32 protein-coding genes (1 of these 32 cut by a window edge) are annotated in these 43,380 nt (G+C 50.0%); 9 read left to right on the plus strand and 23 right to left on the minus strand.

Going from position 1 to position 43,380, the window contains the following annotated elements; genetic code table 11:
• The 8 genes from ilvB to scfA all read right to left on the minus strand — a co-directional run.
• A protein-coding gene (gene ilvB / locus DW720_RS13450) for a biosynthetic-type acetolactate synthase large subunit (RefSeq protein WP_107001471.1) crosses the window boundary here: on the minus strand, positions 1-846 show its 5' portion. The gene continues 837 nt to the left of window position 1, outside the view; 846 of the gene's 1,683 nt are visible here — the first part of the coding sequence; the start codon lies at positions 844-846; the stop codon falls past the left edge of the window.
• A gap of 239 nt (positions 847-1,085) precedes the next feature.
• Complete coding sequence (gene ilvD / locus DW720_RS13455; RefSeq protein WP_107001470.1) at positions 1,086-2,762, minus strand: dihydroxy-acid dehydratase; 1,677 nt, start codon at positions 2,760-2,762, stop codon at positions 1,086-1,088.
• 107 nt (positions 2,763-2,869) lie between these two features.
• The gene (leuB, locus tag DW720_RS13460) at positions 2,870-3,955 is read right to left on the minus strand and encodes a 3-isopropylmalate dehydrogenase (RefSeq protein WP_117796026.1); all 1,086 of its coding nucleotides are present in this window, start codon (positions 3,953-3,955) and stop codon (positions 2,870-2,872) included.
• A 341-nt stretch (positions 3,956-4,296) separates the two neighbouring features.
• The gene (gene yajC, locus DW720_RS13465) at positions 4,297-4,572 is read right to left on the minus strand and encodes a preprotein translocase subunit YajC (protein ID WP_022359870.1); all 276 of its coding nucleotides are present in this window, start codon (positions 4,570-4,572) and stop codon (positions 4,297-4,299) included.
• Between the two features lie 17 nt (positions 4,573-4,589).
• Positions 4,590-5,726 carry a tRNA guanosine(34) transglycosylase Tgt gene (gene tgt, locus DW720_RS13470; RefSeq protein WP_118524726.1) on the minus strand — a complete coding sequence of 379 codons (1,137 nt, stop codon included), beginning with the start codon at positions 5,724-5,726 and terminating at the stop codon, positions 4,590-4,592.
• A 17-nt stretch (positions 5,727-5,743) separates the two neighbouring features.
• Positions 5,744-7,906: a protein translocase subunit SecD gene (gene secD / locus DW720_RS13475; RefSeq protein ID WP_118749740.1), complete on the minus strand. Its 2,163-nt coding sequence runs from the start codon at positions 7,904-7,906 to the stop codon at positions 5,744-5,746.
• Positions 7,907-7,925: 19 nt separating this feature from the next.
• Positions 7,926-9,329, minus strand: coding sequence for a thioether cross-link-forming SCIFF peptide maturase (scfB, locus tag DW720_RS13480; protein WP_118749741.1), 1,404 nt, complete (start codon positions 9,327-9,329; stop codon positions 7,926-7,928).
• A gap of 185 nt (positions 9,330-9,514) precedes the next feature.
• Positions 9,515-9,661, minus strand: a complete 147-nt coding sequence (gene scfA, locus DW720_RS13485) for a six-cysteine ranthipeptide SCIFF (RefSeq protein ID WP_022359867.1) — start codon at positions 9,659-9,661, stop codon at positions 9,515-9,517.
• A gap of 335 nt (positions 9,662-9,996) precedes the next feature.
• Between scfA and DW720_RS13490 the strand changes: the two genes are divergently transcribed.
• Positions 9,997-10,356 carry a TIGR04086 family membrane protein gene (locus DW720_RS13490; protein ID WP_107001467.1) on the plus strand — a complete coding sequence of 120 codons (360 nt, stop codon included), beginning with the start codon at positions 9,997-9,999 and terminating at the stop codon, positions 10,354-10,356.
• On the opposite strand, the gene DW720_RS13495 is transcribed toward DW720_RS13490, so the two are convergent.
• Entirely contained in the window at positions 10,291-11,619 is a 1,329-nt protein-coding gene (locus tag DW720_RS13495) for a hemolysin family protein (protein ID WP_107001466.1), read from the minus strand. The genes DW720_RS13490 and DW720_RS13495 overlap by 66 nt on opposite strands.
• A gap of 605 nt (positions 11,620-12,224) precedes the next feature.
• On the opposite strand from DW720_RS13495, the gene DW720_RS13510 reads away from it, so the two are divergent.
• Entirely contained in the window at positions 12,225-13,067 is an 843-nt protein-coding gene (locus DW720_RS13510; RefSeq protein WP_118749742.1) for a BadF/BadG/BcrA/BcrD ATPase family protein, read from the plus strand.
• On the opposite strand, the gene DW720_RS13515 is transcribed toward DW720_RS13510, so the two are convergent.
• A complete protein-coding gene (locus DW720_RS13515; RefSeq protein WP_118742950.1) occupies positions 12,997-13,536 on the minus strand; it encodes a signal peptidase II in 540 nt (179 codons plus the stop codon). The two genes, DW720_RS13510 and DW720_RS13515, sit on opposite strands and share 71 nt — an antisense overlap.
• 137 nt (positions 13,537-13,673) lie before the next feature.
• On the opposite strand from DW720_RS13515, the gene DW720_RS13520 reads away from it, so the two are divergent.
• Entirely contained in the window at positions 13,674-15,365 is a 1,692-nt protein-coding gene (locus DW720_RS13520; RefSeq protein ID WP_118749743.1) for a S8 family peptidase, read from the plus strand.
• 110 nt (positions 15,366-15,475) lie between these two features.
• Here the strand turns inward: DW720_RS13520 and clpX are convergent, their stop codons facing one another.
• A complete protein-coding gene (gene clpX, locus DW720_RS13525) occupies positions 15,476-16,963 on the minus strand; it encodes an ATP-dependent Clp protease ATP-binding subunit ClpX (RefSeq protein WP_117796032.1) in 1,488 nt (495 codons plus the stop codon).
• Between the two features lie 290 nt (positions 16,964-17,253).
• A complete protein-coding gene (locus DW720_RS13530) occupies positions 17,254-18,783 on the minus strand; it encodes a trypsin-like peptidase domain-containing protein (RefSeq protein WP_118749744.1) in 1,530 nt (509 codons plus the stop codon).
• A 290-nt stretch (positions 18,784-19,073) separates the two neighbouring features.
• Here DW720_RS13530 and DW720_RS13535 point away from each other — a divergent pair, with 290 nt between their 5' ends.
• Positions 19,074-20,282: a class I SAM-dependent rRNA methyltransferase gene (locus DW720_RS13535; RefSeq protein WP_118749754.1), complete on the plus strand. Its 1,209-nt coding sequence runs from the start codon at positions 19,074-19,076 to the stop codon at positions 20,280-20,282.
• Between the two features lie 472 nt (positions 20,283-20,754).
• Here DW720_RS13535 and DW720_RS13540 read toward each other — a convergent pair whose 3' ends face one another.
• From DW720_RS13540 to DW720_RS13580, 9 genes are all read right to left on the minus strand, one after another.
• Positions 20,755-21,669, minus strand: a complete 915-nt coding sequence (locus DW720_RS13540; protein WP_182427969.1) for an AEC family transporter — start codon at positions 21,667-21,669, stop codon at positions 20,755-20,757.
• 28 nt (positions 21,670-21,697) lie between these two features.
• The gene (locus DW720_RS13545) at positions 21,698-23,395 is read right to left on the minus strand and encodes an LCP family protein (RefSeq protein ID WP_118742947.1); all 1,698 of its coding nucleotides are present in this window, start codon (positions 23,393-23,395) and stop codon (positions 21,698-21,700) included.
• 13 nt (positions 23,396-23,408) lie between these two features.
• A complete protein-coding gene (locus DW720_RS13550) occupies positions 23,409-24,830 on the minus strand; it encodes an undecaprenyl-phosphate glucose phosphotransferase (RefSeq protein WP_107001458.1) in 1,422 nt (473 codons plus the stop codon).
• Between the two features lie 21 nt (positions 24,831-24,851).
• Positions 24,852-26,717 (minus strand): LCP family protein, encoded by a 1,866-nt coding sequence (locus DW720_RS13555; RefSeq protein ID WP_118749745.1) that lies wholly within the window; start codon positions 26,715-26,717, stop codon positions 24,852-24,854.
• A 159-nt stretch (positions 26,718-26,876) separates the two neighbouring features.
• Positions 26,877-27,875 (minus strand): glycosyltransferase family 2 protein, encoded by a 999-nt coding sequence (locus DW720_RS13560; RefSeq protein ID WP_022359149.1) that lies wholly within the window; start codon positions 27,873-27,875, stop codon positions 26,877-26,879.
• 6 nt (positions 27,876-27,881) lie between these two features.
• The gene (locus DW720_RS13565) at positions 27,882-30,068 is read right to left on the minus strand and encodes a glycosyltransferase family 2 protein (protein WP_118472952.1); all 2,187 of its coding nucleotides are present in this window, start codon (positions 30,066-30,068) and stop codon (positions 27,882-27,884) included.
• Entirely contained in the window at positions 30,058-31,032 is a 975-nt protein-coding gene (locus DW720_RS13570) for a glycosyltransferase family 2 protein (protein ID WP_107001455.1), read from the minus strand. The genes DW720_RS13565 and DW720_RS13570 overlap by 11 nt, the downstream gene beginning before the upstream one ends.
• Before the next feature lie 251 nt (positions 31,033-31,283).
• Positions 31,284-32,219, minus strand: a complete 936-nt coding sequence (locus DW720_RS13575) for an NAD(P)-dependent oxidoreductase (RefSeq protein WP_118493659.1) — start codon at positions 32,217-32,219, stop codon at positions 31,284-31,286.
• A 16-nt stretch (positions 32,220-32,235) separates the two neighbouring features.
• Positions 32,236-34,167, minus strand: coding sequence for a thiamine pyrophosphate-binding protein (locus DW720_RS13580; RefSeq protein WP_107001453.1), 1,932 nt, complete (start codon positions 34,165-34,167; stop codon positions 32,236-32,238).
• 624 nt (positions 34,168-34,791) lie between these two features.
• Between DW720_RS13580 and DW720_RS13585 the strand changes: the two genes are divergently transcribed.
• The 5 genes from DW720_RS13585 to DW720_RS13605 all read left to right on the plus strand — a co-directional run bounded on the left by DW720_RS13585 (position 34,792) and on the right by DW720_RS13605 (position 40,217).
• Positions 34,792-35,598: a 3-deoxy-manno-octulosonate cytidylyltransferase gene (locus tag DW720_RS13585; RefSeq protein ID WP_118749746.1), complete on the plus strand. Its 807-nt coding sequence runs from the start codon at positions 34,792-34,794 to the stop codon at positions 35,596-35,598.
• Positions 35,595-36,260, plus strand: coding sequence for an HAD hydrolase-like protein (locus DW720_RS13590; RefSeq protein ID WP_022359155.1), 666 nt, complete (start codon positions 35,595-35,597; stop codon positions 36,258-36,260). Before DW720_RS13585 ends, DW720_RS13590 begins: the two co-directional genes overlap by 4 nt.
• A 30-nt stretch (positions 36,261-36,290) precedes the next feature.
• Entirely contained in the window at positions 36,291-37,901 is a 1,611-nt protein-coding gene (locus DW720_RS13595) for an aldolase catalytic domain-containing protein (RefSeq protein ID WP_118749747.1), read from the plus strand.
• A 171-nt stretch (positions 37,902-38,072) separates the two neighbouring features.
• On the plus strand, positions 38,073-39,452 hold the full coding sequence (locus DW720_RS13600; RefSeq protein WP_118749748.1) for a cell wall-binding protein: 1,380 nt from the start codon (positions 38,073-38,075) through the stop codon (positions 39,450-39,452).
• Between the two features lie 225 nt (positions 39,453-39,677).
• The gene (locus DW720_RS13605; RefSeq protein WP_118749749.1) at positions 39,678-40,217 is read left to right on the plus strand and encodes a hypothetical protein; all 540 of its coding nucleotides are present in this window, start codon (positions 39,678-39,680) and stop codon (positions 40,215-40,217) included.
• A gap of 154 nt (positions 40,218-40,371) precedes the next feature.
• Here the strand turns inward: DW720_RS13605 and DW720_RS15775 are convergent, their stop codons facing one another.
• Together DW720_RS15775 and DW720_RS13610 are read right to left on the minus strand one after the other, a co-directional pair.
• Complete coding sequence (locus tag DW720_RS15775) at positions 40,372-40,527, minus strand: hypothetical protein (protein ID WP_022359159.1); 156 nt, start codon at positions 40,525-40,527, stop codon at positions 40,372-40,374.
• A 308-nt stretch (positions 40,528-40,835) separates the two neighbouring features.
• A complete protein-coding gene (locus tag DW720_RS13610; RefSeq protein WP_118749750.1) occupies positions 40,836-42,491 on the minus strand; it encodes an O-antigen ligase family protein in 1,656 nt (551 codons plus the stop codon).
• Positions 42,492-43,380: the final 889 nt, after the last annotated feature.

Genomic DNA, 43,380 nt, shown 5'->3' on the forward strand with positions numbered 1-43,380 from the left:
GTCACTGAAACGCGCGCCTACAACGATCAGCAGATCGCACTCTGCCACACCGAGGTTGGATGTCTTGGTTCCGTGCATACCGATCATACCGGTATAAAGGACATCGGTTCCGTCAAATGCACCTTTACCCATCAGGCTGTCCCCCACCGGCGCCTGAATTTTATGTGCAAATGCGCTTAATTCATTGGCAGCATCTGACGCCACTGCACCGCCGCCGACGAAAATAAACGGTTTTCTCGCCGCCTTGATCATCTCGATCGCCTTTTCCATGTCTTCCTCACGGATCAGCTCTGTCTCGCGCTCGATCGGCTGCGGTTCCTTCGGCTCGTACTCGCAGGCCGCTGCCGTCACATCCTTGGTGATATCCACCAAAACCGGACCCGGACGACCACTCTTAGCGATCACGAACGCACGGCGGATCACATCTGCCAGCTTCGTGACATCCTTTACGATAAAATTATATTTCGTGATCGGCATGGTAACACCCAGAATGTCGATCTCCTGGAAGCTGTCTTTTCCAAGAAGCCCTGTCGTTACATTACAGGTGATGGCTACCATCGGAATGGAATCCAGGTTAGCCGTTGCAATACCCGTAACCAGGTTTGTAGCTCCCGGACCGGATGTCGCCATACACACACCGACCTTACCGGTTGCTCTCGCGTAGCCGTCTGCCGCGTGGGACGCTCCCTGTTCATGAGAGGTCAAAATATGGGTGATTTCATCCTTGTGTTTATAAAGTGCATCATAAATGTTGAGGATCGCGCCGCCCGGATAACCGAACACCGTGTCTACCCCCTGCTCTTTCAAGCATTCAATGACAATCTCTGCTCCTGTCAATGTCTTCATCTGTCTAACCTGCTTTCCTTCCTTAAACCATTTTAAATGCATATACTCCCGGGCTTTCATCAACCGCAAAAGCGGGGCTGAAAAACTCCGAGAGTACATATCCCCGCAAAGCTTCCGAAAGCGTCTGTCGCGCTGTCAAGCTCTCCGTAGGGGCAGCCTGATAAATCGTCCCATCCACTGCCTTTTGGCATCAAGCAGTACTTTCCGTCTCAAAAGCACCTGTCTGAAGCCCGCAATGATTACTTCTGTGTCTTCGGAACCTCCAGGATTGCGCCCCGGTTTCCGCTCGTTACAAGCGCTGCGTAACGTGCCAGGTATCCGGTCGTAACCTTCGGTTCTCTCGGCTGCCATTTCTTTCTTCTCTCTGCCAGCTCCTCGTCAGATACGAGTACGTTCAGGGAGTTATTATTGATATCAATGGAAATAATATCGCCTTCCTCAACCAGCGCGATCGGTCCGCCGACTGCCGCCTCCGGAGAAACGTGTCCGATGGATGCACCTCTGGATGCGCCGGAGAAACGTCCGTCTGTGATCAGAGCTACGCTGGAACCAAGTCCCATACCTGCGATGGCAGAAGTCGGGTTCAGCATCTCACGCATGCCCGGACCGCCCTTCGGTCCCTCGTAACGGATGACAACAACATCGCCAGCCACAATCTTGCCGCCCTTGATCGCTGCAATCGCGTCTTCCTCACAGTCAAACACACGCGCCGGTCCCTGATGTACCAGCATCTCCGGTGCAACGGCAGAACGTTTTACAACGCCTGTATCCGGTGCCAGGTTTCCTTTCAGGATCGCAATACCGCCAGTCTGACTGTACGGATTGTCGATCGGTCGGATAACCTCCGGATTCTTGTTGACACAGCCCTTGATATTCTCGCCAACGGTCTTGCCGGTTACGGTCATGCAGTCCAGATTCAGAAGGTTCTTCTTGGACAGCTCATTCATAACCGCATACACGCCGCCTGCCTCGTTCAGATCCTCCATATAGGTCGGACCTGCCGGTGCCAGATGGCACAGGTTCGGGGTGCGCTTGCTCATCTCATTGACCAGCTCCATGTTCAGGTCTACGCCTGCCTCATGTGCAATCGCCGGAAGATGCAGCATACTGTTGGTAGAACATCCGAGTGCCATATCCACGGTCAGTGCATTTAAAAATGCCTTTTCTGTCATAATATCTCTCGGACGGATGTTTTTCTCATACATCTCCATAACCTTCATACCAGCGTGTTTTGCCAGTTTGATTCGCTCGGAGTAAACTGCCGGGATCGTACCGTTGCCCTGAAGGCCCATGCCGAGTACCTCTGTTAAGCAGTTCATGCTGTTGGCGGTGTACATACCGGAACAGGAACCGCAGGTCGGGCAGACCTTACATTCGAATTCTTTCACATCTTCTTCCGTCATGGTGCCTGCTGCGTAGGAACCAACTGCCTCGAACATGCTGGAAAGACTTCTCTTCTGTCCCTTTACATGACCGGCTAACATCGGACCGCCGCTGACAAATACAGTCGGTACATTGACGCGGGCTGCTGCCATCAGAAGTCCCGGTACGTTTTTATCACAGTTTGGAACCATAACCAGCGCATCGAACTGATGTGCCAGCGCCATACATTCGGTGGAATCTGCGATCAGATCACGGGTAACCAGAGAGTATTTCATGCCGACATGTCCCATAGCGATACCATCACAGACTGCGATCGCCGGAAATACAACCGGTGTGCCGCCAGCCATCGCTACCCCCAGCTTCACGGCATTTACAATCTTGTCCAGGTTCATGTGTCCCGGAACAATCTCATTATAAGAACTTACGATACCGACAAGAGGTTTGTTCATCTCCTCTTCCGTCATACCGAGTGCATTAAACAAAGAACGGTGAGGTGCCTGCTGCATCCCTTTTCTTACTGCATCACTTTTCATCTTTTCGTCTCCTTCTATCTCTTTCGACGACCTCCGCCCCTGGTGACAGGGGCGGTTTTTACGTTTATCTTTGATTTTATCGCATTTATGAAATTTTTGCAATCTTTCTATTTAATTCTCTCACAGATCAGCCTGCCCATCTCAACGGTTCCAACCTGCTTGCAGCCATCCGCCATGATATCCACGGTACGGTAGCCCTCGGTCAGTACCTGCTGTACGGCATCCTCGATGGCTTTTGCTTCCTTATCCAGATCGAAGGAATAGCGGAGCATCATCGCTGCGGAAAGAATAGTTGCAATCGGGTTTGCGATGTCCTTGCCCGCGATGTCCGGTGCGGAACCGTGGCTCGGCTCGTAGAGACCAAATTTGCCCTCGTTTAAGCTGGCCGAAGACAGCATACCGATGGAGCCGGTAATCATGCTTGCCTCGTCAGAAAGGATATCGCCAAACATGTTCTCAGTCAGGATCACGTCGAACTGTCCCGGATTCATGACAAGCTGCATCGCGCAGTTATCAACCAGCATATGGGTCAGGGTAACTTCCGGATAATCTTTAGCAACTTCCTCGACTACCTTTCTCCACAGGCGGGAGGAATCCAGTACGTTTGCCTTATCGACGCTAATAACGCTCTTGCGGCGCTTCATCGCGATATCGAATGCCTTGATTGCGATCCGGCGGATCTCATTTTCATTGTAGGTCAGGGTATCTACCGCGGTCGTCACGCCGTCGATCTCCTTCGTGTAACGGTCACCGAAGTACAGACCGCCGGTCAGCTCACGCATGATAACCATATCGAAGCCGTCGCCGATGATCTCTTTCTTTAGCGGGCAGGCATCTGCCAGCTCTTTGTAGAGGTATGCCGGGCGGATATTCGCGAACAGTCCCAGACCTTTACGGATGGCAAGAAGACCGGCCTCCGGACGCAGGTTCGGAGCCACATCGTACCAGCGGGAATTTCCCACGTTGCCGCCGACTGCACCGAGCAGGACGGAATCACTCTTTTTCGCGGTCTCCAGTGCCTCATCGGTCAGCGGTACGCCGTACTCGTCGATGGAACAGCCGCCCATCAGGATTTTTGTATAATTAAATGTATGACCGTAGACGGCGCCTACCTTGTCCAGCACGCCGCATGCCTCTCTCACAATCTCCGGTCCGATTCCGTCGCCCGGAATCACAGTAATATTGCAATTCATAATAAAATACCTCCCTTGTTTCAAACGGTTACTTTTTATCATATCGGATTCCGTCCTATTTTGCAATCTTCTGACAAAGGAAAACGGGTATTCCCCATATAGTAATTTGGAATTTATTCTATAACCTGGGGTTATCTGTAAAATAAAAAAGAATGTGCCTTGGCACATTCTCGCGCCGAGCGCGGTCGCTTGCGACATGTTTCTGCTTCGCGCGAGTGCGCATCATTGGCACGTTAGTGCCTTTTTGTGTCATAGGGAATTCCAAGGAATTTCCTGTTACACAAAAAAAGGACCGCCGCCCCATCGGGAGCTGCGATCCTCTCACTTTCTTACCGTTCTTCTTAGACTTCCGGTTTCTCAACCTGAACGATTGCATCCTTACGCATCGGGATGCGGCAGTTCTTGTTGCTTCCGAACTCTACGATTACAGTATCATCGGTCATATCGATAATCACGCCGTAGAAGCCGCTGGATGTCAGAACGCTGTCGCCTACTGCTACGGTTGCCATCAGTTCTGCCTGTTTTTTCTTTTCCTTGGACTGTGGACGGATTGCCATAAAATAGAAGATGGCAATGATAAATACAAGGTAAACGATCATTCCGCTTGTGCTGCTCATGTGGTATATTTCCTCCTTTAGTTCGATTCACCCATCATGCCTGCAAGTTTCTTTGCTTTATACTCAGCATAACAGTGATGTTCGATCGCGTCGCGAATCTCTTCCATCATTTTATTATAAAAATACAAATTATGCAAGACGCATAATCTCATCCCCAGCATTTCCTTCGCCTTAAACAGGTGGCGGATATATGCGCGGGAGTAAGAACGGCATGCCGGACAGCCGCAGCCTTCCTCGATCGGGCGCGGATCCAGCTCATATTTGCTGTTCAGGAGATTTAATTTGCCATGGTTCGTGTATACATGGCTGTGGCGTCCATTCCGGGACGGGTACACACAGTCAAAGAAATCAACGCCCCGGTCTACCGCTTCCAGGATGTTTGCCGGTGTGCCAACGCCCATAAGATAAGTCGGCTTGTCCTCCGGCAGGTGCGGAACGACTGCATCCAGAATCCGGTACATTTCCTCATGGCTCTCGCCAACTGCCAGACCGCCAACCGCATAGCCGTCGAGGTTCATTTTGCTGATTTCCTTCGCGTGTTCGATACGGATATCCTCATAAACCGCGCCCTGATTGATACCAAACAGGAGCTGTTCCCGGTTGACCGTATCCGGCAGTGCATTGAGGCGTGCCATCTCATCCTTGCAGCGCGCCAGCCAGCGCGTCGTGCGCTCCACTGATTTCTGTACATAGTCCCGATCGGCAAGACTCGGCGGGCACTCATCAAATGCCATCGCGATCGTCGAACCTAAGTTGGACTGAATCTGCATACTTTCCTCCGGTCCCATGAAAATCTTGTGACCATCGATGTGGGAGTTAAAATAAACGCCCTCTTCTTTAATCTTCCGCAGTCCCGCCAGGGAAAACACCTGAAATCCGCCGGAATCCGTGAGGATCGGGCGATCCCAGTTCATAAATTTGTGCAGACCGCCAAACTGTCGGATCAGCTTGTCGCCGGTACGGACATGGAGGTGATAGGTATTGGAAAGTTCCACCTGCGTGCCGATCGTGCGGAGATCATCGGTCGAAACCGCGCCCTTGATCGCCGCCACCGTGCCGACATTCATGAAAACAGGCGTCTGGATGGTTCCGTGGACCGTTTTCATTTCCGCGCGTTTTGCGCGGCCATCTTTGTATAAAATCTTGTATTCCATCTTTTTTCCTATACTTTTTACTTCTCTGCCTTTGCCTTCTTGCCAGCCGGTTTGGCATTCTTCTCCATGCGCTTTTTATTCAGCACATACCAGACAGAGCCGGACAGGCATACGGACGAATACGTACCGCAGATCAGACCTACCATCAGCGGAAGAGCAAACTCACGGATGGAAGATACACCCAGGATATAAAGAATCAGGACCATGACGAAGGTCGTCAGCGTCGTGTTGATGCTTCGCGTCAGGGTCTGGCTGATACTGGTGTTGACGATCGTCTCAGCGGACTCTTTATTGCCCAGAAGCTTCATATTCTCACGGATACGGTCGAAGATAACGATCGTCGCGTTGATTGAGTAACCGACAATCGTCAGCATGCAGGCGATGAACGTCGAACCAACCGACCAGCGCAGCATCGCATAGCAGGTCAGGACAACCAGCACATCGTGCATCAGGGCAAGAACCGCGCCCGCCGCGAACGTGATGTTGCTGAAACGGAACCAGATGTAAATCAACATGCAGATCGTCGCAATCGTAACCGCCACAATCGCATCGCGCTTCATCTCCTGGCTGACCGCACCGGAGATACTGTCGGCTGTGATCTTCTCTTTATCCACACCAAACTGATCCGCCAGCGCCTGGTTTAACTCTTCGCGCTCGTCCATGTTCAGGGTACGTGTCTTGATGATAACCTCGTTGCTTCCGGCTACCTTCTGGGTCTGTGTGCCAGCTTCGCCGGTAATCTTTTCTACCACCGGAACCACCTGGGAGGAAATATCTTCCAGAGACATATCCTCGTTAAAGGTAACGTTTGTAGAAGTACCGCCTCTGAACTCCATGCTGTAGTTGAGCGGCACACCCATCGAAGACTGATTGTGAACCATGCTACCGACGCCTGCCAGAATGATCACGAGCGACAGAGCAAAGTAAAGCTTGCGGAATTTCAGGAACGGACGCGTCTTCATATCCTTGCGGCATCCGTAGAACTTCGCATCCTCAAAGCCCATCTCATAGAAGCAGTTCAGGGCAAATTTGGTTACAAACAGCGCCGTGAACATAGAAAGCACGATACCGATTGCCAGCGTCGCCGCAAAGCCCTTGACGGTACCGGAACCTCTCCAGAACAGAACCGCTGCCGCAATCAGGGTGGTTACGTTTCCGTCGATGATCGCGGAAAGTGCCTTGGCGAAACCTGCCTTGATCGCATTCTTGACGGATGTTCCCAGACCAATCTCCTCTTTGATACGGGTGAAAATGATGACGTTCGCATCCACCGCCATACCGATCGACAGGATGATACCAGCCACGCCCGGAAGCGTCAGAGTCACCTCAAATGCTACCAGCAGGATCAGGATCAGACCGACATACAGGCACAGAGCCAGAGATGCAGCCAGACCCGGAAGCAGATATACGGCAATCATAAATACAATGACAATGGCAAATCCGATCAGACCTGCCTTTAAGCTGGTGGAGATCGCCTCCTGGCCCAGCTTCGCGCCAACTACGTTGGAACGCAGCTCTTCCAGCTCCAGGGACAGGGAACCGATACGGATCGTGGACGCAAGATTATTTGCCTCTTCATAATCCGCCATGCCGTCAATCTGGCACTGTCCGCCTGTGATCGCCTCACGGACGGTCGGAGCAGAAATAATCTGGTTATCATAAATGATATAAATTGGTTTTCCGACGCCATTCGTGGTCGCCTCAGCAAATGCCTGTTTACCTTCCTCGGTAAAGGTCAGAGAAACGACATACGCCTTGGAACCGGTCGTCTTATCCTCGGTCATGCCGGCTTTCGCGCTGGCAACCTGTTTACCATCGAGGATCTGATTTCCTTCTGAATCCACGAAAATCAGGGAACCCGGTTTTCCTAACTCTTCCAGAATCGCGTTGGCATCCGATACACCCGGAATATCTACGTTGATACGGTTATTTCCCTCCTGGTAAACCTCCGCCTCGGTACTGTAATTCTGTACACGCTGCTGGAGCTTGTAGATCGTATCCGCCATATCCTCGGAAGACGGATTTTCTTCTTTCGCCTGGTAGGTAATGCTGACACCGCCAGCCAGGTCAAGACCCAGCTTGATCTGATTCATCGTCGAATAGCCGAAATAGCCGAATACGCCGATGGCAATCAGAAGGAGCAGCATCCCCAGGAAGCTTTTTCCTTTTTTGTTCTTCATTCCTCTCTCTCCTTGTTCTCTACTCGTCAGAGCCGTCTGCAAGAGCAGCTTTTATCATGATCGCGCACTCGATACGTTTTTTCTGCATCTCGCACCCGATATCATACGCATCCGTGATGGAACCGTGGAAGTTGTAGGAATTGGCCGCACAGCCGCCGCTGCAGTAAAATCTGGCAAAACAATCCCGGCATTTGTCCTTCGCATAAACATTGCAGAGCTTGAACTCATCGCGGACTGCCGTGTTGGTCACGCCCGTATCTACATTGCCGAGAAGGAAATCTTCATTTCCTACAAACTGATGGCACGGATAGAGGTCGCCCCACGGGGTCACAGCCAGATACTCGGTTCCCGAACCGCATCCGGACAGACGTTTTGCCACGCACGGTCCCTGTGTCAGGTCAAGCATAAAGTGGAAGAACGTGAAGCCGCGTCCCTCTTTATGTCTCTTGACATACTCTGCTGCCAGACGGTCATATTCCTCGAGAATCTGCGGAAGATCCGCCTCTTTGATCGCGTAGGACTCTTCATCCGGTGCTACAACCGGCTCAACCGACATTTTCTTGAATCCAAGATCGGCAAAATGCAGAACATCTTTGCCAAAATCCAGGTTGTTGTGTGTGAAGGTACCACGCACGAAATAATCGCGGTCTCCGCGCTTTTCTGCAAATTTCTGAAACTTCGGCACGATCAGGTCATAGCTTCCGGTTCCGTTGCGGAATGGGCGCATCTTGTCATTGACCTCTTTTCGTCCATCCAGACTGAGTACAACGTTTGCCATCTCGCGGTTGCAGAATTCCATAATTTCATCGTTTAACAGAACGCCGTTGGTGGTCAGTGTGAAACGGAATTTCTTGTTGTGCGCCTCTTCCTGGGAACGTCCGTACTCGACTAACTGTTTAACCACCTGCCAGTTCATCAGCGGCTCGCCGCCGAAGAAATCGACTTCCAGATTCCGGCGGTTGCCGGAATTGGCAATCAGGAAATCCAGCGCTTTCTTGCCGACCTCAAAGGTCATCAGCGCTCTGCGTCCATGATACTCGCCCTCTTCTGCAAAGCAGTACTGACAGGCAAGGTTGCAGTCATGCGCGATGTGCAGGCAGAGTGCCTTGACAACCGTCTGGCGCTTCTTGAAATCCATAACGAAGTTTTTGTAAATGTCAGCGGTAAAGAGTTCTTCCTGATCGATGAGCTCCTGAATGTCCTCAAATGCCTCTCTGATCTCTTCCTGGCTGTATTTCTCTTTTAATGCTGCCGCCGTCTCGTCTTTCAGGGACTGGGCAATCTGAAACGGCTTCTCGCTGTCCGGAATCCGCTCCGATAAAAAGGAAATCACATCGTACAGAAGCGGATCGACCGAATGGACGGAGCCACTGTTGACATCCAGTACGATATAATATCCATTATTTATATACTGATGAATCACTGTCTTTCTCCTTCTATAAGACATAGGCAGGCAGACAACCCGGAACATATGCAGTCCTCTCCTCGGACCGCGCTCCGTCTTGTCTGCCTCCCTGTGTCAACTCTGCGTTTTCTCAGACTCCAGCTCTCCCACTCATGAAAAGCTCTGATTTATCAGAAAACGCCTCATTTGTTTTGTACTGCCAATTAGCGGTTCTGGTTCTCGCAGCTCTGGTTACCTACAGTACAGGATGTCTTACATGCAGACTGGCAGGATGTCTGGCACTCGCCGCAACCGCCTTTCTTCATGCTGTTCTTCAATGTGCTTGCGCTCAGTGTCTTTACGTGTTTCATCTCTATGTCCTCCTTCATTTTTTTAGTATATAAAGTCCTACAGATTATATCATATGTTGCCCGCTTGTGCAAGCATTTCAATTTACCGTGTTTCTCACAGATTCCGGCTTTTTTGGAACTGTTCACGGGTAGGCACTTTTGGAACCGAAAGTGCCGTAAGAAAACGTGGTGGCAGCAGGAATTTGCCGTATTGAGATGCGAAGCCACGGCAAATTCCGTTACTGGGCACGTATGCGTGAACAGTAACGCTTGTTTGTAACAGTGTTTCATTCTGCAGGCATATTTGTCCTTCTTTGCTCATATGAATAGAAAAAAATGCACACAGGTATTTTATCATGGAAAAATCAGCTATCCAGATTCTGCTCCGTTCTTCCCTCTTCTCCTACGCGGCAACCGCTGTCTTTCTGCTTCTGCTCGCGTTTGGGATGTACCGGTTTCAGTGGGGTGAAAAGGAAATCACGCTAGGAGTGCGCGGCATCTACATTCTCGCCTGCTTTCTGGCAGGACTCGTCGCCGGAAAGAAAGCAAAAAGGCGCCGGTTCCTCTGGGGATTCTGTGCCGGCGCCCTTTATTTTCTTATTTTTCTAGCCCTGTCTTTTGCGATCCGACAGTCCCTCAAGGAGACTGCCTCATCCCTGCTGCTTTCCTTCGCCCTCTGCGCCGGAAGCGGCACCATCGGCGGTATGTTTAGCTAACGCCGCCTCCGACGGGCTTAACAGGTACAGATGAATCTTATCGATCCGGTTCTTATCCACACATTCGACGACGAGGCGGACGTTTTCCACCACAACCTCTTCTTTTTCCTGTGGAAGATGGTTCAAAAGTCCGATCACCAGTCCGCCAATGGAATCATATTCGTCTGACTGGAGTTCCAGATTCAGGCGTTCATCCAGATCGTCAAGTTTGACCGAACCGTCTACCATGTATTCCCGCGGGGCGATGCGCTGTATGGACTTTTCCTCGTCTCCATCGTACTCGTCCCGGATATCTCCGACAATCTCCTCCAGCATATCTTCCAGCGTGATAAGACCGACCGTCGAACCGTACTCGTCGAGCACGATCACGATGCTGATCGCTGCTTTCCGCATCTCGCGCATCAGCTCAGCAACCTTCTTAAACTCATATGTATAGAGAGGTTTCCGCAGATATTTCCGGACAGAAAAGCCCTCTTCCCCGCCTTTTAAGAAAATATCCTTGATGTTCAGAACACCGATGACATTGTCCGTCGTCTCCTCATAGACCGGGTAACGCGTGTATTTCTCACTGCGGAATACCTCCATCAGCTCGTCATACGTCGCATCCACGTCCACAAACGTCATGTTGACCTTCGGAAGCATGACATCGCGCGCCACGGCGTCCCCAAAATCAAACACATTGTTGATCATCTTCTTCTCTTCGGACTCGATGACGCCCTCTTCGTGGCTGACCTCCACGATCGTTCGCAGCTCATCCTCCGTGATGGACTCGCCCTTTGCCTTCACATCCACGCGAAGCAGCTTCAACACTAAAAATGATAGCTGGTTGACCACAAAAATGACCGGTGTCAGCACCGTCATGATATAATAAATGATTTTAGCGAACCGAAATGCAATCCGCTCAGCCTGTATCGTCGCAACCGTCTTCGGCGTGATCTCGCCGAAAATCAGGATTAAAAGCGTCAGAATGCCCGTCGCAATCCCTACGATCTTGTTGCCCCAGATGTGGGTGGCAAGAACCGTCGCAAGAGAAGACGCATACAGGTTTACCACATTGTTGCCGATCAGAATCGCACTCAGCATTTTGCTCGGATCCTCTATGATCTTCAATACATACTCTGCCTGCTTATCGCCATTCTCCGCCAGCGTCCGCACCCGGATCTTGTTGACCGTCGTCAGCGCCGTCTCCGTAGAAGAAAAGAAAGCCGACATCAAAAGCAGAAGTATCAAAATCAATAGCTGTATCCCATCACCAGAACTCAAAAAACTCAACTCCTATCTCCCCATGTAGGGGATTACTCTTTTTTAAGGTTGATTCTACCGTATTTCATAGGTTCTGTCAATAAAGACAGGCTTGCATTTCCATACTTCTGCCGTCTCCGGGAGTTTGACCGTTGAATAATAGAAAAATACCTTGCAGGCCGCATAGAACCTGCTTTTTTTTGTGTCAAAAAAATTCGGAGTCTTTTTATATTGCAAAAAGCTATATTAATAACGAGGGAAAAAGTACATCTGTTAATGTGCGTAAACTGGGAACACTTAAAGAACTCCTTATTAAACATGGACCTCATACTCTCTGCTCCACCATGCCTGATATCCCGTATTTCCGGTCACTATTTCCTTATCATTAAAGCATATTTCAGTCTCTGCCGGAATCTCAACAAAGCTTGGGCGTGACATATAAATCTTTATGTTATCCATTTGAAATATCATTTTAAGAACATTCGGACCACATTCTTCCATTGCACTTTATTTTACTTTACCCTATAATGTTTATAAAAACAATCCAATTCTTACAGTCATAAAAGATACGGAACGACTGCCCTGGCAGCCATATCCTATTTTTATATCATAAAGGAGATAAGCAAATGAATTTATCCCTCGGAATCGACATCGGCAGTTCCAGCACCAAGGCGGCGGCGCTGGATGAGCATGGCACTCTGCTTGGTACGCTTCAGGTTCACGCGGATGACCCGCGCACCTCGGCTTACGGTGTTCTCGGGCGTTTCCTGGATCAGCAGGGCGCTTCGTTTGACGATGTTGAAAAAATCGTCCTGACCGGGCTCGGTTCGACGTATTTCCATGAAAATATCTTCGGCATCCCGACCATCCATGCCCTGGAGCTGGATGCCATCGGACACGGCGGCCTATACCTGTCCGGGCTTGACGAAGCGCTGGTGGTCAGCCTTGGAACCGGCTCTGCCTTTATCCGCGCTTCCAGGACAAACGGCTTCCGTCATCTGGGCGGAAGCGGCGTCGGCGGTGGGACACTTGCCGGCATGGCGGAGCGTTTTCTCGGCGTCACCGACATTTTTGCCCTCTCAGAGATGGCGCTGCGCGGCAATAAGGCCATGGCAGATCTCCGCATCGCCGACGTGCAGGAGGAAGATGTCCCGGGACTTGCCGCCGACTTAACCGCTGCCAATTTTGGGCGAATCAAAAGCGGCGCCTCGGATGCTGACCTGGCTGCCGCTCTTTTCAATATGATTTATGAAAATGTGGGTGTGATGGCGTCCCTGGCGCTCAGCCGGGACACCACCCGGAATGTCGTCCTGACCGGTTCTCTCGCCAGCCTTGCACCTGCTGCAAAGACCTTTGACATTTTCAATCAGATGCACGATGTCTTTGGAATCGACTATATCATTCCGCCTCATCCGTCTTTCGCCACGGCAGTCGGAGCGCTTTTATGTGATCCTCTGCCGGAGAAGTAAGATCACGGACGGCTCCCAGCAGATCGGAGGCTGCGATCAGGGCGCTTCCTGCGAAGATAAAAAAGTCTCCCAGATTAAAGACGACCTTTTCCAGGTATTTACACCGGATGCTGAAATAATCTACCACATAACCGCGTTTGAGGCGGTCATACAGGTTGCTTAAACCACCCGCCGTGATGAGGGCAAACCCGATCCGATCGGCTTTTCTGCCTTCGTCCCGGCACAATAACCATGTCAGAATGCCCGCTGCCGCCGAGGTAAAGACAACCGGCACCATGCGAACCAGTTCTTTCTTTTCTTTTTTTACCCCAAAACAGAAACCGTCGTTGTGATTGCGGTACAGTCGGATCTTTCCATGGCTTTTTTCCATGTCGCGCGGAAAATCTTCCGGTTTCTGGGCTTCTATGTTTTCCTTGCAGAAATAATCGATACCGAACAGGGCAGCTATCATATACAGGTATTTTTTCATAAGGGCACCTCCTCATATAATTGTCATTATCTAACTTATATTTATTATAACAAGTTTTTCCGACAGAGTATAGGGAAGCTTTCGTATTTTACCGCATATCTTATCTTAAATTCTAAAAAATCTCTATGGAAACCGCTATGAATTGCTCTTCTCTTCCAGACAACCAAACCGCCGATTTTATCGAACGTTTTTTCCCTTTTACCTATAACCAGATTTTGGAAAATGATTCCGGCTGCTATGATTTTGTCAATCATGAGTATGTGATCTGGCACCGGTCTCTGGCGGAGGCGCTGCCGCTCTCAGTCCAGCAGTATGGCTATGACTCGATCCCGAATCTTTATACCATATTAGATACATCCAGCCTGGACAGCGCAGGAATTTCCCGGACGGCAGAACAGCCCTTCCTGGGAAACAAGGGGCGCGGGACGCTGATTGGGATTGTGGATACGGGGATCGATTATACAAATCCCTTGTTACGCGATCCGGATGGAAGCACGCGCATCGCCGCCATCTGGGATCAGACGGTTCCGGGCACGGGGCTTAGCACGCCGGATCCGATCGATGCGCTGCACTACGGAAGTGTCTACCAGCGTTCCCACATCAACGAGGCGCTGCGCTCGGAAGATCCGCATTCCATCGTCCCCACCTCGGATCCTCTCCGCCACGGCACGCAGATGGCGCTGGTCGCCGCCGGTTCCGAAGATGCCGATACTTTTTTCTCCGGGGCGGCGCCGGAATCGGAACTGGTCGTTGTACGCTTGAAACCAGCCAGAACCTATCTTCGCGATTTTTTTCTGATCCGCGAGGATGCCATCGCCTTTCAGGAGGACGACATCATGCTCGGAATCAAGTTTCTTCTTTATATTGCCAGGCAGGAGAAAAAGCCCCTTGTGATCCTGCTGGGTCTTGGCACCAATACCGGAAGCCACAGCGGCACTTCGCCGCTTGGTCTATATCTGAACAGCCTGTCGCGCGCCAGCGGGCAGATTCTGGTCGCCGCCGGAGGCAATGAAACCGGGCGCGGGCACCATTTTCGCAGTGTATTTCCTGCTTCCACCTCCTATGAGGATGTGGAACTGCGGGTCGGTCCCGGCGAACGGGGATTTACGCTGGAACTGTGGGCGCGTGAATCGGAGCTTTACAGTGTCGGATTTTTATCCCCCTCCGGCGACGAAACGGGACGCATCCGGCTCTCCGGCGACGAAGAACGCCGGATTCCCTTTCTTCTGGAAGGAACGACCATTCACCTCAACTATACCAGCTCCGAGCTGGCGACCGGAAGCGAACTGATCCTGATGCGCTTTGATGCCCCCGCCGCCGGAATCTGGAAAATCCGCGTCTACCACACGCTCTCGATTCAGGGTGAATACCATATGTGGCTGCCGGTGCACGGCTTTATCTCGGATGAAACCTTCTTTCTGCGCCCGGATCCGGACACAACCATCACCGATCCGGGCAATACAGCAGCCATCATCACCACCGCCGCCTACAGCCACCAGACGGGCGGGATCTATCTGCATTCCAGCCGCGGTTTTACCCGCACCAGAACTATCAAGCCCGACCTTGCCGCCCCCGGCGTCCGGCTCCCGCTTCCCGATTATCAGGAGGTAACCGGAACCTCATTTGCCGCCGCCATGACCGCCGGAGCCGCCGCGATCCTGCTCTCCTGGTCTGCCTATACGCCATCAGCCCCGCGGATCAACACCTCGATTGCCAAGGCATTTCTGATCCGCGGGGCTGACCGCCGAAATTCCATCGAATATCCCAGCCGGGAGTGGGGGTATGGGACGTTAAACCTATATAACTCTTTTTTATCCATGAGAAGTTAATTAACTTCTGCTGTTTTCTCTTCACACACAAATTGCTTTTCCGGATCCTTACATCGATAACTTTCACCACATCCATGACACCGTTCACCGATCATGCTCCTGAAAAGCTATTACCCCCGCATCTCTATCCGCGGACCGCCCTTCTTCTCCAGATACGGGCGCGTGATCACAACGGATCCGATATTCGGATCTTTCGGGATCTCATACATGATATCCATCATAAAATCCTCTAAAATTGCACGCAGCGCACGGGCACCCGTATCTTTTTCCAGCGCCCGCTCGGCGATCCACTCCAGTGCATCGTCCTCAAACACCAGTTTGACCTCATCCAACGCCAGCAGGCGCTCATACTGCTTGAGGATCGCATTTTTCGGTTCTTTCAGAATCCGCATCAGCAATTCCTTTGTCAGCCCCTGCAGGCTCACAAGCACCGGCAGACGTCCGAGAAACTCCGGAATCATGCCAAAATTCCGCAGATCTTCCGTTGTCACCTGGCTCAAAATATCCGGATCATTGTCAAATTCATCCTTCAAATGGGAGTTGAAGCCCATCGTGGAACGCTTTTTCAGGCGCTCCTTGATGATATCATCCAATCCCGGAAACGCGCCGCCACAGATAAACAGGATGTTGTTCGTATCCACAGTCGCCATCGGCGTGAGCGCATTCTTCTGGTTTGAGCCGACCGGCACCTCTACCTGGCTGCCTTCCAGAAGTTTTAAAAGCTCCTGCTGTACCGACTCACCGCTGACATCGCGGCTCATCGTATTTTTCTTTTTCGCAATTTTATCGATCTCATCGATGAAAATGATGCCTTGCTCAGCTTTCTCCACATCATTTCCAGCCGCTGCCAGAAGCTTGGAGACTACGCTTTCTATATCATCTCCGATATATCCAGCTTCCGTGAGCGCCGTCGCATCCGCGATCGCCAGCGGCACATCCAAAAGCTTCGCCAGCGTCTTGACCAGGTACGTTTTTCCGCTTCCGGTCGGTCCCAGCATCAGGATGTTGGATTTCTCAATCTCCGGCTCGCCGCCCTGCATCTGCATTCCCTGTGCCGCCGCGTTTTCCGCTTTTTCTTCCGTATTTTCATTTGCCCGAAGCTCGTCCTGCTGCCGGAGAATCACGCGCTTATAATGGTTGTAGACTGCCACTGAAACTGCCCGTTTCGCCCGCTCCTGCCCGATCACATACGTATCCAGCTGCGCCTTGATCTGGTGCGGTGCCGGAACATCCTTCATCGTCAGAAATTTCTCCGCGTCTTTTGCCTTGCTCTTTTTCTTGATCTTATTTTTCTCTGGAATCTCTGTATTCGGCATCTGCATGCCCGCAAAATCATTGAGATTCATGTTCATAAACGGCATATTTTGAAGCTTGGAAAAGTCCATGCCCGACTTGGAAATCGAGTCAAATGCTTTCTGCATACACTCATGGCAGAAATTCATCCCGCCCGGCATCGTGATCATCTCTCCCGCCTTGCTCTCCGGGCGGCGGCAGACGTAGCAGATTTTCTCGTAATCATCCGAATGATCTGTACTGGTTTTATTTGTATCTGTTTCGTTTATATTGGTTGTCGTATCTATATTCTGGTTATCACTCATATTTTTATATTTCCTCCAATCTGAAAGCACCTTTTCATTTTATCATAGCTTGTGAAAAACGTAAATCATAACAGCAGCCGTCATTTCGTTTTAAAAACAAAAAATTTCCTATGAAACAAAAAGACAGATGAATCACCGCCCTCTCTGATTACAAGAGGATCTACCGGCGGTTCACCTGCCTTCTTTTCTATATCTTCCTGATTTTATTCATTTCCGCTTCGCAACAGTTCCGTATCTTCACCGTTACGGGCAAATATCCATTCCAGTCCACTTCGCTGATGGGATATTTTCTATCTTCCCAGTTTTCTCTGCGGACTTGCCTGTGATTCACTCCGGCTCTCGTTCTGGCTATCCTGGCTCTGCGGCATATCGCTCTTGGAGCCTAGTGTAATCTGTACGTTTCTCTCGACATATTTGCCATTTTCCAGACTCTGTACCGTCATGGTAACGGTGGAACCTGCCTTATAGTAAGTCAGCAGTTTCTTGAGATCATCACCATTCTTTACCTTCTCACCGTCAAACTTGGTGATAATATCGCGCTCCCGCAGATCCGACCTGGATGCCGCGCCGCCCGCAACAATCTTGTATACATAGATACCTTCCGGCATGCCATACGCCTGCGCCATCTGGCTGTCGATATTCTGAAGCTGGATTCCCAGATAGCCCTGCTCATTCTCATCGACAGCTACCTTCGTCGTCTTCGTCATCAGGTCGCTGATAATATCCTTTGCCTGTGAAATAGGGATCGCATAGCCGATGCCCTCAACACTGGTGTCCGAATACTTCGCCGCATTGATGCCGATAACTTCACCGTTCATATTTAAAAGTGCGCCGCCGCTGTTGCCTGGGTTGATCGCCGCATCAACCTGCAGAAGTGTCCGCTCTACGTCGTTGATGGTTAGCTTTTTATTTAAAGCGCTGACATAACCGACGGTAACCGACTGCCCCTGTCCCAGTGCGTTACCGATTGCCACAACACCCTGTCCCAGCTTCAGGGAATCAGAATCGCCCAGATCGGCTGCCTTAATCTGTTTTCTCGTTTCTTCCGGTATATCCGAAAGCTGTACGGCAATGACTGCCAGATCCGAATCGGAATCAGTACCTTTGACCGCTGCCTTAACGCTCTGGTTATCAATAAAGGTAACCGAAAGTTCCTCGGAATCTTCAACGACATGGTTATTGGTAATAATCAGAAGTTCCGTGTCATTCTGTCCGGCAATGATTCCTGAACCGCTGCTCGGCACCTCGTACTGCTGCTGACCAAACAGCCAGTTGTCCTGTGTATAAATCATCTTGTTGTTGATCGCTACAACGGACGGCATCGCTTTCTCTACAATCGAAGAAACATCGTTGCCAATGGAGGCCTGCGTTTTAGTGCCCGCATCTGCCTGTGTCTCCTGGGAAACCTGACCGATCGTTTCCTGTGCGGTCTCACCCGGAAGAAGCCGGTTTGAAAGTGCATTCACGCCGACCATGGTTCCGCCTGCCACACAGCCAAACAAAATGCCCGACATCACAAGTGCCGCAATTTTCTTACCAGTATTCTTAGAGCCATGTCCCCGGCCACTCCGTTCTTCCGGAATATAGCTGCGTTCCGGCTGCTTCTCTGCATTCTCTTTCGGATCTGCTCCGGCTGCTGCCTCCGGTTCTCCATCGAGACTGCTCCGGTAACGGGAATCATGATAACCGCCATAATCGGAAGTTTCTTCTTTTTTAGCAGTATCGTTATTCTTTTCCTCATAAGCGCTGTCCGAATAAGCGCCCTCCGTATAATCTACATCCTGATCGTGTCTCTCATTTCTTTCATTCTCGTCATACATATATTCATACCTCCTGTTCTCAGGAATCACAGCCGCGTACTGTCCATTTTGCGAACCTTCCCGCAGCGGATTGTTCATACTCTTATATTCTGTCTCAGGCTTTCTGCCCTCTCTCTGTTTACATGAGATAGTCTATCAGTTATTTGTGATGTAATTGTGAAAATAAAATCATAAATCTGTGAAGCTTAAAAACATCTCTCGGTTTTCACTTGTCAGTCCTTCTCTCCTCTTGTATACTTAATGAGTGAAACGAATTTTACATTTTATATGAAAGGACTGTTACATCCATGATGAATACACAGGCAGTTGTCCATATCCGCAAAGGCGAGGCTCGTTCCCTGAAAGCCGGCGGTATGTGGATCTATGATAATGAAATTGAACGAATTGAGGGCGAATTTGAAAATGGCGATATCCTTCGTGTCGAAGATTTTGACAGTTATCCGCTCGGATGTGGTTTTATCAACACCCGCTCCAAGCTTACCGTGCGAATGCTTTCCCGCAAAAAGGATACTGTCATCGACGATGCTTTTATCGAAATGCGCGTCCGCAATGCCTGGGAATACCGCCGTCAGACAGTTGATACCAGCAGCTGCCGCCTGATTTTCGGCGAAGCAGATTTCCTTCCGGGCATCGTGATCGACAAATTTTCCGATGTGCTGGTCGTTGAATCCCTGGCGCTCGGTATCGACCGTCTGAAACCGCTGATTCTGGAAAAACTCGTCAAGGTGCTTGAGGAAGACGGCATTCATATCCGCGGTATTTACGAGCGCAGCGACGCTAAGGTCCGCTTACAGGAGGGCATGGAGCGCTATAAGGGCTTTATCGGAGAACCATTTGATACAAAAGTAGAGATCGTTGAAAATGGTGTCCGCTATCTGGTAGATGTCAAGGACGGGCAGAAAACTGGCTTTTTCCTCGACCAGAAATACAACCGTCTGGCAATCCAGCGTCTCTGCCCGGGCAAACGCGTTCTGGACTGTTTTACCCACACCGGCTCCTTTGCCTTAAATGCAGCCGTCTCCGGCGCCAAAGAGGTCATCGGCGTGGATGCGTCCGAACTTGCCGTCGCACAGGCGCGTGAAAATGCAGAGTTAAACGGTGTTTCCGGCACTACCACCTTTCAGTGCGCGGATGTCTTTGACCTGCTTCCGGAATTAGAGGCAAGAGGTGAGCAATTTGACGTCGTGATCCTCGATCCGCCTGCCTTCACAAAATCCCGCAGCTCGGTCAAAAATGCCATCAAGGGCTACCGCGAGATCAATATTCGCGGTCTGCGTCTGGTAAAGGACGGCGGCTACTTCGCCACCTGCTCCTGCTCCCATTTCATGACGCCGGAGCTCTTCACAAAGGCGATTCAGGAGGCAGCCCGCAGCGCCCACCGCCGCCTGCGCCAGATCGAATACCGCACCCAGGCAGCCGACCATCCGATTCTGTGGGCGGGGGATGAGACGTCCTATTATCTGAAGTTCTACATTTTCCAGGTTGTGGATGAAAAGTAAAATCACAGAATATTTGTAAGACTATAACCAAGCAATATGAACTGCTATTATAAATCATGAATCTGCAAATTCTCTCAGAGCAATCTGAGGGGATTTGTTTCGTTTTATCATTGTCTGTTCTGATAAATTATGATATACTTCGTACATGGGAAAAACCAGAGAGCCAGGCGGCTTACCCTCTGTTATCGGAGGGTTGCTAGATTTCAGCAAAACTTGTTTATCAAAGACTGGAACGAGGCACAAATCTAACCCTCCAGACGAAAGAAAGGAGGGCATTGCCAATGACAATTTTCAAGGGAAAACGAAAATAGCCGCCATTACTGCAATAATGACGGCTGTTAATAAAACAGTTGTTTAATTTATTCAGGTAAGCCACTCCTCTGGCTTTTCCTTTTTTCTATCCCTAATATAACATATCTTTTCATCCAATGCAAGCGAAACCCCCTTTATAGAAATACGAACTCATAAGGGATTACCGCTGCAGCACCATACACCAAACCGGTGCCGACACCATCGAAAGCAGCGTCGTAAATACCACGCACTTCGTCGCAAAGACTTCATCCCCGCCATATTTCGCGGCAAGAATCGCCGTCGTGCTTGCTGCCGGCATCGCTGCCAGCACCACGGAAATCCCCATCACCAGCGTGTCGATATGGAACAGCAGACAGCCGGCCCACACAAACGCCGGGATCAGGATCAGGCGCACGGCGGCATAGTAGCAGCTGAGCGGCGTGATCATCGTCTTCATATCTGCCTCCGCCAGAACGGTTCCGACGAAAATCATGGAGACTGCCGTGTTTGCCTTGTTCAAGCTATGTACCGTATCTCCCAGGAATCCCGGAATCTGCATCTGTAAAAGCATCAGCACAAAGCCGATGAATACGGAGACAATACACGGATGCGTGCATATCTTTTTAATCAGCGTCCTCCGATCCGGCGCCTTCGTAAAATACGTCATTCCCAGAGACCACATCGCAGTTCTCTGCGGAATCAGGTAAAAAGAGGCGTAGAAAAGCCCCATCGAGCCGAAAATGCCCTCCGCCACCGGATTTCCCAGAATCCCGGCATTGGACGCCATCGTCGCGTATTTGAGGACCTTCTTCTTTTCCTCTTCCACACCCGGATACAGTACCATATTTAAGATATAACAAGCCACCTGAACCATACACGAGACGAGCAGCGCCTGTGCGCTGCTCTTTAAGATATCCATGCTCAGTTCTACTTCAAATGACTCGATGATACTGCAGGGAAGTGTCACAAAGATGACCAGATCCGCAATGACCCTTTTTCCCTCATCCGTGATAATTCCCTTCTTCTTTAAGAATGCACCCAGAATCATAAGGGAAAATAACATTCCCTGCATCCGGTACAAACCATCTAAATTCAACGCATTTCCTCCGTTTCACACTCTCTCATCACTCAATGATGATTCCCGCATCCGTCTTACTTCCCGGTGCACTGCTTCCATTCGGGGAACCGCTGCCGGAAGGTTTTTCTCTGCCATTCTCCGTGCCGGTGCCAGAATTTCCGCCCGGAAATGCCGGCGAAGAACCGCCAGACTCTGCCTCACTGCTCTCCCGCGCATTTTCCTTTGATGCATGCGTACCGTCCGGACGGCTTTCCTGCTCAGAAACGTCATTCTCCTGTGTTTCCGAAGCATTACCGGTCTCTTTCTCCGACTCGTCGCTGCCGCTCCCGGCTTTCTGGCTTTCGTCCGCGCCGCTCTCCTGCGTCGGATCCAGGATGGAAATTGTCGTCGCCTCGGTCGTCTTCGGCAATGCCTTCGTTTCTGCCTGTTTCGTGCCATGAACGCCTGTATCTGATACAATTTTCTGACTGATCGTCCGGACCGTCTCAGTCGGCGTGTATTCCTCATCGCCAAACAGGAAATGATGCAGCTCGATGACATTGCTCTCCAGCGTCTGCGGGATGACGCAGGCGCCCTTGCGTCCCATCTTCTTTTCCCTCAGCTCCGACGGAAAACCGGTCGTCTCGGTCAGATGGTAACGCGTAATATTTCGTCCTATCTTCAACAGATCATTGATCTCGATGCTGGTCGCCACCTGTGGAAATACCGTCTGCACAATATTGTTGATCGTCGCCCAATCTGCTTTTTTCATCTTCTCAAACGCGAGGGAAATAACCTTTCTCTGTCGTTCGGTACGGGCATAGTCCGTATCCATCAGACGGAGACGCCCATATGCAACCGCCTGCACACCGTCCAGATGGTTCATGCCCGCTGATTTAAGCTGGGTCGAAGCGACGCCGGTCGCCTTGACCGTCTCAGAAATGAACGCATTGATATAATAAAACTCTGATTTCGTGATCTCCACGTCAATGCCGCCCAGAATGTTGATCGCATCTGCAACGGCTTTCCAGTTAAAGGTCGCATAATCGTCAATATCGATATCCAGGTTCCTATTGAGCGCCTTGACAACCTGCTCCGGTCCGCCCTGCATATAAGCAGCGTTGATTTTGTTGTAGGTATTCTTGTCGCTGATATTTAAATATGAATCCCGGTACACCGAAACCAGACGTATCTCACCGGTTCCCTGATCGATGTTGCAGAGAATATTGACATCCGAGTTGTTGCCCTTTCCGACCGATGAGTTACGGCTATCCACGCCGAAAACCGCGATCGTCCAATAACCGCTCATCTGCTCCTGCTTCTCCTCCGAAATCTCGACGTTTTTGATCTCATCCGGGTTCCACGGAAGCCGCTGCATCAGATCCAGACGGCTGCTGATATACGAATATCCCGCAAAGCAGAGAATCCCGATCAGCATCACGCTCTCCAGAAGAATAAACCATATCTTCCGCTTCTTTTTCCGGCGCGCTTTCAATTTAACCGGGTCGGCGTAAATATCCGACCGGTTCATGGTCCGGGTTTTCTCCTGATTCCGGCTCTCCCGGCTGCTGCCAGGCTGCGTCTGTCCCCTCTTTGCCGCTTTCTGACCACTTCGGCTTCTATCTCCGCTCCGGTGGGATCCGTCCTCCCGGCGTCCCGTAAATGAATCCGTGATCAGTGTCAGACCATCGTCTTCCATCTCCGACGGTTTTGCCCGTCGGCTCCGGCGGTGTCCTGACCTATCTCTTTCTTCTTCATATCCCATGTGGTTTTCCTCATCAATACGCGTTTTTATTTATAAAGCCCTTAAAAACCGTCAAAAACATGATTTTAAAATCAAATCCCAGCGTCCAGTTCTCGATGTAATACAGATCATGCTCAATCCGCTTCGTGATCGAGGTATCGCCCCGGTAACCATTGACCTGTGCCCATCCGGTCATTCCCGGACGCACCTGGTGTTTGATCATATAACGCGGAATCTCTTCCTTGAATTTTTCAACGAAAAACGGGCGTTCCGGGCGCGGTCCAACCAGGCTCATATCGCCCTTCAGAACATTAAACAGCTGCGGAAGCTCGTCAATGCTCGTCTTCCGGATAAATCTTCCAATCGGAGTCACACGCGGGTCTCCCGGCGTCGTCCACTGGCTTTTCTCCTTTGCCGCCGACTGTACCGCCATCGAGCGGAACTTATACATCTTAAACGGCTTATTGTGAAGTCCCACCCGCTCCTGACAGAAAATGACCGGTCCCGGCGAAGTCGCCTTTATAAGAATCGCCGTCACCAGCATCACCGGTGAAAACAGGATGAGCGCCATCATGCCGCCGACCAGATCCATCGTCCGCTTCATCGTTGCGTTGAGCAGATTCGTGAGCGGCACATGGCGGATGTGGATCACCGGAAGTCCCTGCAGATCCTCCATAAACGGACGGGTCGGGATAAAGTTATAATAATCCGGGATAAATTTCGTATGCACACCCGATTTTTCACAGCCTGCCACGATTTTTTCCAGTTTTCCATACTCCTGGATGCTCAGGGTGATCGCGATCTCATCCAGCGTATTGAGCGCCAGAATCGTATCCAGATCGTCAATTTTGCCGATCACGCGCACTCCCTTATATTCTTTGCCCCACTCCTCATGGTCATCCAGAATACCGCGGATTTTATAGCCCCACTCCGGGTTGACATTCACACGGTCAATAAATCCTTCCGCTGCCCGGCTGTAACCGACCAGAAGCAGATGCTTCTGGTTATATCCCTTCGACCGCATCGACCGAAGCGCTATCCGCAGGATATTCCGCATCAGAATCTCAGCAAAGAGATTGATGCCAAAAAACAAAAATACCATCGGACGGGAGAAGTTGTGGAAATACTCATTTTTACCGCCCAGGTAAAGCATCAGTGAGATCACCAAAAGACCGATGATGTTCGCCTTAAAAATATTGGCTAACTCCACCCGTCTTCCCTGAACCCGTTTGGGCGTGTAAAGATGAAAAAATGCGTATAAAATCAAATAAAACGGTACAATAAGAACGCCAGCCGCCAGATAGACGACTGCCATTGCGCTCTTATTATGCCCTGTTACATTAAACCACGACGTTCCATTGACGATAAACCACGCAAGTGCGTAGGCGCATGCAATGACACATGCGTCCAGCACTACGTGGAAATGGTTCAGCCGTTTCTGGTTATCTTTTATCATAGTATATCACCTGAATTCAGATTAAGCTCCCGGACCTGCCGGACCGCCGGGGCCTGCTGCATCGCTGTTTCCGGAATTCCCCGGATCCTGAATCTCTGTGACCGGGCTTTTCACACCGGAATTATCTGATGCACCCGGAGAAGTCTTTTCACTGGATGCCGCTGTCTCTGCCGCTGTCGTGGTTGTAGATCCCGGTTTTGCAACGGAAGACTTCGTCTCCGATGTGCTGCCTGGTCCGGATAAAGAATCATCCGCCTCGGTTGTCTTATCCGTATGATTTTTCTTGCCGGGAGTCGTCGTTGTTCCTGGTCCCTTACTGCTGTTGCTCTTCGACTCTTCTTCCTCCCAGTCAATCCAGTCTTCATCCGGATCAAAGATCTCGTCCAATCCGATCGAGCTCTCGCTCTCGCCCTTCTTGGTCTCATCCCCGCTCTCGTCATCCGACTCGTCCGAAGCACTCGTCGATGACTTCTTAGCGGCATCCTTCGCCGCTGCCTGCGCGGCAATACGGCTCGCCCGTTTCTTGATAAACGTCTGGGCGCTGACACCCTGATCGACCGGAACATGACCAATCAGCTTCGCATTCGTCGTAAGCCCCGTTACCTGCGCGATATGGCTGCTGTACTCCTTGACATTGGACGGAACCTGATAATCTTCCTCATCAAACAGGAACTTATGAAGCTCTTTTACGTTGTACTCCAGTGTCTGCGGGATAACGCAGTCACCGATCTTTCCAACATCCTGCTCACCTCTGGCTGCCGGGAATCCCGCGGTCTCACCAATATGGAACTTCGCGATATTGCGTGCCAGCGGAATCAAATCCGTAATATCAACATTGGTTGCAAGCTGCGGCATGATCGTCTGAATCAGACAGTTGAGTGTCGCCCAGTCTGCATTTTTTGCCTTATCAAAGGCTTTCTGAAGAATAATTCTCTGACGCTCGGTACGCGCATAGTCCGTATCTGAATAACGGATACGTCCGTATGCAACTGCCTGGATACCATCCAGATGTACATTGCCCGCATGGGTCAGCTGATGAGAACCGATACCAGTCTCCTTTACGGTCTCCGTGATGAAGGCATTGATCCAGGAGAACTCTGCATCACTCAGCTCGACATCTACACCGCCCAGAATGTTGATGGCATCCGCAACCGCTTTCCAGTTGAACGTCGCATACTGGGTAATGTTAAGACCCAGGTTCTTATTCAGCGCCTTAACTGCCTGCTCCGGACCGCCCTGTGCGTAAGCGGCGTTGATCTTATTATAAGAGTTTTTATCGTTGATATTCAGATAACTGTCCCGGAATACCGATACAAGGCGGATCTCACCCGTCTCCAGATTGATATTGGCAATCATGTTGACATCCGCGTTCGTACCTTTTCCGACATTCATCTGCCCGTGCTCACTTCGCGAATCGACACCGAAGCACGCCACGATCATGTAGCCCTTCATATCATCGATCTGTTCCTGGGACAGATTGACGTTCTTAACCTGGTCCTCGTTGAAATCAATCTTCTGCATAGAACCGAAGGTTCTGTGATACATATACCAGAACGCACCGCCCAGAATCATCAATATAATCACGACAATCTCCGCCGCAATGATCATATGCTTTCTGTGGCGCGCCGATTTACGGTAATGGCTGCCGCGGCGTCCCGAACTCTTTTTTCCACTTCCAGCGCTCTTAGGACCGCTGTAGCCGGAACGTACTGAACTGCTGCCCGCCTCACCTTTTCTCTGGCTATTTTCGACTGTACTGCTGACTCTTCTGCGGCTGGTGCCGGAAGCAGAACTGCCGCGCGAAGAATACCCTGCCTGACTGGCACGGCTGCTTCTGCCCTCGCGGCGCGCCCTCATGCGCTCCAGCTCATCATCCTCATAATTCATAAGCTACCTCATCTTTCACTTGCTTGCTGCCGCTCAGACATTGTCTGATAAGCAGCCTTTCTCCGTGTTGCATCTGCTAAACCATGACCGTTCACACATCGCGCAAACTCTAAGTTACTGTCCACACATACGCGCCCAGTAACAACTCTAACCTTTTCCTCACGATTTATCAGATGCTGCTTTTTTCTCGATCTGTCTCACAGCAAATTCATAGACATAGAGAAATGTCCCAGCTAAAAGTTCCAGCTCTATCGCCAGATAATTTTTAAGCCGTTCCGGGCGGTACGCCACTTTTTTACACTTCTTTGCCGTCCGTATGCCTTCTTTCAGACCTTCCAGATAATCTTTTCCAAACCCGAGTTTCCTGAAAAATGAATATTTCACGAAAATCCCCGCTGCGATCGGAATCGCATTTATGATAAGCTGTAAGCACGGCATATTTTTATAATTCAGATACACATTGTTGCGTGCCGCCAGCTTAACCTTGAATGAATTGTACTTGGAACCGCTGGTTCCGCTTCCGACGTGCCATACCAGCGCCGCCGGGCAGTATATATTGTCATAACCCGCAATCCGGGCTCTATAACCCACATCAATATCTTCCAGATAGGCAAAATGCATCTCATCGAAATAGCCTATCTCCTCAAATACCTCTCTCCTGTAGATCGCTGCGCCCGCGCACGCCGAGAATACCCGGCTTGAACGGCGGTAATGCGTAAGATCCCGTCCCACGCCGCGCTGGTACGCCCAGCCAAGCAGGGAATACATATCGCCTGCATCATCCAGCCTGTCCGGATGGTACATCTGGATCATCCGGCTGCTGACGGAAAAGATGCGCTCCGACTGACCGATCGCACGCACCATCTCCGCCACGAAATACTCGTCCACCCGGACGTCATTATTTAAAAGCAGCACATACGGTGTGTCTGCCGCCTTGATTCCGACGTTGACTGCGCCGGAAAATCCCGTGTTTTCCGGCAGGAAAATCGTATCGATCTGATGTTCCTTCAGCCACTCCACGCTTCCGTCCGTCGAACCGTTGTCCACCACCAGCGTCCGGAAATTCGGATACGTCTGTGCATTCAGTGAACGGATGCATTCGTCCATAAACTTTAACCCATTATAATTGGGAATAATAATTGTCGTTGTAATCTCCATCCCGGGTTATACCTCCAGATGATACGGTTCTCCGATTTTCTCTTTTTTCAGATCCCTGAGGGCGAAATTGGACTTCCGCAGCGTCAGGTTCGGATTGTAGTAAGGATCTCCATCTTTAAGGATCTCCGGCCAGCGCTCCGAGAAAATCTTGATCTCCCTGTTAAAACGTGCCACCTTCTCCGGCGTATCCTCCAGTCCTCTTGACTTCGACTCATAATGATACAGCAATGCGTACGGATTGTAAACCACTAAATGATTTGATGCCCGCACTTTCATGCAATAATCGATATCGTTAAATGCGACCGCCAGCTTCTCCGTAAAGCCGCCGACCTCATCAAAGAGCGCTTTCTTTGTCATCAGGCACGCCGCCGTCACAGCGCTGTAATCCTGTGTACTCATCGCACGGTGGAAATAGCTGTTTTCCGCCTTATGAAGCCCGATAAACGTATGCCCTGCGATGCCGCCGAAACCAACCACGACGCCCGCATGCTGGATCGTATCATCCTGATAGAGCAGTCTCGCGCCAACTGCGCCGACGTCCTCCCGCTGGCACAGTCCCAGCATCTCCTCGATGAAATTCTCCGCAATCAGCTCGGTATCATTATTTAAAAACAGCAGATATTCGCCCTTTGCAAAGGTCACGCCGAAGTTGTTGATCGCCGAATAGTTAAACTCGCGCTCCCAGGTTACCACATGGACATTGGAAAATTCCTTCTGAATCTTTTCATAGTATTCAAAGGTTTCCTTCTCCGTGCTGTTGTTCTCTACAATGATAAACTCAACATTGCGGTACGTTGCCCGCGTCTCAATCGCCCGAAGGCATAGATCCAGATCCGTATGGTGATCCTTGTTCGGAATGATGATCGATACCAGCGGTTCCCCCTGAATTTTATATACAGAGTGATAAATGCCGTAGTCCACACCTTTTTCCACGCGCTCCGCCTCGATACCGACGCGTTTATAATGATCCATGATCGCGCGCGCACCCGCATCAAATGCGTACAGCTTGCTCTCCGGGTTGCTCGCTGTCGAATCCTTGTGGCAGCGCCAGTGATACAGCACCTTCGGGATATGGCGGATCTCCTTCGCCTTCTCCGTACAACGGAAAATGAAGTCATAATCCTGCGCCCCGTCGTATTCCTGACGGAAGCCGCCCAACTGCGCTGCCAGATCGTGGCTGACTACAAACAGATGGCAGATATAGTTGACGCTGCAGAGCAGATCGATATTGAAATCCGGCTTAAAATGCGGATCAAACAAAGCGCCACCGTCCATATCCAGCTTATCCTCATCCGAATAGAAGCAGTCGCATCCCGGATGTTCCTGTAACAGTTTCGCACACTCATAGAGAGCATTCGGTGTCAGCTTATCGTCATGGTCTGCCAGCACGATATAATCGCCGGTCGCCATATCCATTGCTGCATTCGTATTGCCGGAAATGCCCTTATTTTCGCCTAAAATTACGTATTTAAAGCGGCTGTCCTTCTTCGCATACTGCTCCAGCACCCGCTCGCAGCTTTGTCCTGCCGGACTGCCGTCCGCCACGCAGACCTCCCAGTTTGCGTATGTCTGTTCCGCGATCGAATCCAGCATTTCCCGCAGAAATCGCTCCGGTGTCTTAAATGCCGGAATCACGATCGAGAATTTAACTGGCGCGTCAAACACCTTTTTCCTCTGCTCCTCCAGCTCCTCCGCCGTCGGCTTCGTCAGTGAATACCACTCGCCGTAATCGTAGTCATTGTCAATTCCCTGCAGTTTGTGCTTGGATTTTACCAGCAAGGCTTTCAGACCATTTTCCTTCCAGAAATCCAGACAGACCCGCACAGTCTCCATGTTCATCAGATCGCGGATCTTCTGCATCCGCTTGTGCGCCACACTGCTGCGCTTGCGGATCAGTTCTTCATTATATTTAATGCGGATTTTGCGTCCCTCGCCTTTTGCGATCAGATAATAATCTTTTCCGCGCTCATACGGGAACTGGATATCAAATCCAAGCTCTTTTTCTACCGTTCGCCCAAAATAAATCTGGCTGACGTCGTCGCGGCGGGTCGCCACATACTGAAACCGAATCGGCTGATGTGCCCCATCTTCAACCTGATAGGTGATCTCCGTCTCCGGCGTCTTTCCGATCGCCCAGCCATTGAGCTGAATCGAATTTTCACGAATCCGAACTACATCGACATTACATTTCATGCTGTTTGCCCCCAACTTTTTTCACCGGTGTATCAAAATTCAGCCGCTCTTCCTCCACTACCAGCGGACGCTTCATGACTCTCGAATTGATCGATAAAATATACTCTCCCACCAGACCAATGAAAAAGATTTGAACCGACCCTAAAAAGCACATTCCAATCAGAACCGGCGCCATACCAGCCGGAAAATCATACCAGTGAAGCAGTTTCATCACCAGATATACAATCGCCACGATCATACTGATCGCCGCGCAGATACTTCCAAAGATCGTCGCCAGGCGCAGACCGACCTTCGTATAGGAGGTCACACTGAGCATCGCGGCATCGTAGAGCCGGTAAAAATTGTTGTGTGTCTTGCCTGCGCGGCGCTGCGGCTGGATATATGGGATCTCCTTGCGCTTATAACCAAGCTCCGCCACGATTCCGCGCAGAAACGGCGTCGGATCATCAAGCTCCCGCAGAATCTCAATAAAATCGCGGTCATACAGACCCGAACCGGTAAAATGCTCAATCTGCTCGACATCGGAGAGTTTCTTTATCATCTTGTAATAGCAGCTCCTCAGCGCATACATGATCGGGTTTTCCTTGCTTCCCGTCTTGATGCCGATGACAATCTTGTAGCCATTTTCCCACTCATGGACATATTTCGGGATCATATCGACCGGATCCTGAAAATCTGCCACCATGCTGATCACGCAGTCGCCGGTACACTGTAACATTCCATAATACGGGGAATTGAACTGTCCAAAGTTTTTGGCATTAAAAATTGCCTTGATCCGTGGATTCTCGCTGCAGATCTTCCGAAGAATCGGGCGCGTCTGGTCCGTCGAATCATTGTCGATAAAGACAAGCTCATAGTCATATTCCGGCAAATCGCGCTCCAGCGTCTCCACAACTGCCTCGCTGATCGGACCTACATTCTCTTCCTCGTTGTAGCAGGGAATTAATATACTGATTTTTTTCATACTTTTCTGATTCCTATTAATTTGCTTTTTGTTTGAACTCTTCTGTTTCGTTCCACCAAATTTCGAACACAAAAAAAAGAGAAAGCCGCTTCGGCTATACTGCCTTTATTTTAAACGTCTTTCTCTCTTTTGACAACCTACAATTTTCTTAACGATTTTTGGCTGCTTCGCTATTTACTTGGCATAAACTGATAAAATATGTCCAAATATTTACCATTCTCTCCCGTCACTCTGCACAGAGGGCAGAAAAATCATTTCTGAAAAGCTAGAATTCTCTTCATTCCTTCTTCAAAATATACCTGTGGCTTCCAGCCAACCACCCGCTCCATCTTGCGGATATCCGGGATCAGATTGACGATTCCCTCTGCATTCGGCGGGCGGACGCCAAATTCCATGCTGCCCTGCCTGCCGCACAGCTCATAGACCGTCTCGACAAACCCGCGCAGCGGTCCTGTCTCATCCATCGGACCGCCCAGATTGTAGACACATCCGTGATCCGTGAGATTTCCCGCATATTCTGCCAGATCCGCCAGGGCGCGCCCCGCATCGTCAATATACATGAAGTTCCAGAGCTGCGTGCAGGCGGTCATCGTCATCTTCTCCCCTGCCCGGAAGACCCGGACACAGGAAGAAAGAAGCGACCACGGGTGATCGCCCGGTCCATACGTGCTGAAAATCCGTGCATGCCCGTAATCCAGTCCCAGTTCCCGGCAGAGCACTTCCGCCCGCTGCCGGACTGCCAGTTTCGCGCGTCCATACGGGGAGGTCGGCTCGCAGACCGTCTCCTCGTCTGTCAGCTCGCTCTTGACGCCATACTCCGCCTGCGAACCTGTAAAGAGAAACCGCCGGCACCCGAGGTCTTTCGCCACGCGGACGGCATTCAGCGCGTCCTGCACGCTCTCCTCCTGGACTGCCTCATTTTTCCGTGAATCACTCCCTGCACCGCGCCAGCCCATATGGAGAAACACATCGCATCCGCCCGGAATCCGTTCCGGCAGTTTCGAGAGATTCCCCAGATCCTCCTCCAAAATCGTGAGTCCCTGCGGAAATTTTCCATTTTCCCGCAGCAGATCCGCTTTCGTCGAATGTTCCCGCAGTACGGCGTATACCTGATGTCCGCGATGTAACAGCTCGCGCACCGCCCCCAGACCTACAAAGCTGGTGGCACCAGTGACAACTATCTTCATTCTATCGTTTCCTTTACTATTTTTTAATACGCGGAATCAGCATGATACGGTCCATCTCCTCGTCCGGCAGGAATGGGGACAGATCCTCCAGCGGCGGCGATACAAGCGTTCCGTCCGGCAGTCTCTTCGCCGCGGACTTTGGCTCAAAGTTCTGATCCAGCGTTACAAATACCTCGCAGATCACCGGGCCGTCCATCGCCAGCGTTTCTTCTACTTTCTCGCCCAGCTCCTTGTTTCCATGAATCGATACATATGGGAATCCATACGCCCACGCCAGCTTTTCCATGCTCGGGAATCCAAGATCGCCGCTGTCCACGCCGATACCGATGAGCGGCTCGCCGAAGAAATTCTTCTGGGTCTGGCGGATGGAATGGTAACCGCCGTTATTGATAATGAAGATCTTGATCGGCATCCGGTGGCTGACAACTGTCTCAAGCTCCTGTAAATTCATCTGAATACTGCCGTCTCCGGTGATCAGGATAATATCCTGGCTGTGATCTGCCACGCACGCGCCGATCGATGCCGGAAGTCCGTAGCCCATCGAAGCGATGCCGGAGTTCGAGATAAATCTCTGTCCCTTTTTCACAATATTTGCGTGTCCACACACAACATTTGCAGATCCATTCCCCACAACCACGATCTGGTTCTCATTTAAACGGCGGCTCATCTCATACGCAAATGCATATACGTTTGCCTCTGTCTCCGTGCCGCCGTTCATGTGCTTCGGCAGAACCACCGGATAATCATGCTTCCAGCCCTGGCAGATACGCAGCCACTCTGCCTGCGCGTCCTTGTACTCCTGCGTCATCGAAGCCGCGCCGTCCGCTTTTCCTTCCTCCGAAAGAACCTCGTCCATCACGGTCAGAAGATCCTTCACATCCGCGTGAACCGGCATGTCCACATGCAAGGTCGGCTTTTTCAGCTCTTCGGCATCGATATCATTCACAATCACATACGCCTCGCGCGCCCAGGTAGTAAAACGGTAACCGACCTGACGGAAACTCAGACGGCTTCCGAGCGACAGCACCAGATCGCTGTTCTGGATCGCGAAGTTGCCCGGGCGATCGCCGACGTTGCCGCCTTTTCCGATGTACAGCGGGTGTTCGTCATAGATACAGTCGATGCTGTCCGCGCCGGTCACAACCGGGATTCCCAGCTTTTCAACCACGCGCATGAAAACATCGTGCGCCGCGCCGATACGGATACCATTTCCGGCATTGATCACCGGACGTTTGGAGGTGCGGACTTTCTCGATGATCGCACGCGCCGTCTCCTTCGTCACACGTGCCGGAAGTTTTGCACGAAATTCACCTTTTCCGGCGGTATCCTCCGGGATCTCGGACGCGCTCTCTGCCGCCCAGCCGGTTCCGCCCGCCTCATAATCCTCCGGATCAAAGCCGATCAGATCGTCTGTCTCGATCATTGCCGCCTGCACATTCAGCGGAATATCCAGCCAGGTAGGACCCGGACGACCGTTGTAAGCCAGATACAGGGCTTTTTCCACACAGAAGCGGATACGCATCGGATCGATCACCATCTCACAGTATTTTGTCATATTGGCAACCGATTTGGTGATATCATACTCCTGATCGCCCATCGCGCGCAGGTGAAGTCCCGTGCTGCGCGCTGTCGTGTCATAACGCACCTGTCCGGAAATGACAAACATCGGGATTGAATCCAGAAATCCGCCCGCAACGCCGTTCATCGCATTGATGCCGCCAGGTCCCGTCGTCACGCACACTGCCGCAATCTTGTTGTGGATGCGGGCATACGCCTCCGCTGCCATCGCACATGCCTGCTCATGATGATTGTAGAGGCAGTGAAGTCCTTCCTGATGCCCCAGCGCGTCATCCAGATGCATCGCGCCGCCGCCCGTGATCATAAACACATCCGTGATACCGGATGCGAGAAGCTTTTCTGCTATATAATTAGAAAGTTTCTGTTTCATTTTGATTTCCTCCTGAAAATACCTTGTCAAGTGTTCATACTACATCATAAGAACGTATTCTCACCCGTCCACTCACGAACCCGCGCTATCGCGCTCTACCGCCCTGCTTCGCATGGCTGTTCGTTCGTTAATGGCGCAAGAAAAGAATATGTCTGCTTCGCAGCCGCATTCTTTTCTTCTGCGCTCATTATACCATGACCACTAAATTCGTGAAACACCTCATTAAGTGGTCAGGTATATGTTCTCACTAGACTTGAAAATACCTCGTCAAGTGTTCACATTATATCACACATATTTCTTTTTTCATAGCCAACACGGCGTTTTCCCTTCTTCTGAAATGTTCTTTTGTTACTGTTCACGCATACGTGCCCAGTAACGGAATTTGCCGTGGCTTCGCATTTAAATACGGCAAATTCCTGCTGCCACCACGTTTTCTTACGGCACTTTCGGTTCCAAAAGTGCCTACCCGTGAACAGTAACTTACATTTTTCTTATGTTGTCTTGTGTTTTTCCTATTTCTTTTCTATAATAAAGGTCGGCATCCGATTCACGTCGGTATGCCTGAATCGTTACGGTTCAGTTTACTTTATGTAACTGCATTTTTATCATACAGAGGAACGTCTTATGAATCGATTAGCACAGAAAAAAAAGGTCTGCGCGCTGATTCCGGCGCGGCTTAATTCGGTTCGCTTTCCGGGAAAGGCATTGAAACAGATTGATGGGATTCCAATGGTTGTGCGGGTTCTCGCGGCGGCGCGGGGCAGCGGTGTATTTGATGCCGTTTACGCTGCGACCGACAGCCCTGAGATTGCTGCTGTTTGCCAGACATATGGATTTGAGGCGGTTTTTACCTCCCATTCCCATCAGAATCCGACCTCCCGCATTCAGGAGGCGGTGATGATTCTGGAAGATTCCAAGTCTGCTTCTTCGCGGAAATTTGATTTTTATGCGATGATCGGCGGGGATGAACCGCTTCTGACACCGGAGATTCTGCAAAATTTTATGGAGCAGGCGCTTACTGTTATTACCTCAAAAGAGAATGTACAGCGTCCATTTCTCATGAATGCCATGGCAGATATTCCGAACGATGCCGAGACAGCCGATCCATCCAACATAAAAGTGGTCTGCCGCCCGGACGGCACAGGGCTTTACATTTCCCGTGCGCCAATTCCATTCCGCAAGGGGACGCTTGACGAACCTTCCCGGAAATTTGTGAGTATCGGGCTTTATACGCGGGAATCGCTCGATTTCTTCTGTCAGAGCAGACCGGGCATTCTGGAACAGATCGAGGGCGTGGATTTGCTGCGTTTCCTCGAATATGGGAAAACGATCCTATTTCTTCCCATCTGCGGATATACGCTTTCCGTAGACACCCCCGCCGACCTTGAAACAGTACAGGCGATTTTACACAGGAGGACTAGCACCCTATGAATAAGAAAACATACCGCGGCGTGATCTTCGACCTCGACGGCACGCTGCTCGATACATCCGAAGGCGTCTTTGCGAGCGTGCGCCACACGGTAGAAGCACTTGGAAAACCTGCCCTCGACGAGGCGACACTCCGCACCTTTATCGGACCGCCCGTCAAGCTGTCGCTCATCCGCCTCTATGGACTGGACGAGGACGCCGCGAACCACGCAACCGAGATTTTCCGCACCCAGTACAAGGATCACGACCTGCTAAAAGCCGAGCCATACGCCGGTATCAAAGACCTGATCCGCGCACTCCGCGCACAGGGCTGCAAGATCGGGGTTGCCACCCTGAAACGTGAAGATTATGCGCTGACTCTGCTGGAACATTACCATTTCACAGAACTCTGTGACTCCATCTGTGGCAGCGATTTTGCCAGCAAAATGACGAAGGCTGACGTTCTGCACAAGTGCTTAAAAGCTTTGGAGTTGTCTCCATCCGAGGCAGTTCTTATCGGTGATACCTCTTCCGACGGAAAAGGTGCCAAAGAGGCAGCTGTCGATTTTATGGCAGTTACCTACGGCTTCGGACCAGATACCGCGGAGGCATGGCAGGAATATGCGCCGGTTTATACGGCAAAGGATACGCATGATATCGGGGCGTTTCTGGGAGTCAATTTTTAAAATTACAAACATAACAAGGGGACAAACATCATGAAACAAGTCAAATTACTCGACTGCACTCTCCGCGACGGCGGCTACGTCAACGACTGGGAGTTCGGTCACGACAATATTGTTACTATTTTTGAACGTCTGATCAGCGCGGGCGTGGACATTCTGGAAGTTGGTTTTCTGGATGACCGCCGCACCTTCGACCGCAACCGCACGATCATGCCGACAACCCAGTGTGCCGATCAGATTTTCGGCAAGCTGGACAAGGGAAATACAATGATCGTCGCCATGATCGACTACGGAACCTGCGATATTTCTAATTTAAGCCCGTGTTCTGAGTCCTACATCGACGGCATCCGCGTCATTTTCAAAAAACATGTGATGCATGAGGCGATCCAATTCTGCCACGAAGTCAAAAAACTGGGCTACAAAGTGTTTGTACAGGCGGTTTCGATCACCAGCTACTCCGACCGTGAGCTTCTGGATCTGGTTGACCTTGTCAACGATCTGGAACCGTATGCGATGTCCCTTGTAGACACCTACGGTCTGCTGCATCAGGATAACCTGCTGCACTATTTCCAGCTCTTAAACTACAACTTAAAACCATCGATCGCGATCGGCTACCACTCCCACAATAACTTCCAGCTCGCATACTCAAACAGCATGGAAGTCTTACGCGAACCGGCAGACCGCACCGTTTTAGTTGATGCCACCCTGTACGGCATGGGAAAAAGCGCCGGAAATCTTCCGATCGAACTCATTTCCATGTACATGAACACTGTATTCGGACGCAATTTCAATGTCAGTCAGATGCTCGAGGCGATCGACATCAGCATCATGCCGTTCTTCCGCAAGAGCCCATGGGGATATAACCTGTTCTTCTATATTTCCGCCTCCAACAACTGCCATCCGAACTACGTCCGCTTCCTGATGGATAAGCACACCCTGTCGCTTAAATCCATCAATACGATTCTGGATGCGATTAAGCCGGAGAAAAAACTGCTCTACGACAAAGATTACATTGAAACACTGTACCGCAGGTATCAGAGCACAGAATGCAATGACGAAGCCGATATTCAGGCATTGAGTGCTTCCTGGAGCGAGCGCCCGCTTCTGCTGCTCGGTCCGGGAAAGAATCTGGAACTGGAAAAGGAGGCAATTCTTTCCTATATTAAGGCGCACAATCCGATCACAATCTCCGTCAATTTTATCCCGGAGGGAATTCCAATCGATTATGCGTTCTTAAGCAATTCCAGGCGCTATGTCCAACTCAACAACCGCCTGCTCGAGCACGCCGACGCCCAGGGACGCCCGGTGCGCGTCATCGCGACCTCAAACGTGACAAATGTCAAAGATACACATTTTGATTACACCTTAAACTATAATTCCCTGATCGACCAGAATGCAGAGATCATCGATAATTCCTTTGTCATGCTGCTGAACGTCCTGACCAAAACAAGCGTCCACCACGCCGCCTGCGCGGGATTCGACGGATATACGATCGATGGAGACAACTATTATAATTCCGCGATGGACTACCGGATCGCGCGGGAAAAATCACAGAGTATTAACCAGTATGTGATAGATACGCTGGAGAGGCTGGCAGGAACGCTGACGCTGGAGTTCCTGACGGATTCGAAATACGTAAAATAAAAAATTATATTTTCATATAGAAAAAGGGGTGTTCCAGCTGGTTCACCCCTTTTTCCACATCTCTCCACCCTTTCCAGCAACGCACACTATCTTTTTACGCATAATCCCCGTATAATAAGCCCCGTAATGCAGCGATGGATTTTCGCATTTTCAAAAAGGAGAGATTATACCATGCGTAAGCAAACTAAAACTTTAGCTGTTTTATCCGCTGCGGCTTTGTTCGCGGCTGCTGCACCTATAATGACAAATACGGGAACTTACAGAGTTCTGGCGGCTCAGAGCGGCTGGACAGAGGAAGATGGTCGTCTTTATTACTACGATGAGGACGGCTATAAAGAGACAAACACATGGAAAAAGCGGAATGGCGACTGGTTTTATCTCGATGAGGAAGGCGAGATTGCTACCAATCAGAGAGTCGATGACTATTTCGTCAACGATGAGGGGCACATGGCAAAGAACCAATGGGTTTCGGCTGAAAATGAGATCAGCTACGACAGCCCGGATTCTCCGGACGGCGGCTCCTGGCTCTATTTTGGCAAAGACGGCAAGATTGTAACTGCCAAATGGATGAGCATCAACGGAAAAACCTACTATTTCGACGAGGACGGACTGATGCAGACCGGGCTTCTGGAGCTGGACGGACAGACCTACTACCTCGGCGAGGAGGATGACGGCGCCAGAAAAACCGGATGGATTCTGCTGGAAACCATCACGAAAGACACCGACGATGAAGATGTCTGGTGCTATTTTGACACCGAAGGACGCATGATCGTAAACCAGATGGACCGCAAAATCGACAATGGCTACTACACCTTCATCGACGGCCAGATGCAGACAGGCTGGATCAATGTCGCGGAAGCTGGCTTTGTAAGCTCCAGCACACCTTCAAACGAAGCAGCAACAACGGACAACTCTGCCACAGACACTGTCAGCTTAAACGATTTCCGCTATTACGATCCGGAAAATGGCGGACGCCGGGCAAGCGGCTGGTACACCATTGAAGGGGCACCGGGCATCAGCGAAGAAGAAGAGCCATTTTCCTTCTTCTTTAAAAACGGAACTGCTTACTTTGCCGAGAAGGATCTTGCTATTTTCACCATCAATTCCGAGCGCTACTGCTTCAACGAACGCGGTGAAATGCAGACCGGGCTTCAGAGCCTGAAACAGGCGGATGGCAGCTTCGCCTCCTACTACTTCGGCGACGACGGCGTGATGCGTACCGGCAAGCAGACTATTTACAATGATGATTTAGAAGAAAACCAGATCTGGTATTTCCAGACCAAAGGTTCCCTCAAAGGACAGGGCTACCATGGCGAGCGCGATAACCAGGTTTATGTAAACGGTCTTTTAAAGAAGGCGGATCCAGAGCTCCGCTATGAGCCGGTTTCCACCGGTGAAAAACGCTACCTGGTAAACACCAGCGGCACCATCCAGAAAGCAACCTCTTCCTCCTCTTCCGCTTCCCGTCCGGAACTCGGAAAAGGGTTCAAGGATATCAAAGACAGCAATGATACTGTCTGGACAGTTGACACATCTGGAATCATCCAGTAAAATATAATATTGCATCCGTTCAAATACCGCAGGACACTTTTGTGACACCGCGGTATTTTTTCTGAAAGATGTCTTTTTTTATCGTTTTAAAAATTTTTTTGGAAATTTTTAAATTTTTTTCTAAAAACCAGTTATAATGTTCCCGATTAAAACGTATTATAATAAGGGGGGATGTTTTCATTTTTCTCCCAATGACTCAACTCTTACTTCTACGGAGGCAACTCTATGCGTGGTTTAAATGTTTATTGCTGTCCAACCTGTGGACATTATGGATTCTTTCAGCTCGTTGCCAATGCGGTGTGTCCGCATTGCTCAATCGCCATGACTCCTCTTCCCATTCCATATCAGGATTTCATGGACTTAGACTATCCACAGCGGCAGATCCTGATTTCCAGACACATGATTAATGCGGCGAACCATTTGGATTCTAAAGCCAAACCGGCGAACAAGGCTAAGGCACCAGGGCAGACAAAGCCATCCGACCAGAGCAAATCACTGGATGATGCAAAATCGTCGGATCAAAATGCAGCACCCGATAACACCAAATTGATGACCGATCATTCTGCAGCACCGGGTAAAACAAAATCGTCTTCCACTTCCTCGAAGATCCATCCGGATATTTCAAAAGATTCTGACAAGGAAACGCTCTATCAGGAAGTATTGGCTCTAAGAGAGAAAAACGAGCAGCTGGAGCAGACTGTCTCCTGGATGCATGATTTAATCTGGGAATTGACACGCCGACTACATATTACACAGAGTAGATAAAAAATGCCGCATGATTCATTCTGGTTTGATAACATACCTTCTGAATCATGCGGCTTTCATATTCGATCTACTATTTAATTTTTGATTTGATTTTTCACCTGCTCCATCTGGTATAAATGAGCCTCTTCTTTTCCATCTTATCCAGGCTCTCCGCTTATCCCGCCTTCTCCGTCTTACAGAGTATGTAGTGGTCAATCATCCGGTTTAAGCTTTGATTCATCTGATCCAGAGTTTTAAATAACTCCCTCAGCTCACGCTTTAATTCTTCATTTTCCTGCTCTAAAACGATCAATTTTTTAGCTTCATCCATAAACTCTCCTCCTTTTGACTGCCTGTTCTTCCATTCAGATGACCACACTGCATAACGCAGCTCTGCCAGGCGATCATATCGTTTTTTCTTTTCATATTATTTATAAACCGATTTTAAGAAAAATAAAAGAGTCTATCGATCGCAAATTTCGACACGGAGCATCGCTCCGTTACTGTTCACGCATATGTGCCCAGTAACTCGCTCACACATTACTTTTAATTCTAAATCGACAAAATCCAGGCAGATTCGGCTTTTCCGCCGAATCTGCCCGGATTTGCTGTCTATTTAATCCGTTCTGTCTATTTGAGCTATTCTGCCTGTTCTGCTTTCTCTCTTGTGAGTGCAAGCCCAATCGCCAGCATCGCCCACATAATCGGTGTCGCGATCGGGAGGTTGATATTAACAACTGCCTGTGCTCCATAGCAGAGCACCGCCAGAACAGGCGCCAGGATCCAGGCGCACTCTTTCCATTTTTTGCACATCTGCACGCAGGTGCCGCCCAGAAACGCAAGATAAGATACAAGCGCAAGCGGTCCCATTGTAACAAGGTACTGAAAATATTCGTTGTGGGCGCTCTCATAGAAAACTCCATACCGATCCAGCGCATCCTGCCTGAAATCCCAAGTCAGAATTCCATATGTGTCGGGTCCAAAACCAAACAACTGATGCAGGAACGGCAGCTCGCGATAGGACTGCCAGCCAATTCTCCAGCAATATCCCCGGTTCGTTCCCCAGTCATCATCAAAAACAAGATACTGGGACAACGCGCTGTACCGTTCCGCATGTCCTCCCAGATTTGCATCATAGAGGACAAATGCCACTGCCAGGCATCCAAGAATCAAAACGGCACACCAGCCACGCCAAATCCATCGTCCCGGTTTGCTCTCTGGATTCGTCTGTTCCATCTTCCGTTTCCAAACACAGAGAACCCCCGCCAGAATCCAGAATAAAACGACGACTCCCTCCAGATAACGATAGCGCACCAACACGCCAAACACACCGCCCAGACCGATGACCTGATCAGCATATACTTTATTGACCGTATCTACTACCTTGATCACGGTCATAAACGTAGCCGCCAGAATACCATAATCTGCGATGCCCCGCCATGTCGTAAATAAAAACAGCGGCATCACCGCAAACAGCATTCCAAGTGATAAATATGCATTATCACTCTGTCCGGTAATCAATGCAAAAAAGGCCAGCGCCGAAACCAGATAATACCAGATACGGCGTCCCACTTTTCTCTCACTTACAAAACAGCCGCATGCAACCGCCATCGTAAGCGCCACAAACGCCGTATACGTGTTGATATTTCCCAATGTAGATACAAACAGGTTTCCCTGTTCATTGCTCACGCCCTTTTTCCATCCCAATAAATCCATCTGGAAATAATCTGTGATTCCAAACAGACAGACCAGAACGGACGATGCCAGAAACACATCCAGGTACCATTTTCTCATCCGACCATACTTGCTGATCACAATCGTTCCCAGCACATACAGCGTAATCAAAAAAAATCCGCTGAATCGTCCCTCATTGCCCCAGAACGACTCATACACATAGTCCGACAGCACCGTCGATATCAATGCCAGTCCCCAGAAAACTGCCAGCGCCTTATAGGCAAATGGCTGCTTTTTTAATTCAGACGGTCGAAACGCGCAAAAAAAGCGCCGCACATGCGTCCCGCCAAACCGCTTTAAGTCCATGCACGCAAATACTATCGCTGCGATCAGGCATGACGCCAGCATCGCAACCGTGCTGAGCCAGTAAAACTGATATTTCGATACCAGAATATCATAATAATAATTATGGAAATATAGCGGAAATGCCCCAAACACCACACACAGATACACCGACACAATCCATGAAAAAACCTTTCGGACTTTTCCTTCCCATGCCTGCTCTGCCAAAATGGATGCAGCCGGAGCTCCCTGCTCTCTTGCAATCTCTGTCTGTTCCATCACATTCTTCTCCTTTTCTTATTCGTAAAACCAGAGAAACGGCTTGTATCAGTATAGCATTTCGTTTTGTGGATAGCAAGGAAGGAAATCTTAAATTTCCCCTATTATCTCTCCTATTTTTGCAACTTGCGATACTTTTCCATATCCGAAGTATAATGACTTGGTAATGCAGTTAGGATTTCGAGAAAAATATTTCAAAAAGTAAAAAGGAGAGTGCATTAATTATGAGAAAGCAGATGATGATTACAGACTCTACTACTTAGATGGTGATGTATATCTGGTAAACAACAAAGGTAAAGTTCAGAAATCCAATAAGAAATACGATATCGAGAACAAAGGTATCGCAGCTGAGGATGTAGAAGTTACCTTTACTTCCAGCAAGAGCAAGAAAGTTGCTACTGTTAACGGTACACCTGTAGCTAATTTTGTAGCAGATATTGATTGGTCTGATGCTAAGGTAACAGAAGATCAGAAGATTTCTGTACCGTTCATCCAGCTGTATGATGATGATGTATATACCTACACAGAGGCTGATCACAACGTAACTGCTTGGAGAAGATTAAACTAATCTAATTCAAAGAGGTACTTGTTATTCTTAAATGAATAATGAAATCCCCGGATCTCGAAAGAGGTTCGGGGATTTTGTTGTTAGTACAAGGCTCCCCTTGTTGCGGGGAGTTGGATTATTTGGTACTACAAAATTTATAGATATGTAAACATAAAAAGCCTTGATATCGGAGTTTTTGATATATTGCAAAATAAGTTCAATAATCCACTCCAAAATCAATGTTATCATATGATGTTACAATCTTTTGTTTACCCAGTGACGCACGATCAAAAGGGGCTGTCGCATTAGCAAATATTTTTGCTGGGCGGCAGCCCTACTTTC

This window comes from Clostridium sp. AM27-28 (assembly GCF_003480955.1).
Lineage (GTDB): Bacteria > Bacillota > Clostridia > Lachnospirales > Lachnospiraceae > Otoolea > Otoolea fessa.

Excerpts from the sequence above, each read along its gene's own strand:
- ilvD (WP_107001470.1), bottom strand. The coding sequence starts at position 2,762 with ATGAAAAGTGATGCAGTAAGAAAAGGGATGCAGCAGGCACCTCACCGT.
- leuB (WP_117796026.1), bottom strand. The coding sequence starts at position 3,955 with ATGAATTGCAATATTACTGTGATTCCGGGCGACGGAATCGGACCGGAG.
- yajC (WP_022359870.1), bottom strand. The coding sequence starts at position 4,572 with ATGAGCAGCACAAGCGGAATGATCGTTTACCTTGTATTTATCATTGCC.
- tgt (WP_118524726.1), bottom strand. The coding sequence starts at position 5,726 with ATGGAATACAAGATTTTATACAAAGATGGCCGCGCAAAACGCGCGGAA.
- secD (WP_118749740.1), bottom strand. The coding sequence starts at position 7,906 with ATGAAGAACAAAAAAGGAAAAAGCTTCCTGGGGATGCTGCTCCTTCTG.
- scfA (WP_022359867.1), bottom strand. The coding sequence starts at position 9,661 with ATGAAACACGTAAAGACACTGAGCGCAAGCACATTGAAGAACAGCATG.
- DW720_RS13490 (WP_107001467.1), top strand. The coding sequence starts at position 9,997 with ATGGAAAAATCAGCTATCCAGATTCTGCTCCGTTCTTCCCTCTTCTCC.
- DW720_RS13510 (WP_118749742.1), top strand. The coding sequence starts at position 12,225 with ATGAATTTATCCCTCGGAATCGACATCGGCAGTTCCAGCACCAAGGCG.
- DW720_RS13515 (WP_118742950.1), bottom strand. The coding sequence starts at position 13,536 with ATGAAAAAATACCTGTATATGATAGCTGCCCTGTTCGGTATCGATTAT.
- DW720_RS13520 (WP_118749743.1), top strand. The coding sequence starts at position 13,674 with ATGAATTGCTCTTCTCTTCCAGACAACCAAACCGCCGATTTTATCGAA.
- clpX (WP_117796032.1), bottom strand. The coding sequence starts at position 16,963 with ATGAGTGATAACCAGAATATAGATACGACAACCAATATAAACGAAACA.
- DW720_RS13530 (WP_118749744.1), bottom strand. The coding sequence starts at position 18,783 with ATGTATGACGAGAATGAAAGAAATGAGAGACACGATCAGGATGTAGAT.
- DW720_RS13535 (WP_118749754.1), top strand. The coding sequence starts at position 19,074 with ATGAATACACAGGCAGTTGTCCATATCCGCAAAGGCGAGGCTCGTTCC.
- DW720_RS13545 (WP_118742947.1), bottom strand. The coding sequence starts at position 23,395 with ATGGGATATGAAGAAGAAAGAGATAGGTCAGGACACCGCCGGAGCCGA.
- DW720_RS13550 (WP_107001458.1), bottom strand. The coding sequence starts at position 24,830 with ATGATAAAAGATAACCAGAAACGGCTGAACCATTTCCACGTAGTGCTG.
- DW720_RS13555 (WP_118749745.1), bottom strand. The coding sequence starts at position 26,717 with ATGAATTATGAGGATGATGAGCTGGAGCGCATGAGGGCGCGCCGCGAG.
- DW720_RS13560 (WP_022359149.1), bottom strand. The coding sequence starts at position 27,875 with ATGGAGATTACAACGACAATTATTATTCCCAATTATAATGGGTTAAAG.
- DW720_RS13565 (WP_118472952.1), bottom strand. The coding sequence starts at position 30,068 with ATGAAATGTAATGTCGATGTAGTTCGGATTCGTGAAAATTCGATTCAG.
- DW720_RS13570 (WP_107001455.1), bottom strand. The coding sequence starts at position 31,032 with ATGAAAAAAATCAGTATATTAATTCCCTGCTACAACGAGGAAGAGAAT.
- DW720_RS13575 (WP_118493659.1), bottom strand. The coding sequence starts at position 32,219 with ATGAAGATAGTTGTCACTGGTGCCACCAGCTTTGTAGGTCTGGGGGCG.
- DW720_RS13580 (WP_107001453.1), bottom strand. The coding sequence starts at position 34,167 with ATGAAACAGAAACTTTCTAATTATATAGCAGAAAAGCTTCTCGCATCC.
- DW720_RS13585 (WP_118749746.1), top strand. The coding sequence starts at position 34,792 with ATGAATCGATTAGCACAGAAAAAAAAGGTCTGCGCGCTGATTCCGGCG.
- DW720_RS13590 (WP_022359155.1), top strand. The coding sequence starts at position 35,595 with ATGAATAAGAAAACATACCGCGGCGTGATCTTCGACCTCGACGGCACG.
- DW720_RS13595 (WP_118749747.1), top strand. The coding sequence starts at position 36,291 with ATGAAACAAGTCAAATTACTCGACTGCACTCTCCGCGACGGCGGCTAC.
- DW720_RS13600 (WP_118749748.1), top strand. The coding sequence starts at position 38,073 with ATGCGTAAGCAAACTAAAACTTTAGCTGTTTTATCCGCTGCGGCTTTG.
- DW720_RS13605 (WP_118749749.1), top strand. The coding sequence starts at position 39,678 with ATGCGTGGTTTAAATGTTTATTGCTGTCCAACCTGTGGACATTATGGA.
- DW720_RS15775 (WP_022359159.1), bottom strand. The coding sequence starts at position 40,527 with ATGGATGAAGCTAAAAAATTGATCGTTTTAGAGCAGGAAAATGAAGAA.
- DW720_RS13610 (WP_118749750.1), bottom strand. The coding sequence starts at position 42,491 with ATGGAACAGACAGAGATTGCAAGAGAGCAGGGAGCTCCGGCTGCATCC.